This window comes from Escherichia sp. 20412-1, assembly GCF_003027595.1.
GTDB lineage: Bacteria > Pseudomonadota > Gammaproteobacteria > Enterobacterales > Enterobacteriaceae > Escherichia > Escherichia marmotae.
Genome location: NZ_PYQM01000010.1, coordinates 1 through 57,671, shown reverse-complemented (window position 1 = coordinate 57,671; position 57,671 = coordinate 1). Strand labels below are relative to the sequence as shown.

General features: G+C 51.7%; 52 protein-coding genes and 3 pseudogenes (1 of these 55 running past the window's edge). 44 read left to right on the top strand and 11 right to left on the bottom strand.

Annotation, left to right across the window (positions count from 1 at the left end):
* Together exbB and exbD are read left to right on the top strand one after the other, a co-directional pair.
* Positions 1 to 225, top strand: partial view of a tol-pal system-associated acyl-CoA thioesterase gene (gene exbB / locus C7B16_RS09575; protein WP_000527841.1) — the end only. The gene continues 510 nt to the left of window position 1, outside the view; 225 of the gene's 735 nt are visible here — the last part of the coding sequence; the start codon falls outside the window, past its left edge; its stop codon occupies positions 223 to 225.
* Positions 226 to 231: 6 nt separating this feature from the next.
* Positions 232 to 657 (top strand): TonB system transport protein ExbD, encoded by a 426-nt coding sequence (exbD, locus tag C7B16_RS09570; protein WP_001240714.1) that lies wholly within the window; start codon positions 232 to 234, stop codon positions 655 to 657.
* 206 nt (positions 658 to 863) lie between these two features.
* Here exbD and C7B16_RS09565 read toward each other — a convergent pair.
* A pseudogene (locus C7B16_RS09565) lies at positions 864 to 1,041 on the bottom strand (SDR family oxidoreductase); the annotation flags it as partial.
* Between the two features lie 126 nt (positions 1,042 to 1,167).
* On the opposite strand from C7B16_RS09565, the gene C7B16_RS09560 reads away from it, so the two are divergent.
* Positions 1,168 to 1,662 (top strand): TIGR00645 family protein, encoded by a 495-nt coding sequence (locus C7B16_RS09560; protein ID WP_107179603.1) that lies wholly within the window; start codon positions 1,168 to 1,170, stop codon positions 1,660 to 1,662.
* A gap of 39 nt (positions 1,663 to 1,701) precedes the next feature.
* Here the strand turns inward: C7B16_RS09560 and gpr are convergent, their stop codons facing one another.
* A complete protein-coding gene (gpr, locus tag C7B16_RS09555; RefSeq protein ID WP_000262134.1) occupies positions 1,702 to 2,742 on the bottom strand; it encodes an L-glyceraldehyde 3-phosphate reductase in 1,041 nt (346 codons plus the stop codon).
* A 156-nt stretch (positions 2,743 to 2,898) separates the two neighbouring features.
* On the opposite strand from gpr, the gene yghX reads away from it, so the two are divergent.
* The 10 genes from yghX (at position 2,899) to hybG (ending at position 10,928) form a co-directional block, all read left to right on the top strand.
* Entirely contained in the window at positions 2,899 to 3,786 is an 888-nt protein-coding gene (gene yghX / locus C7B16_RS09550) for a YghX family hydrolase (protein ID WP_143192593.1), read from the top strand.
* A 119-nt stretch (positions 3,787 to 3,905) separates the two neighbouring features.
* Positions 3,906 to 4,193 (top strand): DUF2623 family protein YghW, encoded by a 288-nt coding sequence (gene yghW, locus C7B16_RS09545; protein WP_001059136.1) that lies wholly within the window; start codon positions 3,906 to 3,908, stop codon positions 4,191 to 4,193.
* 189 nt (positions 4,194 to 4,382) lie between these two features.
* Positions 4,383 to 5,501 (top strand): hydrogenase 2 small subunit, encoded by a 1,119-nt coding sequence (hybO, locus tag C7B16_RS09535; protein ID WP_000145417.1) that lies wholly within the window; start codon positions 4,383 to 4,385, stop codon positions 5,499 to 5,501.
* 2 nt (positions 5,502 to 5,503) lie between these two features.
* Positions 5,504 to 6,490 (top strand): hydrogenase 2 operon protein HybA, encoded by a 987-nt coding sequence (gene hybA / locus C7B16_RS09530; RefSeq protein ID WP_001081870.1) that lies wholly within the window; start codon positions 5,504 to 5,506, stop codon positions 6,488 to 6,490.
* Positions 6,480 to 7,658 carry a Ni/Fe-hydrogenase cytochrome b subunit gene (gene hybB, locus C7B16_RS09525; protein ID WP_000017694.1) on the top strand — a complete coding sequence of 393 codons (1,179 nt, stop codon included), beginning with the start codon at positions 6,480 to 6,482 and terminating at the stop codon, positions 7,656 to 7,658. Before hybA ends, hybB begins: the two co-directional genes overlap by 11 nt.
* Positions 7,655 to 9,358 carry a hydrogenase 2 large subunit gene (gene hybC / locus C7B16_RS09520; RefSeq protein WP_000083056.1) on the top strand — a complete coding sequence of 568 codons (1,704 nt, stop codon included), beginning with the start codon at positions 7,655 to 7,657 and terminating at the stop codon, positions 9,356 to 9,358. Before hybB ends, hybC begins: the two co-directional genes overlap by 4 nt.
* Positions 9,358 to 9,852, top strand: a complete 495-nt coding sequence (locus C7B16_RS09515; RefSeq protein ID WP_001221938.1) for a HyaD/HybD family hydrogenase maturation endopeptidase — start codon at positions 9,358 to 9,360, stop codon at positions 9,850 to 9,852. The genes hybC and C7B16_RS09515 overlap by 1 nt, the downstream gene beginning before the upstream one ends.
* Complete coding sequence (hybE, locus tag C7B16_RS09510) at positions 9,845 to 10,333, top strand: hydrogenase-2 assembly chaperone (RefSeq protein ID WP_016262550.1); 489 nt, start codon at positions 9,845 to 9,847, stop codon at positions 10,331 to 10,333. Before C7B16_RS09515 ends, hybE begins: the two co-directional genes overlap by 8 nt.
* A complete protein-coding gene (gene hypA, locus C7B16_RS09505; protein WP_107179601.1) occupies positions 10,326 to 10,667 on the top strand; it encodes a hydrogenase maturation nickel metallochaperone HypA in 342 nt (113 codons plus the stop codon). The genes hybE and hypA overlap by 8 nt, the downstream gene beginning before the upstream one ends.
* 12 nt (positions 10,668 to 10,679) lie before the next feature.
* On the top strand, positions 10,680 to 10,928 hold the full coding sequence (hybG, locus tag C7B16_RS09500) for a hydrogenase maturation factor HybG (RefSeq protein WP_000334894.1): 249 nt from the start codon (positions 10,680 to 10,682) through the stop codon (positions 10,926 to 10,928).
* Positions 10,929 to 11,077: 149 nt separating this feature from the next.
* Here hybG and yghU read toward each other — a convergent pair whose 3' ends face one another.
* Positions 11,078 to 11,944, bottom strand: a complete 867-nt coding sequence (gene yghU / locus C7B16_RS09495; protein ID WP_000131798.1) for a glutathione-dependent disulfide-bond oxidoreductase — start codon at positions 11,942 to 11,944, stop codon at positions 11,078 to 11,080.
* Positions 11,945 to 12,148: 204 nt separating this feature from the next.
* On the opposite strand from yghU, the gene gss reads away from it, so the two are divergent.
* Complete coding sequence (gene gss / locus C7B16_RS09490; protein ID WP_001517098.1) at positions 12,149 to 14,008, top strand: bifunctional glutathionylspermidine amidase/synthase; 1,860 nt, start codon at positions 12,149 to 12,151, stop codon at positions 14,006 to 14,008.
* A gap of 301 nt (positions 14,009 to 14,309) precedes the next feature.
* On the top strand, positions 14,310 to 15,809 hold the full coding sequence (gene pitB / locus C7B16_RS09480) for an inorganic phosphate transporter PitB (RefSeq protein ID WP_000933317.1): 1,500 nt from the start codon (positions 14,310 to 14,312) through the stop codon (positions 15,807 to 15,809).
* Between the two features lie 48 nt (positions 15,810 to 15,857).
* Here the strand turns inward: pitB and C7B16_RS09475 are convergent, their stop codons facing one another.
* Entirely contained in the window at positions 15,858 to 16,550 is a 693-nt protein-coding gene (locus C7B16_RS09475; RefSeq protein ID WP_016249209.1) for a dTMP kinase, read from the bottom strand.
* Positions 16,551 to 16,723: 173 nt separating this feature from the next.
* Here C7B16_RS09475 and C7B16_RS09470 point away from each other — a divergent pair, with 173 nt between their 5' ends.
* From C7B16_RS09470 to lptG, 7 genes and pseudogenes are all read left to right on the top strand, one after another.
* A complete protein-coding gene (locus C7B16_RS09470; protein ID WP_072274938.1) occupies positions 16,724 to 17,437 on the top strand; it encodes a dTMP kinase in 714 nt (237 codons plus the stop codon).
* A gap of 31 nt (positions 17,438 to 17,468) precedes the next feature.
* A complete protein-coding gene (locus C7B16_RS09465; protein ID WP_000339328.1) occupies positions 17,469 to 18,227 on the top strand; it encodes a hypothetical protein in 759 nt (252 codons plus the stop codon).
* A 45-nt stretch (positions 18,228 to 18,272) separates the two neighbouring features.
* A complete protein-coding gene (locus C7B16_RS09460; RefSeq protein WP_000896902.1) occupies positions 18,273 to 19,622 on the top strand; it encodes a lipopolysaccharide biosynthesis protein in 1,350 nt (449 codons plus the stop codon).
* Positions 19,622 to 20,412 (top strand): annotated as a pseudogene (locus C7B16_RS09455) (hypothetical protein). Before C7B16_RS09460 ends, C7B16_RS09455 begins: the two are co-directional and overlap by 1 nt.
* Before the next feature lie 11 nt (positions 20,413 to 20,423).
* On the top strand, positions 20,424 to 20,981 hold the full coding sequence (locus tag C7B16_RS09450; protein ID WP_000952663.1) for a YtfJ family protein: 558 nt from the start codon (positions 20,424 to 20,426) through the stop codon (positions 20,979 to 20,981).
* A 30-nt stretch (positions 20,982 to 21,011) separates the two neighbouring features.
* On the top strand, positions 21,012 to 22,082 hold the full coding sequence (gene lptF, locus C7B16_RS09445) for an LPS export ABC transporter permease LptF (protein WP_000779618.1): 1,071 nt from the start codon (positions 21,012 to 21,014) through the stop codon (positions 22,080 to 22,082).
* Positions 22,079 to 23,158, top strand: coding sequence for an LPS export ABC transporter permease LptG (lptG, locus tag C7B16_RS09440; protein ID WP_001517093.1), 1,080 nt, complete (start codon positions 22,079 to 22,081; stop codon positions 23,156 to 23,158). The genes lptF and lptG overlap by 4 nt, the downstream gene beginning before the upstream one ends.
* A gap of 34 nt (positions 23,159 to 23,192) precedes the next feature.
* Here lptG and spt read toward each other — a convergent pair whose 3' ends face one another.
* Genes spt through C7B16_RS09420 form a run of 4 tightly spaced genes read right to left on the bottom strand, consistent with a single transcriptional unit; the run spans position 23,193 to position 27,277 of the window.
* Positions 23,193 to 24,365, bottom strand: coding sequence for a serine palmitoyltransferase (spt, locus tag C7B16_RS09435; protein ID WP_000524948.1), 1,173 nt, complete (start codon positions 24,363 to 24,365; stop codon positions 23,193 to 23,195).
* Positions 24,365 to 24,613 (bottom strand): acyl carrier protein, encoded by a 249-nt coding sequence (locus C7B16_RS09430; protein WP_000248105.1) that lies wholly within the window; start codon positions 24,611 to 24,613, stop codon positions 24,365 to 24,367. Before C7B16_RS09430 ends, spt begins: the two co-directional genes overlap by 1 nt.
* A 31-nt stretch (positions 24,614 to 24,644) precedes the next feature.
* Positions 24,645 to 25,559 (bottom strand): NAD-dependent epimerase/dehydratase family protein, encoded by a 915-nt coding sequence (locus tag C7B16_RS09425; RefSeq protein ID WP_001077188.1) that lies wholly within the window; start codon positions 25,557 to 25,559, stop codon positions 24,645 to 24,647.
* Entirely contained in the window at positions 25,556 to 27,277 is a 1,722-nt protein-coding gene (locus C7B16_RS09420) for a fatty acyl-AMP ligase (protein ID WP_207105710.1), read from the bottom strand. The genes C7B16_RS09425 and C7B16_RS09420 overlap by 4 nt, the downstream gene beginning before the upstream one ends.
* Positions 27,278 to 27,648: 371 nt before the next feature.
* Here C7B16_RS09420 and yghO point away from each other — a divergent pair, with 371 nt between their 5' ends.
* A complete protein-coding gene (gene yghO, locus C7B16_RS09415; protein ID WP_001517091.1) occupies positions 27,649 to 28,791 on the top strand; it encodes a protein YghO in 1,143 nt (380 codons plus the stop codon).
* A gap of 6 nt (positions 28,792 to 28,797) precedes the next feature.
* Here yghO and glcC read toward each other — a convergent pair whose 3' ends face one another.
* On the bottom strand, positions 28,798 to 29,562 hold the full coding sequence (gene glcC / locus C7B16_RS09410; RefSeq protein WP_001517090.1) for a transcriptional regulator GlcC: 765 nt from the start codon (positions 29,560 to 29,562) through the stop codon (positions 28,798 to 28,800).
* A 250-nt stretch (positions 29,563 to 29,812) separates the two neighbouring features.
* On the opposite strand from glcC, the gene glcD reads away from it, so the two are divergent.
* The 20 genes from glcD (at position 29,813) to yghD (ending at position 55,252) form a co-directional block, all read left to right on the top strand.
* Positions 29,813 to 31,312 carry a glycolate oxidase subunit GlcD gene (gene glcD, locus C7B16_RS09405; protein WP_085449276.1) on the top strand — a complete coding sequence of 500 codons (1,500 nt, stop codon included), beginning with the start codon at positions 29,813 to 29,815 and terminating at the stop codon, positions 31,310 to 31,312.
* A complete protein-coding gene (glcE, locus tag C7B16_RS09400) occupies positions 31,312 to 32,364 on the top strand; it encodes a glycolate oxidase subunit GlcE (RefSeq protein WP_000943105.1) in 1,053 nt (350 codons plus the stop codon). Before glcD ends, glcE begins: the two co-directional genes overlap by 1 nt.
* Before the next feature lie 10 nt (positions 32,365 to 32,374).
* Complete coding sequence (gene glcF / locus C7B16_RS09395) at positions 32,375 to 33,598, top strand: glycolate oxidase subunit GlcF (protein ID WP_105263498.1); 1,224 nt, start codon at positions 32,375 to 32,377, stop codon at positions 33,596 to 33,598.
* A 4-nt stretch (positions 33,599 to 33,602) separates the two neighbouring features.
* Positions 33,603 to 34,007, top strand: a complete 405-nt coding sequence (locus tag C7B16_RS09390; protein WP_107179600.1) for a heme-binding protein — start codon at positions 33,603 to 33,605, stop codon at positions 34,005 to 34,007.
* Positions 34,008 to 34,028: 21 nt separating this feature from the next.
* Complete coding sequence (gene glcB, locus C7B16_RS09385; RefSeq protein ID WP_105267929.1) at positions 34,029 to 36,200, top strand: malate synthase G; 2,172 nt, start codon at positions 34,029 to 34,031, stop codon at positions 36,198 to 36,200.
* A gap of 354 nt (positions 36,201 to 36,554) precedes the next feature.
* Positions 36,555 to 38,237 (top strand): glycolate permease GlcA, encoded by a 1,683-nt coding sequence (gene glcA, locus C7B16_RS09380; RefSeq protein ID WP_000259271.1) that lies wholly within the window; start codon positions 36,555 to 36,557, stop codon positions 38,235 to 38,237.
* Between the two features lie 493 nt (positions 38,238 to 38,730).
* Positions 38,731 to 43,293 (top strand): lipoprotein metalloprotease SslE, encoded by a 4,563-nt coding sequence (gene sslE, locus C7B16_RS09370; RefSeq protein WP_107179599.1) that lies wholly within the window; start codon positions 38,731 to 38,733, stop codon positions 43,291 to 43,293.
* Positions 43,294 to 43,487: 194 nt separating this feature from the next.
* Entirely contained in the window at positions 43,488 to 44,297 is an 810-nt protein-coding gene (pppA, locus tag C7B16_RS09360) for a prepilin peptidase PppA (protein WP_107179598.1), read from the top strand.
* A 65-nt stretch (positions 44,298 to 44,362) separates the two neighbouring features.
* Complete coding sequence (gene gspS2 / locus C7B16_RS09355) at positions 44,363 to 44,773, top strand: type II secretion system pilot lipoprotein GspS-beta (RefSeq protein ID WP_001309757.1); 411 nt, start codon at positions 44,363 to 44,365, stop codon at positions 44,771 to 44,773.
* A gap of 17 nt (positions 44,774 to 44,790) precedes the next feature.
* The gene (gspC, locus tag C7B16_RS09350) at positions 44,791 to 45,750 is read left to right on the top strand and encodes a type II secretion system protein GspC (RefSeq protein WP_000135106.1); all 960 of its coding nucleotides are present in this window, start codon (positions 44,791 to 44,793) and stop codon (positions 45,748 to 45,750) included.
* Between the two features lie 29 nt (positions 45,751 to 45,779).
* On the top strand, positions 45,780 to 47,840 hold the full coding sequence (gspD, locus tag C7B16_RS09345; protein WP_001517085.1) for a type II secretion system secretin GspD: 2,061 nt from the start codon (positions 45,780 to 45,782) through the stop codon (positions 47,838 to 47,840).
* Positions 47,840 to 49,333, top strand: a complete 1,494-nt coding sequence (gene gspE / locus C7B16_RS09340; protein ID WP_000249315.1) for a type II secretion system ATPase GspE — start codon at positions 47,840 to 47,842, stop codon at positions 49,331 to 49,333. Before gspD ends, gspE begins: the two co-directional genes overlap by 1 nt.
* Complete coding sequence (gene gspF, locus C7B16_RS09335) at positions 49,333 to 50,556, top strand: type II secretion system inner membrane protein GspF (RefSeq protein ID WP_016262541.1); 1,224 nt, start codon at positions 49,333 to 49,335, stop codon at positions 50,554 to 50,556. Before gspE ends, gspF begins: the two co-directional genes overlap by 1 nt.
* Before the next feature lie 16 nt (positions 50,557 to 50,572).
* Positions 50,573 to 51,028 carry a type II secretion system major pseudopilin GspG gene (gspG, locus tag C7B16_RS09330; RefSeq protein WP_001087280.1) on the top strand — a complete coding sequence of 152 codons (456 nt, stop codon included), beginning with the start codon at positions 50,573 to 50,575 and terminating at the stop codon, positions 51,026 to 51,028.
* A 3-nt stretch (positions 51,029 to 51,031) separates the two neighbouring features.
* Positions 51,032 to 51,595, top strand: coding sequence for a type II secretion system minor pseudopilin GspH (gene gspH / locus C7B16_RS09325; protein ID WP_001517082.1), 564 nt, complete (start codon positions 51,032 to 51,034; stop codon positions 51,593 to 51,595).
* Positions 51,592 to 51,963 (top strand): type II secretion system minor pseudopilin GspI, encoded by a 372-nt coding sequence (gene gspI, locus C7B16_RS09320; protein ID WP_000820075.1) that lies wholly within the window; start codon positions 51,592 to 51,594, stop codon positions 51,961 to 51,963. Before gspH ends, gspI begins: the two co-directional genes overlap by 4 nt.
* Positions 51,960 to 52,565, top strand: coding sequence for a type II secretion system minor pseudopilin GspJ (gspJ, locus tag C7B16_RS09315; RefSeq protein WP_000822464.1), 606 nt, complete (start codon positions 51,960 to 51,962; stop codon positions 52,563 to 52,565). The genes gspI and gspJ overlap by 4 nt, the downstream gene beginning before the upstream one ends.
* A complete protein-coding gene (gspK, locus tag C7B16_RS09310; RefSeq protein ID WP_000633185.1) occupies positions 52,562 to 53,539 on the top strand; it encodes a type II secretion system minor pseudopilin GspK in 978 nt (325 codons plus the stop codon). Before gspJ ends, gspK begins: the two co-directional genes overlap by 4 nt.
* Complete coding sequence (gene gspL, locus C7B16_RS09305; protein ID WP_105269698.1) at positions 53,536 to 54,714, top strand: type II secretion system protein GspL; 1,179 nt, start codon at positions 53,536 to 53,538, stop codon at positions 54,712 to 54,714. The genes gspK and gspL overlap by 4 nt, the downstream gene beginning before the upstream one ends.
* Position 54,715: 1 nt before the next feature.
* Positions 54,716 to 55,252: a GspM family type II secretion system protein YghD gene (yghD, locus tag C7B16_RS09300; protein ID WP_032148100.1), complete on the top strand. Its 537-nt coding sequence runs from the start codon at positions 54,716 to 54,718 to the stop codon at positions 55,250 to 55,252.
* Positions 55,253 to 55,472: 220 nt separating this feature from the next.
* Here yghD and C7B16_RS09295 read toward each other — a convergent pair whose 3' ends face one another.
* Together C7B16_RS09295 and C7B16_RS09290 are read right to left on the bottom strand one after the other, a co-directional pair.
* On the bottom strand, positions 55,473 to 55,808 hold the full coding sequence (locus C7B16_RS09295) for a lysozyme inhibitor LprI family protein (RefSeq protein ID WP_000789899.1): 336 nt from the start codon (positions 55,806 to 55,808) through the stop codon (positions 55,473 to 55,475).
* Positions 55,805 to 56,278, bottom strand: a complete 474-nt coding sequence (locus tag C7B16_RS09290; protein WP_000143249.1) for a hypothetical protein — start codon at positions 56,276 to 56,278, stop codon at positions 55,805 to 55,807. Before C7B16_RS09290 ends, C7B16_RS09295 begins: the two co-directional genes overlap by 4 nt.
* Positions 56,279 to 56,870: 592 nt before the next feature.
* On the opposite strand from C7B16_RS09290, the pseudogene tssB reads away from it, so the two are divergent.
* A pseudogene (gene tssB / locus C7B16_RS09285) lies at positions 56,871 to 57,369 on the top strand (type VI secretion system contractile sheath small subunit).
* Positions 57,370 to 57,671 lie beyond the last annotated feature (302 nt).

Genomic DNA, 57,671 nt, shown 5'->3' with positions numbered 1-57,671 from the left:
GCACCGGGCATCGCAGAAGCGCTGCTGGCAACGGCAATCGGTCTGGTGGCAGCAATTCCGGCGGTTGTTATCTATAACGTATTCGCACGTCAGATTGGCGGCTTTAAAGCGATGCTGGGTGATGTCGCAGCGCAGGTGCTGTTGCTGCAAAGCCGTGATCTGGATCTGGAAGCCAGCGCCGCTGCGCATCCGGTTCGTGTCGCACAAAAATTACGCGCAGGATAATGTCCGATGGCAATGCATCTTAACGAAAACCTCGACGATAACGGCGAAATGCACGACATCAACGTGACGCCGTTTATCGACGTGATGTTGGTTCTGCTGATTATCTTTATGGTGGCGGCACCGTTAGCGACGGTAGATGTGAAGGTGAACTTGCCTGCTTCTACCAGCACGCCGCAGCCGCGCCCGGAAAAACCGGTTTATCTGTCGGTGAAGGCGGATAACTCGATGTTCATCGGTAACGATCCTGTCACCGATGAAACGATGGTTACGGCACTGAATGCGTTAACCGAAGGTAAGAAAGATACCACCATCTTCTTCCGCGCGGACAAAACCGTCGATTACGAGACGTTGATGAAGGTAATGGATACGCTGCATCAGGCGGGTTACCTGAAGATAGGTCTGGTTGGCGAAGAAACTGCCAAAGCGAAGTAACGCAGAATTGCCTGATGCGCTGCGCTTATCAGGCCTACAAAATCTATTGCAACGTTTTGAATTTTCATGAGTTTGCAGGCCTGATGAGGTGTTTTCGCCGCATCAGGCAAGAGTTAAAAGCACAATGATGCCCGGTCGCTTCTCACAACCGGGCATTTTTTCAGCCTAAATGCTCACCGCCGCACACGCCGTGCACTTCCGCAGTGACGTAGCCCTTTCTCCGCGACCTGTTTCGCCAGACCACGGCTGTAGTTAAGAATCGCCGCTTTCGTTGCAGCCATAATCCAGCAAGTGTGGGCTTGGCTGATACGCCTGGATTGACGAAGTGGTTATGATACCGGAGCCTTTCGGCAACAATGGAATCGCTTCCTGGTTAATAAGGTAACCAGGAAGATCCCTAAACGTCGGATTTATGCGACAAAGGATTAACGTATATGTTGATTTGCTGTTGCGTGCTGTTTACTCAATTACGATATACTGTTGCCCGTTTTAACTACACGACAGGAATGTATGGAACGTTTTCTTGAAAATGCAATGTATGCTGCTCGCTGGCTGCTTGCCCCCGTGTACTTTGGCCTTTCGCTGGCGCTGGTTGCCCTGGCGCTGAAGTTCTTTCAGGAGATTATTCATGTATTGCCGAATATCTTCTCGATAGCGGAATCTGATTTGATCCTCGTGTTACTGTCGCTGGTAGATATGACGCTGGTTGGCGGTTTGCTGGTGATGGTAATGTTTTCCGGTTATGAGAATTTTGTCTCGCAGTTAGATATCTCCGAGAACAAAGAGAAGCTGAACTGGCTGGGGAAAATGGATGCTACGTCGCTGAAAAATAAAGTGGCGGCGTCGATTGTGGCAATCTCTTCCATTCACTTACTGCGCGTCTTTATGGATGCGAAAAATGTCCCGGATAACAAACTGATGTGGTACGTCATTATCCATCTGACGTTTGTGCTCTCTGCATTTGTGATGGGCTATCTTGACCGACTCACCCGTCATAATCACTGATCTTATTCGGGCGCGGTTCTCGCGCCCGGTATTAACACGTTATTTATCGGAAGACGCCTGCCACAGATTTAGCTCGCCATCAGCGATATGTTGGTCAATCTGCGCCAGTTCTTCGGCACTAAACAGCAGATTATTTAGCGCCTGTACGTTCTCCTCCAGTTGCTCCGGACGGCTGGCACCAATCAATACCGACGTCACTCGATCATCTTTCAGCAACCAGCTTAATGCCATTTGAGCCATAGATTGACCACGCTGCTGTGCCATTTCATTTAATAAACGCAGACTGTTGAGGTTGGCGTTGGTAAGCATTTTCGGCGTCAGGCCGCGAACTTTGTGCCCTTCACGATGCATCCGAGAATCTTCAGGAATACCGTTGAGATATTTTCCGGTTAACAATCCCTGGGCGAGCGGAGTGAAGGCAATGCAGCCCACACCGTTATTTTCCAGGGTATCCAGCAGACCGCTTTTATCCACCCAGCGGTTCAGTAAATTGTACGAAGGTTGGTGAATTAGCAGCGGAATTTTCCACTCGTGTAGCAACTCGACCATTTTTTGCGTTCGCTCTGGCGAGTAAGACGATATCCCTACATACAGAGCCTTACCACTTTGCACCGCATGGGCCAGCGCCGACGCGGTTTCTTCCATCGGCGTATTTTCATCGACGCGATGAGAGTAAAAGATATCGACATACTCCAGCCCCATACGTTTCAGGCTTTGGTCGAGGCTAGCGAGCAGGTATTTACGCGACCCGCCAGAGCCATACGGGCCGGGCCACATATCGTAGCCAGCTTTGGTGGAGATGATTAACTCGTCACGATAAGCGGCAAAATCTTCCCGCAGCAGACGGCCAAAGTTCTCTTCCGCACTGCCAGGAGGCGGGCCGTAGTTGTTGGCTAAATCAAAGTGCGTAATGCCCAAATCAAAGGCTTTACGCAGGATCGCACGCTGTGACTCCAGCGCGTTGACGTGACCAAAATTGTGCCACAAACCGAGCGATAACGCGGGCAGGCGTAAACCGCTTTTTCCGCAATAGCGGTACTGCATCTGCTCGTAACGCTCGGGATTCGCTAACCAGACCATGACATCTCCTTTCCACTGTTCAATTTCGAAACGATGTTTCTAGTCTAGCGATTTGCCAGGGGAGATCCCGTAGCATCGCTCACAGTGTGACGAAAAACTGGGCAAAAACACGTGCTTATGCTTTGCTTAAAAAAACACCAGTTGAGGAGTGAAACGATGCCGCGTCTGACCGCTAAAGATTTCCCACAAGAGTTGCTGGACTACTACGACTATTACGCTCACGGGAAAATATCGAAACGTGAGTTCCTCAATATTGCGGCGAAGTATGCAGTGGGCGGGATGACGGCATTAGCATTGTTTGATTTGCTCAGGCCAAATTATGCATGGGCGACCCAGGTGGAGTTTACCGATCCGGATATTGTTGCGGAGTACATCACGTATCCTTCGCCAAATGGTCATGGTGAGGTGCGCGGCTATCTGGTGAAACCTGCGAAGATGAACAGCAAAACGCCAGCCGTAGTGGTGGTGCATGAGAATCGCGGGCTGAATCCGTATATCGAAGATGTGGCGCGGCGAGTGGCGAAGGCAGGATATATTGCCCTCGCTCCTGACGGTTTAAGTTCCGTTGGCGGCTATCCCGGGAACGATGACAAAGGCCGCGAGCTGCAACAGCAGGTCGATCCAACCAAACTGATGAATGACTTCTTTGCCGCGATTGAGTTTATGCAACGCTATCCGCAAGCCACTGGCAAGGTAGGTATAACCGGATTTTGCTATGGCGGTGGGGTATCGAACGCGGCAGCGGTGGCATATCCGGAACTGGCCTGCGCGGTGCCGTTTTATGGTCGCCAGGCTCTGGCCGCCGATGTGGCGAAAATTGAAGCGCCTTTACTGCTCCACTACGCCGAACTGGACATGCGAATTAACGAAGGCTGGCCCGCTTATGAGGCAGCGTTGAAAGCGAATAATAAGGTCTATGAGGCGTATATTTATCCGGGGGTTAATCACGGATTCCATAATGATTCCACTCCCCGTTATGACAAATCTGCCGCCGATCTTGCCTGGCAAAGAACGCTGAAATGGTTCGACAAATATCTCTCTTGATGCGTTTATCTCTTACTGGATAACGTCTTTCACATACAGGAAAAAATAGCGTGCGTAAAAGTCGTACTTTGCCTAAAATATCGCTATATAGATTTGTATATAGCGATTGGAGATAAATTATGAATAACCATTTTGGTAAAGGCTTAATGGCGGGATTAAAAGCAACACATGCCGACAGTGCGGTTAATGTGACGAAATTCTGCGCCGATTATAAACGCGGTTTTGTATTAGGCTACTCGCACCGGATGTATGAAAAGACCGGCGATCGTCAGCTTAGCGCCTGGGAAGCAGGCATTCTGACGCGGCGTTATGGGCTGGATAAAGAGATGGTAATGGATTTCTTTCGTGAGAATAATTCCTGTTCTACTTTGCGCTTTTTTATGGCTGGTTATCGCCTCGAAAATTGATCAAACATACGTATTATCTTGCTTTAATTAATTACACTAATGCTCCTTCCCCTTCGTTTTAGCGCCCCGCCGCAGTATCATGACAATGATAACCATAATAAATGTGTGGTAAATGGCGCATCGATCGCATTATCGATTTTGCGGTTGAGGCAAAATATATGCCAGGTCTTCGCAACGGAATAACTATAAATGACTGGAGATAACACCCTCATCCATTCTCACGGCATTAATCGCCGTGATTTCATGAAGCTTTGTGCAGCATTAGCCGCCACCATGGGGTTGAGTAGCAAAGCCGCCGCAGAGATGGCCGAATCGGTCACTAACCCGCAGCGCCCGCCGGTTATCTGGATTGGCGCGCAGGAATGTACTGGTTGTACGGAATCTCTGCTTCGTGCAACGCATCCAACGGTAGAAAACCTCGTGCTGGAGACTATCTCTCTGGAATATCACGAAGTGCTCTCCGCCGCTTTCGGCCATCAGGTTGAAGAGAACAAACATAACGCGCTCGAGAAATACAAAGGGCAGTATGTGTTGGTTGTGGATGGTTCCATCCCATTAAAAGATAACGGTATTTACTGCATGGTCGCCGGTGAGCCGATTGTGGATCACATCCGCAAAGCGGCAGAAGGTGCTGCCGCAATTATCGCTATCGGTTCCTGCTCCGCGTGGGGCGGTGTCGCCGCTGCTGGGGTTAACCCAACCGGTGCGGTCAGCCTGCAAGAAGTTCTGCCGGGCAAAACCGTTATCAACATTCCAGGCTGCCCGCCGAACCCGCACAACTTCCTTGCGACCGTTGCGCACATCATCACTTACGGTAAACCGCCGAAGCTGGATAACAAAAACCGTCCGACCTTCGCCTATGGGCGTCTGATTCACGAACATTGCGAACGTCGCCCGCACTTCGATGCTGGTCGTTTCGCCAAAGAGTTTGGTGATGATGGCCATCGCGAAGGCTGGTGCCTGTACCACCTCGGCTGTAAAGGGCCGGAAACTTACGGTAACTGCTCCACACTGCAATTCTGCGACGTTGGCGGTGTATGGCCGGTGGCGATTGGTCACCCGTGCTACGGCTGTAACGAAGAAGGTATCGGCTTCCATAAAGGCATCCATCAGCTTGCCAACGTCGAAAACCAGACGCCGCGTTCACAGAAACCGGACGTTAACGCTAAAGAGGGCGGCAACGTTTCTGCGGGCGCTATCGGTTTGCTTGGCGGTGTGGTTGGGCTGGTTGCCGGTGTCAGCGTGATGGCGGTGCGTGAACTGGGTCGTCAGCAAAAGAAAGATAACGCTGACTCACGGGGAGAATAACCGTGAACAGACGTAATTTTATTAAAGCAGCCTCCTGCGGGGCATTGCTGACGGGCGCATTGCCGTCTGTCAGCCATGCGGCTGCTGAAAACCGCCCGCCAATTCCGGGATCGCTGGGAATGTTGTATGACTCGACCTTGTGCGTAGGCTGCCAGGCTTGTGTGACTAAGTGTCAGGATATCAACTTCCCGGAACGTAACCCGCAAGGGGAACAGACGTGGTCGAACAACGACAAACTGTCGCCGTACACCAATAACATCATCCAGGTGTGGACCAGCGGCACTGGCGTCAACAAAGACCAGGAAGAGAATGGCTATGCGTACATTAAGAAACAGTGTATGCACTGCGTCGATCCGAACTGTGTCTCCGTGTGTCCGGTTTCTGCGCTGAAAAAAGATCCGAAAACCGGCATTGTCCATTACGACAAAGACGTGTGCACCGGCTGCCGTTACTGCATGGTCGCCTGCCCGTACAATGTGCCGAAGTACGACTACAACAACCCGTTTGGTGCGCTGCATAAGTGTGAGCTGTGTAACCAGAAAGGTGTGGAGCGTCTCGATAAAGGCGGTCTACCTGGCTGCGTAGAAGTGTGTCCGGCGGGCGCGGTGATTTTTGGTACGCGTGAAGAGCTGATGGCTGAGGCGAAAAAACGCCTGGCGCTGAAGCCTGGCAGCGAATACCACTATCCGCGTCAGACGTTGAAATCTGGCGACACTTACCTGCACACAGTGCCGAAATATTATCCGCATCTGTACGGCGAGAAAGAGGGCGGCGGTACTCAGGTTCTGGTACTGACGGGGGTTCCTTATGAAAATCTCGACTTGCCGAAACTGGACGATCTTTCTACCGGTGCGCGTTCCGAAAATATTCAACACACCCTGTATAAAGGCATGATGCTACCACTGGCTGTGCTGGCGGGCTTAACCGTGCTGGTTCGTCGCAACACCAAAAACGACCATCACGACGGAGGAGACGATCATGAGTCATGATCCACAACCGCTGGGCGGCAAAATCATCAGTAAACCGGTCATGATTTTTGGACCGTTAATCGTCATTTGTATGCTCCTGATTGTGAAGCGTCTGGTGTTCGGTCTGGGCTCTGTCTCCGACCTGAATGGCGGCTTCCCGTGGGGCGTGTGGATTGCGTTTGACCTGTTGATCGGCACCGGTTTTGCCTGTGGCGGCTGGGCGCTGGCGTGGGCGGTATACGTCTTTAACCGTGGACAATACCATCCGCTGGTGCGTCCGGCGCTGTTGGCAAGTTTGTTCGGTTACTCACTGGGTGGCTTGTCGATTACCATCGACGTCGGTCGTTACTGGAACCTGCCGTACTTCTACATTCCGGGTCACTTCAACGTGAACTCGGTACTGTTCGAGACGGCGGTTTGTATGACCATCTACATCGGTGTGATGGCTCTGGAGTTTGCTCCTGCATTGTTTGAACGTCTGGGCTGGAAGGTATCGCTCAAGCGTTTGAATAAGGTGATGTTCTTTATCATCGCGCTTGGCGCGCTGCTGCCGACTATGCACCAGTCTTCCATGGGATCACTGATGATCTCGGCGGGCTACAAAGTGCATCCGCTGTGGCAGAGCTATGAAATGTTGCCGCTGTTCTCGCTGCTGACGGCGTTCATAATGGGCTTCTCGATAGTCATCTTTGAAGGTTCGTTGGTGCAGGCGGGTCTGCGTGGCAACGGGCCGGATGAGAAGAGCCTGTTCGTCAAGTTGACCAACACCATCAGCGTGCTGCTGGCGATTTTCATCGTGCTGCGCTTTGGCGAGTTAATCTATCGCGACAAGCTGTCGTTAGCGTTTGCCGGTGACTTCTACTCCGTCATGTTCTGGATTGAAGTCCTGCTGATGCTCTTCCCGCTGGTCGTTCTGCGTGTGGCGAAGCTGCGTAATGATTCACGTATGCTGTTCCTGTCGGCACTGAGCGCACTGTTAGGTTGTGCAACCTGGCGTCTGACCTATTCGCTGGTGGCATTCAACCCGGGCGGCGGTTACGCCTACTTCCCGACGTGGGAAGAACTGTTGATTTCTATTGGTTTTGTGGCTATTGAGATTTGCGCTTACATCGTACTCATTCGTCTACTGCCGATACTTCCTCCTTTAAAACAAAACGATCATAATCGTCATGAGGCGAGCAAAGCATGAGCCAGAGAATTACTATTGATCCGGTAACCCGTATTGAAGGGCATTTACGCATCGATTGCGAAATCGAAAATGGCGTCGTTTCGAAAGCATGGGCTTCCGGAACCATGTGGCGCGGCATGGAAGAGATCGTGAAAAACCGCGATCCGCGCGATGCCTGGATGATTGTGCAACGTATCTGTGGCGTATGTACCACCACTCACGCGCTCTCTTCTGTTCGTGCGGCAGAGAGTGCGCTGAACATTGACGTTCCGGTTAACGCGCAATACATCCGTAACATTATTCTGGCTGCGCATACCACGCATGACCATATCGTCCATTTCTATCAGCTCTCTGCGCTGGACTGGGTGGACATCACTTCTGCACTGCAAGCTGATCCGACCAAAGCTTCTGAAATGTTGAAAGGTGTTTCGACCTGGCACCTGAACAGCCCGGAAGAGTTCACCAAAGTTCAGAACAAGATCAAAGATCTGGTTGCCAGCGGTCAGTTGGGTATTTTCGCCAATGGCTACTGGGGGCACCCGGCGATGAAACTGCCGCCGGAAGTGAACCTGATTGCGGTAGCGCACTACTTACAGGCGCTGGAGTGCCAGCGTGACGCAAACCGAGTGGTGGCGCTGCTGGGCGGTAAAACGCCGCACATTCAGAACCTGGCGGTAGGTGGGGTCGCTAACCCGATCAACCTCGACGGTCTGGGCGTACTGAACCTTGAGCGCCTGATGTACATCAAGTCCTTCATCGACAAGCTGAGCGACTTTGTTGAGCAGGTTTATAAGGTTGATACTGCCGTTATCGCGGCGTTTTATCCGGAATGGCTGGAGCGCGGTAAAGGTGCGGTGAACTACCTGAGTGTGCCGGAATTCCCGACCGACAGCAAAAACGGTAGCTTCCTGTTCCCTGGCGGATATATCGAAAACGCGGATTTGTCCTCGTATCGTCCGATTACTTCCCATTCCGATGAATACCTGATCAAAGGGATTCAGGAAAGCGCGAAACACTCCTGGTATAAAGACGAAGCACCGCAGGCACCGTGGGAAGGCACAACCATTCCGGCTTACGACGGTTGGTCTGACGACGGTAAATACTCCTGGGTGAAATCACCGACTTTCTACGGCAAAACGGTAGAAGTGGGTCCGCTGGCAAACATGCTGGTGAAACTGGCGGCAGGACGCGAGTCTACCCAGAACAAACTGAATGAAATCGTTGCGATTTATCAGAAACTGACGGGCAACACGCTGGAAGTGGCGCAACTGCACTCCACGCTGGGGCGTATTATTGGTCGTACCGTTCACTGCTGCGAATTGCAGGATATCCTGCAAAATCAATACAGTGCACTGATCACTAATATCGGCAAAGGCGACCACACCACGTTCGTGAAGCCGAACATTCCGGCAACGGGCGAGTTCAAAGGCGTTGGCTTCCTTGAAGCGCCGCGCGGTATGCTCTCCCATTGGATGGTGATTAAAGACGGTATCATCAGCAACTACCAGGCGGTCGTTCCATCCACCTGGAACTCTGGCCCGCGTAACTTCAATGATGACGTCGGTCCGTATGAACAGTCGCTGGTGGGTACACCGATTGCCGATCCGAATAAACCGCTGGAAGTGGTGCGTACCATTCACTCCTTCGACCCGTGCATGGCCTGTGCGGTTCACGTAGTGGATGCCGACGGCAACGAAGTGGTTTCAGTGAAGGTTCTGTAATGCGTATTTTAGTCTTAGGGGTCGGCAATATTTTGCTGACCGATGAAGCCATCGGCGTGCGGATTGTTGAAGCGTTAGAGCAACGATACATTCTGCCGGATTATGTTGAGATCCTCGATGGCGGCACGGCGGGAATGGAACTGCTTGGCGACATGGCAAATCGCGATCATCTGATCATTGCCGATGCCATTGTGTCGAAAAAGAACGCGCCGGGAACGATGATGATCCTGCGGGACGAAGAAGTTCCGGCGTTGTTTACCAACAAAATCTCTCCGCATCAGCTTGGCCTGGCCGACGTATTGTCGGCCCTGCGCTTCACCGGCGAGTTTCCGAAAAAGCTGACTCTGGTCGGCGTGATCCCGGAATCGCTGGAGCCGCACATCGGTTTAACGCCGACGGTCGAAGCAATGATTGAACCTGCGCTTGAGCAGGTTCTGGCTGCGCTGCGCGAATCAGGCGTGGAAGCCATCCCGCGGGAGGCAGCACATGACTGAGGAGATTGCTGGTTTCCAGACCTCCCCAAAGGCGCAAGTACAGGTAGCGTTTGAAGAAATTGCCCGGCGTTCGATGCACGACCTCTCGTTTCTGCATCCTTCCATGCCGGTGTATGTTTCCGATTTTACGCTGTTCGAAGGTCAGTGGACGGGGTGTGTGATCACCCCGTGGATGCTGAGTGCAGTGATCTTCCCCGGTCCGGATCAACTCTGGCCGCTGCGCAAAGTGAGTGAGAAGATCGGTCTGCAACTGCCTTATGGCACTATGACCTTTACCGTTGGCGAACTGGACGGTGTTTCGCAATACCTCTCTTGCTCGCTGATGTCGCCGCTTTCGCACAGCATGTCGATTGAAGAGGGCAAACGCCTGACGGATGACTGCGCGCGAATGATCCTTTCGCTGCCAGTCACGAATCCGGATGTGCCACACGCAGGGCGTCGCGCCCTGCTGTTTGGCCGCAGGAGTGATGAAAATGCATGAGTTGTCGCTTTGCCAGAGCGCCGTTGAAATTATCCAACGGCAGACGGAGCAGCACGATGTTAAGCGCGTCACCGCCGTGTGGCTGGAAATTGGCGCGCTCTCCTGCGTTGAGGAGAGCGCGGTTCGTTTTAGTTTTGAAATTGTCTGCCAGGGAACGGTGGCGCAAGGGTGCGATTTACATATCGTCTATAAACCCGCCCAGGCCTGGTGCTGGGATTGCAGCCAGGTAGTGGAGATTCATCAGCACGATGCGCAGTGTCCGCTCTGTCATGGCGAGCGGTTGCGTGTCGATACCGGCGATTCGCTGATCGTCAAAAGTATTGAAGTTGAATAACCGGAGTTAACAATGTGTATTGGCGTTCCTGGCCAGGTGCTGGCCGTCGGTGAAGATATTCACCAACTTGCGCAGGTTGAAGTTTGTGGCATCAAGCGCGACGTGAATATCGCCCTGATTTGCGAAGGCAATCCGGCTGATTTGCTGGGCCAGTGGGTGCTGGTGCACGTCGGGTTTGCCATGAGCATCATCGATGAAGATGAAGCCAAAGCCACATTAGACGCGCTGCGCAATATGGATTACGACATTACCAGCGCGTGATAATTAAAGTCGGATGCTTTCGTAGGCCTGATAAGACGCGCGAGCGTCGCATCAGGCATTGTGCCTGATTGCCTGATTGCTGGATGCGGCGTGAACGCCTTATCCGGCCTATATCGGTCTGGAGGGCTTGCTGCGACGAACGCTAACCATTACCCCTGACGCTTATCTTCTGTATTTGTCTCGAAATCACTGGCGTCATGGCGCTCATGCAACTGCTCATTCAGCGGTCCGTTGGTGCGGTTAACAATACGCCCACGCTTCACCGCCGGACGTTCACCCACTTCTTTCGCCCAGCGTTGCACGTGTTTATAACTACCCGCATCAAGAAACTCTGCGGCATCATACACGCCGCCTAACACCACGTTGCCAAACCACGGCCAGATTGCCATATCAGCAATGGTGTACTCATCGCCCGCCACAAACTTATGCTGCGCCAGTTGCTTATCCAGCACGTCGAGCAGACGCTTGGCTTCCATAGTAAAGCGGTTAATGGCGTACTCAATTTTCACCGGCGCGTAATGGTAAAAGTGACCAAAACCACCACCGAGGAACGGCGCAGCACCCTGTAACCAGAACAGCCAGTTCAACGTTTCAGTGCGCTTCGCCAGATCCTGCGGCAGGAAGTAGCCAAATTTCTCCGCCAGATAAAGCAGAATCGAACCTGACTCAAACACGCGGATCGGCGGATTATGCGTATGATCGCGCAGTGCCGGGATTTTTGAGTTCGGGTTCACTTCGACAAAACCGCTGGAGAATTGATCGCCATCGCCAATGCGAATCAGCCAGGCATCGTACTCTGCGCCGGTGACGCCCAGCGCCAGCAGCTCTTCGAGCATAATCGTTACTTTCTGACCGTTTGGCGTACCCAGCGAATAAAGTTGCAACGGGTGCTTGCCAACAGGCAGCGTTTTTTCATGCGTCGGACCAGAAACCGGGCGATTGATATTGGCGAACGCGCCGCCAGCAGATTTATCCCACGTCCAGACTTTCGCGGGCTGATAAGTATTGTCTGTCATACTGAATTGCCTTCTGAGTGGTAGTGTTGAAGCAGTGTAGCAGCTCGCTTGCTGTACAGATTGTGAATTTTTTAACCCTTTGCACCAGCCGCTGCGTTGAGGTGTATGATAAGTCAGACCTCTGTCCGGTTAATGTCGCTGAGCAGGTAATCAGAGCACAACAATTACGCCAACTGCTTAGGTTGTATTGTTAAAGGTAAAGTGATGAGCAAAGGAACGACCAGCCAGGATGCCCCGTTCGGGACATTATTGGGCTACGCCCCCGGTGGTGTAGCAATCTACTCTTCAGATTACAGTTCTCTCGATCCGCAGGAATACGAAGATGACGCCGTATTCCGTAGCTATATCGACGATGAATATATGGGCCACAAATGGCAATGTGTTGAATTTGCTCGCCGTTTTCTCTTTTTGAATTACGGTGTGGTCTTCACCGATGTGGGCATGGCGTGGGAGATTTTCTCATTGCGCTTCCTGCGTGAAGTGGTTAACGACAACATCCTGCCATTGCAGGCATTTCCTAACGGCTCGCCGCGTGCGCCGGTCGCAGGAGCGCTTCTTATTTGGGATAAGGGCGGTGAATTTAAAGACACCGGCCATGTCGCCATCATTACCCAATTACGCGGCAATAAAGTCCGTATTGCGGAACAGAACGTGATTCATTCTCCATTGCCGCAAGGGCAACAGTGGACGCGTGAGCTGGAAATGGTGGTCGAAAACGGCTGCTATACCCTGAAAGACACCTTCGATGACACCACCATCCTGGGCTGGATGATCCAGACAGAAGATACCGAACACAGTTTACCGCAGCCGGAAATTGCAGGTGATTTGTTGAAAATCAGCGGGGCGCGGCTGGAAAACAAAGGCCAGTTTGACGGCAAATGGCTGGATGAAAAAGATCCGCTACAAAACGCCTACGTGCAGGCGAACGGTCAAGTGATCAATCAGGATCCGTATCATTATTACACCATTACCGAGAGTGCCGAGCAGGAGCTGATTAAAGCCACCAACGAGCTGCACCTGATGTATCTCCACGCCACCGACAAGGTGCTGAAAGATGACAATCTGCTGGCGCTGTTCGACATTCCGAAAATCCTCTGGCCGCGTTTGCGTCTCTCCTGGCAGCGTCGCCGTCACCATATGATCACCGGTCGTATGGATTTCTGCATGGATGAGCGCGGCCTGAAAGTCTATGAATACAACGCCGATTCTGCCTCCTGTCATACTGAAGCGGGCTTGATCCTCGAACGTTGGGCGGAGCAAGGCTATAAAGGCAACGGCTTCAATCCGGCTGAAGGGCTAATTAACGAACTGGCTGGAGCCTGGAAACACAGTCGTGCACGTCCGTTTGTCCATATCATGCAGGACAAAGATATCGAGGAGAACTATCACGCGCAGTTTATGGAGCAGGCGCTGCAACAGGCGGGCTTTGAAACGCGTATCTTGCGCGGGTTAGACGAGCTGCGCTGGGATGCTGCCGGGCAACTGATTGATGGGGAAGGGCGACTGGTTAACTGCGTGTGGAAAACCTGGGCATGGGAAACCGCGTTTGATCAGATTCGCGAAGTCAGCGACCGTGAGTTTGCTGCGGTGCCGATCCGTACCGGCCATCCGCAAAATGAAGTGCGCCTGATAGACGTTCTGCTGCGTCCGGAAGTACTGGTCTTTGAGCCGCTGTGGACGGTGATCCCTGGCAACAAAGCGATTCTGCCGATCCTCTGGTCGTTGTTCCCGCACCATCGCTACCTGCTGGATACCGATTTCACCGTTAATGATGAGCTGGTGAAAACCGGTTACGCCGTGAAGCCGATTGCCGGTCGCTGTGGCAGCAATATCGACCTCGTCAGCCATCATGAAGAGGTGTTGGACAAAACCAGCGGTAAATTTGCCGAGCAGAAAAACATTTACCAGCAGTTGTGGTGTCTGCCAAAAGTGGACGGTAAATACATTCAGGTATGTACCTTTACTGTTGGCGGTAACTACGGTGGGACTTGCTTGCGCGGAGATGAATCACTGGTCATCAAGAAAGAGAGTGATATTGAACCGTTAATTGTGGTGAAAGAGTAATAAACTTTGCCATAAACCGCACTGATTATGGAAATAACCAGTGCGGAAAATTGTTTGTGTAATAATCAAAACATTTATCGGGTGGATTTATTTAGATTAATAAATTCATAATATAAATATATTAGGGGTTGAAATTCTTTGTCATGAATTCTTTCCGTGATTTCTGAATGGTGACTTATTCCCTGATCCTAAAGAAATAACATTGTTTTTATCACTAAAAAGCGATATTTCACTTTGCCCATGCCATTAAAGTCACTGATAATGCGTTCGTTCGTAAATTCAAAATGGCGTAATCTAATATATGCTAAATTTATTTGTTGGCCTTGATGTATATACGGGGCTTTTGTTATTACTTGCTCTGGCGTTTGTGTTGTTCTATGAAGCAATTAATGGTTTTCATGACACAGCGAATGCGGTCGCAACCGTTATTTATACCCGTGCCATGCAGCCACAACTTGCTGTGGTGATGGCAGCATTTTTTAACTTTTTTGGTGTATTGCTTGGCGGACTTAGCGTCGCCTATGCCATCGTCCATATGTTGCCAACCGATTTGTTGCTGAATATGGGGTCAACTCATGGTCTGGCGATGGTCTTTTCCATGCTGCTGGCGGCGATTATCTGGAATCTGGGAACATGGTTCTTTGGTTTACCGGCCTCCAGTTCGCACACCTTGATTGGCGCTATTATCGGCATTGGTTTAACCAACGCGCTGTTAACCGGCTCATCGGTGATGGATGCGTTAAACCTGCGTGAAGTGACCAAGATTTTCTCCTCGCTGATTGTCTCCCCTATCGTCGGTCTTGTCATTGCGGGAGGGCTGATTTTCCTGCTGCGCCGTTTCTGGAGCGGAACGAAAAAGCGTGACCGTATTCACCGCATTCCTGAAGATCGCAAAAAGAAAAAAGGTAAACGTAAGCCGCCATTCTGGACGCGCATTGCACTGATTGTTTCCGCTGCGGGCGTAGCGTTTTCGCACGGCGCGAACGACGGACAGAAAGGGATCGGCCTGGTGATGCTGGTTCTGGTGGGAATTGCGCCCGCCGGGTTTGTCGTCAATATGAATGCTTCCGGCTATGAAATTACCCGTACTCGCGATGCAGTGACCAACTTCGAACACTATCTGCAACAGCATCCGGAACTGCCGCAGAAATTGATTGCGATGGAACCCCCGTTGCCTGCGGCATCAACTGAAGGCACGCAAGCGACGGAGTTCCACTGTCATCCAGCAAATACTTTTGATGCGATTGCTCGTGTCAAAACGATGCTGCCGGGCAATATGGAAAGCTACGAGCCGTTAAACGTAAGTCAACGCAGTCAGTTGCGGCGCATTATGCTTTGCATCTCTGATACTTCCGCGAAACTGGCGAAACTGCCAGGCGTTAGCAAAGAAGACCAGAACCTACTGAAAAAACTGCGCAGCGATATGTTAAGCACCATTGAGTACGCTCCGGTGTGGATTATCATGGCGGTAGCACTGGCGCTCGGTATCGGCACCATGATTGGCTGGCGTCGTGTGGCGATGACCATCGGTGAGAAAATTGGTAAGCGTGGCATGACGTATGCGCAAGGCATGGCGGCGCAAATGACGGCGGCAGTGTCTATCGGTCTTGCCAGTTACATCGGTATGCCTGTTTCCACAACGCACGTACTCTCTTCTGCGGTGGCGGGGACGATGGTAGTGGATGGCGGTGGGTTACAGCGTAAAACGGTAACCAGTATCCTGATGGCCTGGGTGTTTACCTTACCGGCGGCAATTTTTCTGTCTGGTAGTCTGTACTGGATAGCATTGCAGCTTATTTAACCTTCCTGATAATGCCCGCTCCCTGCGATCGGGCATTATCACTTCTGACTAGTGATAACCTCGTGCCGTCATAAAATCCCTAATCGCTTTTTCCGCATCAATCAGCACCTGCTCCAGCGGCTGATTGGCATCGATATCAACCAGTTGTGCACCGCCAAAGGTTAACTGCGGCGTTATGGCTATCTTCCTTTCCAGCGATTCCCTTTTGTGGTCGGGTTTACGCGCGCAGGCAACGTCCAGATCGACATTGAGTTTGATGACCAGATCAGGCTTATGGCTCGCCATCCAGTGAAACGCCTTACGTTCCTGACTTGCCAGCCATGAGACAAAACGACCGCCTTCAACGTTAGGCGGGAATACCGTACCATCGTAAGCGCCAGGAATTTGGTCTTGCGGATAACGGTCGGTTAAAACAATTAACCCGCGACGACGACAGGCAAGCATATGGCGAAAGCGTAGTAAGCGACGGGCGACAAATGCTGTAATTACCAGCGCCGGAACGGGACCCGGTAATTTTTTCGCCGTTTTCACTTTATTGCGTTCAATAGATTTATTAAGTGATTTCCCCATTAAGGGCAATTTGACTACTGCTCGCCCCACATTCCCTGCTTGTTTCCCGAGATGAACTCTTTCTGCGGCACCATATTTTTCGACAACGGTAATGAGATGTTCACACACCGTTGACTTGCCTGAACCATCACTGCCGATAACGGCAATTAACGGAGGGGTTATTGATTGCATGAATATATCCTTAAATTTAAATACCCACCCAAAATATTTATTTGGTTAATATGTTTTTATGAAAGCGTAATTCAGGGTAATACCACAATTAACCATTGTCACAATAAGGTTGAACGGATATTCTGAGCACGGGCCACGTAATATTCAATACATTATTTGCTGCCGGGTTTTTCGTGAATCAACGTAATATGTCAATAATTAATTCCACGCCAGTGCGCGTTATTGCCATTGTGGGATGTGATGGTTCGGGTAAATCGACCCTCACGGCAAGCCTGGTGAATGAACTGGCAGCAAAAATGCCAACAGAACACATTTATCTCGGGCAATCGTCCGGGCGAATTGGTGAGTGGATTTCACAGCTCCCCATTATTGGTGCACCTTTTGGCCGTTATTTGCGAGGCAAAGCGGCACATGTGCATGAAAAGCCTTCAACGCCGCCCGGTAATATTACCGCGCTGGTTATTTATTTGCTTTCTTGCTGGCGGGCGTACAAGTTTCGCAAAATGTTGCGCAAAAGCCAGCAAGGCTATCTGCTCATTACAGATCGCTACCCGCAGGTTGAAGTGCCGGGTTTTCGCTTTGATGGCCCGCAACTGGCAAAAACTACTGGCGGTAACGGCTGGATAAAAATGTTAAGGCAGCGCGAACTGAAACTATACCAGTGGATGGCGTCTTATTTACCTGTGTTATTGATTCGTCTTGCTATTGATGAACAGACGGCGTTTTCGCGTAAGCCCGACCATCAACTGGCGGCGTTACAGGAAAAAATCGCCGTCACGCCACAACTGACGTTCAATGGCGCAAAGATCCTTGAACTGGATGGGCGGCAACCCGCCGATGAAGTCCTGCAAGTGTCACTACGCTCAATTCACGCCGCGCTTTCCTGATCACCAAAATGGATAAGGGATAATTTAACGAATGGATGCACTACACACGCAAACTGCTAATAGCACAACTGCGCCGCAGCCCAACTACATTCCAGGGCTGATTGCGGTGGTCGGGTGTGATGGCACGGGGAAATCCACGCTGACCACCGATCTGGTGAAATCACTGCAACAGCACTGGCAAACCGAGCGCCGCTATCTGGGGCTGCTATCGGGCGAAGACGGCGACAAAATTAAACGCTTACCGTTTGTTGGTGTCTGGCTGGAGCGGAGACTGGCGGCAAAATCCTCCAAAACCCAAAGTATGAAAACCCAATCTCCGGCGCTTTGGGCGGCGGCGATTATGTACGGCTTTTCGCTGCGAAGAATGGCAAATCTGCGCAAAGTTCAGCGACTGGCGCAAAGTGGTGTTCTGGTGGTCAGCGATCGCTTTCCGCAGGCTGAAATTTCCGGTTTCTATTATGACGGTCCTGGGATTGGCGTCGAACGTGCGGCCGGGAAAATCAACATGTTCCTGGCGCAGCGTGAGCGGCAGTTATACCAACAAATGGCGCAATACCGCCCGGAATTAATCATTCGTCTGGGTATTGATATTGATACTGCTATCTCCCGCAAGCCTGACCATGACTATGCCGAGTTGCAGGACAAAATCGGTGTCATGTCGAAGATTGGCTATAACGGCACAAAAATTCTTGAGATTGATTCCAGAGCGCCCTACAGCGAAGTGCTGGAACAGGCACAGAAAGCGGTTTCTCTGGTTGCCATCGTTTCTGACCGCCGACGTTTAACTTAAGGCTGGCGGGCTGTTTTTCATTTTCAACGATAAGGTCTGGCTGAATTGGCGGGTTTTAACATCAAACATTGGTTTGCAGATGGCGCATTTCGCACCATTATTCGCAATAGCGCCTGGTTAGGCTCCAGCAATGTCGTGAGCGCTTTGCTGGGTTTACTGGCGCTTTCATGCGCAGGGAAAGGGATGACGCCAGCCATGTTTGGCGTACTGGTGATTGTGCAATCGTATGCCAAGTCGATCAGTGATTTTATTAAGTTTCAGACATGGCAGTTGGTAGTGCAGTATGGCACGCCAGCCTTAACCAATAATAATCCCCAACAATTTCGCAATGTTGTCTCTTTTTCCTTTTCGCTGGATATCGTCAGTGGTGCGGTGGCGATTGTCGGCGGCATTGCCTTGCTGCCATTTCTTTCTCACTCGTTAGGTCTGGATGAGCAAAGTTTTTGGCTGGCGGCGCTCTATTGCACGCTTATCCCCTCAATGGCTTCCTCCACGCCGACCGGCATTTTGCGCGCAGTGGATCGCTTCGACTTAATCGCGGTGCAGCAGGCGACGAAACCTTTTCTGCGTGCGGCGGGAAGCGTCATTGCCTGGTATTTTGACTTTGGTTTTGCGGGCTTCGTGATCGCCTGGTACGCCTCGAATCTGGTTGGTGGCACGATGTACTGGTGGTTTGCTGCGCGTGAACTGCGTCGTAGAAATATCCATAACGCCTTCAAATTAAATCTGTTTGAGTCTGCCAGACACATTAAAGGCGCGTGGAGTTTTGTCTGGTCAACCAACATTGCTCACTCCATCTGGTCGGCGCGTAACTCGTGCAGCACGGTGCTGGTGGGGATCGTGTTAGGGCCAGCGGCCGCCGGATTATTTAAAATCGCTATGACATTCTTTGACGCTGCCGGAACGCCCGCCAGTTTGCTGGGTAAGAGCTTTTACCCTGAAGTGATGCGTTTAGATCCTCGAACCACCAGACCGTGGTTGTTAGGCGTGAAGTCCGGCTTGCTGGCGGGCGGGATCGGCATTCTGGTTGCGCTTGCGGTGTTGATCGTTGGTAAACCACTTATTTCGCTGGTATTTGGCGTTAAATATCTCGAAGCATATGACCTGATTCAGGTCATGTTGGGCGCGATTGTTATTTCGATGCTGGGTTTCCCGCAGGAATCATTGCTGCTGATGGCGGGGAAACAACGCGCTTTTCTCGTGGCGCAAACCATCGCTTCAATCGGCTACATCGTGTTGCTGTTCATGTTCTGCCATCTGTTTGGCGTGCTGGGGGCGGCGTTTGCCTATTTCGGCGGTCAATGTCTGGATGTGGCGCTCTCATTAATTCCGACCTTAAAGGCGTTTTTTCAGCGCCATTCATTGCGTTATAACGCAGCCGGAGAGAAATCCTGATGATGAGAAAATATTTTCCGCTTGAGGCGAGCGAGCGTTTATTTATTGCGGTTGAGGAAGATGATGTTATTGATGAGTGGGTCAGTTTACCATCGACAATTGCTTTGCGTTATGTCTGCAATTCTGGCTGAATGGTGTTAATCGTCAGGAGTTACTGCATTTAATCCGCAAACAGTCCAAAGGTGAGGAGCTTACGTCTGACGAGCGCAAACAGTTTAAATACATGCGGGCGCGCTACAAGCATTTACGTTTTGCCCAACGGTTGTATTTAAAAAAACACCGGGCGGGATTCTTATTCGGCAAAACGACAGTTTTTCTTGGGCGTTTTCAGGACGGTTTTCGTAACGGTAAGAAAAATATCGTGTCGTATTACGGAAACTTGTTACGTATTTATTTAAGCCCTCTTGTATGGTGGCTGGTGAGTTATTTATTACGCTATAGCCAGTTAGAAAGCGTGAACGGCTTTATCGCTTATCGCCAGAAGCAAATGCACATTCTGAAGGAGATTGTTGCCAAACCACAGCTTACAGGCAGGGAATTTCATGATGTGCGAAAAATCATCAGCCAGCAGGTTTCTTATTACGACACGTTAAGATCGCTTGATCCTGAAAATAAAGAGGCGTTGCAGATTTCCCGCTTTCTCGCAGCCATTAATGGCCTGATGGGAGATAAGCACGACGACATGGTGGCGGACGATATGGAAAATCGCCAGTCGTATGATGCACCAGTGGCACTCGATAGCGATATTCGCCAGCGTTTAGAACTGCTGATTTCGCGTTTTCCGCTATAACCGGGGTAATGATGTTATCTCGTTTGATTGTCGCACTGATTATCATGCTCTTATTACCTGGTGCGCAGGCACACAATTTCGTCACAGGAAAACCGGTTCCCCCTGTTTATATCCAGGAAGGCGGTGAGTTGCTGCTTAATAACGAAGAGATTCACTACCAAAAGTGGAATAGCACGCAACTGGCGGGAAAAGTTCGTATTATCCAGTATATTGCCGGGCGAAAGTCGGCAAAGAAAAAGAACTCATTGCTAATCAAAGCAGTAGAAATAGCAAATTTCCCTCAGGATCGTTTTCAGCCCACCACCATAGTGAACACCGATGATGCCATCTTTGGCACCGGTTATTTCGTGGCAGGTAAAATTGAAAAAAATAAACGCCGCTATCCGTGGGCGCAATTTGTTATTGACGCCAATGGTCTGGGACGTCTTGCCTGGCAACTGCCGGAGCAGAGTTCAACCATTCTGGTGCTGAATAAATACGGGCAAATCCAGTGGGCAAAGGACGGTAGCCTGGTGCCGGAAGAAGTAGATCATGTTATTGCGTTGGCACATAAGCTGATCAATGAATAAAAAATTCAAAGGATTGAGGGCGTTAGTGAGATGAAGTTGGTTGAGCACTACATCATGCGTGGTACGCGCCGTCTGGTGCTGATTATCATCGGTTTTCTGATCTTTATTTTTGCCAGCTACTCCGCACAGCGTTATCTGACCGAAGCGGCAAATGGAACCTTAGCGCTTGATGTTGTACTGGATATCGTTTTCTACAAGGTGCTGATTGCACTGGAGATGTTATTACCGGTTGGCCTGTATGTGTCGGTTGGCGTGACGCTTGGGCAGATGTATACCGATTCAGAAATTACCGCTATCTCTGCGGCGGGAGGCAGTCCGGCGCGTTTGTACAAAGCCGTTCTTTACCTGGCGATACCGCTAAGTATTTTTGTCACTCTGTTGTCGATGTATGGCAGGCCGTGGGCTTATGCGCAGATTTATCAACTGGAGCAACAGTCGCAGTCGGAGCTGGATGTTCGCCAGTTGCGGGCAAAGAAATTTAACACTAACGATAACGGACGAATGATCCTCTCTCAGACGGTTGATCAAGATAATAACCGCCTGACCGATGCGCTGATTTATACTTCTACCGCCAATCGAACACGTATTTTCCGCGCCCGTTCGGTCGATGTGGTCGACCCATCACCCGAGAAACCTACCGTTATGTTGCATAACGGAACTGCCTATCTTCTCGATCATCAGGGCCGTGACGACAACGAACAGCTTTACCGTAATCTGCAATTACATCTGAATCCGCTGGATCAAAGCCCTAACGTCAAACGCAAAGCGAAATCGGTCACGGAACTGGCACACTCTGTCTTTCCTGCCGATCATGCTGAGCTGCAATGGCGACAAAGCCGTGGCCTGACGGCGTTGTTGATGGCACTGCTGGCTATTTCTTTAAGCCGGGTAAAACCGCGGCAGGGGCGATTTTCTACGTTACTGCCACTGACATTACTGTTTATTGCCATTTTTTATGGCGGCGACGTCTGCCGCACCCTGGTGGCTAACGGCGCGATTCCCCTCATTCCTGGTTTGTGGTTAGTGCCCGGACTCATGCTAATAGGTCTGTTGATGCTGGTTGCTCGCGACTTCTCTTTGCTGCAGAAATTTTCCCGATGAATGTTTTCAGTCGCTATTTAATCCGCCATATCTTCCTCGGTTTTGCTGCCGCGGCCGGGCTACTGTTGCCGCTTTTTACCACCTTCAACCTGATTAACGAACTGGATGATGTCAGCCCTGGTGGTTATCGCTGGACTCAGGCGGTGCTGGTGGTACTGATGACCTTACCGCGCACACTGGTCGAGCTTGCACCATTTATCGCGTTATTGGGTGGGATTGTTGGCCTGGGGCAACTATCGAAAAACAGCGAACTTACCGCCATTCGTAGCACGGGTTTTTCTATTTTCCGTATTGCACTGGTGGCGCTGGTCGCCGGAATACTGTGGACTGTTTCGTTAGGCGCGATTGATGAGTGGGTTGCGTCGCCATTGCAGCAACAGGCACTGCAAATCAAATCTACCGCGGTAGCGTTGGGAGATGAGGATGATATTACCGGCAATATGCTGTGGGCCAGGCGCGGCAATGAATTTGTGACGGTGAAATCGCTGAACGAACTGGGTCAGCCTGTGGGCGTGGAGATATTTCATTACCGCGACGATCTCTCGCTCGAATCCTACATTTATGCACGCAGTGCCACCATTGAAAACGACAAAACGTGGATCCTGCACGGCGTGAATCACAAAAAATGGCTTAACGGTAAAGAAACGCAGGAAGCATTAGCCAATCTTGCCTGGCAATCGGCATTCACCAGTATGAATCTCGAAGAGTTATCGATGCCGGGGAATACTTTTTCTGTCCGTCAGCTCAACCATTACATCCATTATTTGCAGGAAACCGGACAACCGGGCAGCGAATACCGCCTTGCACTGTGGGAAAAGCTGGGGCAACCCATCTTAACTCTGGCGATGATTTTACTGGCTGTACCCTTTACCTTTAGCACTCCGCGCTCGCCGGGGATGGGCAGCCGTCTTGCTGTAGGCGTCATCGTTGGCTTGCTTACCTGGATCAGCTATCAAATCATGGTCAATCTGGGATTGCTATTTGCGTTGAGCGCGCCCGTTACCGCGCTCGGTTTACCGGTAGCGTTTGTGTTGGTGGCGTTGATTCTGGTGTATTGGTATGACAGGCAACATTAATCCAGCCGTGGCGTAACACCACGGCGGGCCAATATTACGACTTCAGGGTAGCAAATGCCTGAATGATGGTATCGATTTGCTCGCGGCTGTGAGCGGCGTTAACGCTACAGCGCAGCAGCGTAATACCCGCAGGTGCGGCAGGCGGCAGGATAAGATTCACATAAACGCCCAGCGAGATAAGCTCGCGCCAGATACGTAACCCTTCCTCTTTCGAACCGATTATCACCGGCACTACCGGGCTGATATGCGAGCTTAACTCATAACCCAACTTTTGTAGCCCGTCATACAGATGGTTGGCGTTATCCATCAGCTTTTGCCGCAGCTCTGGTTGTGTGGCAATGGTTTTTAACGACGAGCGCACGGTCGCAATGCAGGAAGGGGAAGGAGAGGCGGTAAAAATATACGGGCGGCTGCCGTAGCGCAGCACTTCCATCGCTTCCGAACCCACGGCAAAACCGCCAATGGAGGCCAGGCTTTTACTGAAGGTGCCGACGATAATATCCACATCGTCTTCAACGCCAACGGCTTCAACCAGTCCGCGGCCCGTTGCGCCTAATACGCCAAACGAATGCGCTTCATCGACAATCAAATAACCACCGAGGCGACGTTTGATATCAACGATTTCTGCCAGCGGTGCCACATCACCGAGCATACTGTAGATGCCCTCAACGATGATAATCGCCTCTTTTGCCCGTTCACCGAGGCGAACCATGCGACGCTCCAGATCGTTGGCGTCGTTATGGCGGAAACGAATAATTTCCGCACCGCCGAGAGAACAGGCGTCATAAATACTGGCGTGGCTGTCGGCATCGAGTAACACCACGGCGTTATGGTCGGCAAGTGCGCTGATGACACCTAAATTCGCGGTATAACCGGTTGAAAAAACGATAGCGGTAGGGCGATTGAAGAACTCTGCAATTTCTTTCTCTAATGCCAGATGCGGCGCATAACTGCCATTAGCCATACGAGAACCGGTGGTGCCGGTGCCTTGGGTCGCTAACGCCGCCTGACCTTCCGCAATGGCATCATGATTGAAGGTTAATCCGAGATAATTATTGGTCCCGGCCAGAATCACTTTTTTATTGCCGATACGGCCTTCGGTGGCGGAATACACTTCATCAATACAGGTGCCAAACGGCGTTAAACCGTTATCACTAAATTGCAGCCGCTCACCAGCAAGGCGCGCATATTTATCATAAAGCCCCATTATTTATTCTCCAGCCATGGAAGTAGAGTTTCCATTAATTGCGCAGGGGTTTTGACATCCAGCAGAATATTAATAGGAATGGAAATATCGAATCTGTCTTCCAGCATCATTAAGAGATCCATCACTTTGATCGACTCCAGGCCGAGATCGTTGACGAGATCGCTGTCGGGCTTAATTTCCACACCGTTTTCGACCAACTCCTGTAAACAGGAAAGGATGTAATCCATTACTATTTCACGATTTACCATAGAAACGTTAACACACCTTTAAACAAGACAATCAAAATAGCCCGTTGCGTAATGCGTGTTCCAGGCTAACCCCGGGAAACCAATTAATATCTTCAGAAATACATTTATTACTTGCCGACCAGTCGGCATGGGTTAATTCACGGATTTTCGAGCGGGTCAGCATGGGTTCTTTACCTGCGAGGCGACTCAACGCGGTACTGATATCCGCAAGGCAGGTGAGTAACGGCAGAGGAATACCGACCATCCGCACAGAACCACAACGGGCTACAGCGGCAAGCTGTTGGACACGTCGCCAGTCATAACCTCCGGCGATGCCATCGCATAATTCATACGTTTGCGTCTGTACGGAATCGGCGCTTAACCACTGACCCACAGCCTGGGCGAAATCGGTGACGTGCAGAAAAGAGAGCTGCGTATCTGGTGCGCCAGTACGTGGCAGAAGTCCGCGCAGCATCCAGTCAAACAGCGGTTTTAGCTCTTTATCGCCGGGGCCATACACTGCAGTTGGACGAAAAACGCCCAGCGTGATTTCGCCAGCCATTGCTGCCAGTCGTTGTTCGGCTACGAATTTAGATTTTGCATACCAGGAGAGTTCGGGATGACGCGCCGCCAGTGAAGAGATAAACAGGAAACGTTGGCAGCAGCCGCTCTCTTTTGCCGCCTGCATCAGGCGCAGGCTGCCGTCGACGTTACAACGGGTAAAGATATCTTCTTTGTGTCCGCGCACTTGCCCGGCGCAATGGACCACCGCGCTGGCGCTGGCAACCAGTTCGCTAAGCGAATGCGTATCTTCCAGCGAACCGCGCACCCAGATGAGATTATCGCTAACGTGAGCGCGGGTAGTACGCGTCAAAGCGCGAACGTGAAAGCCGCGGGCGAGCAGGTTATCGATAATATATTTCCCGATAAACCCGGTAGCGCCCGTCACCGCGACAGTTTGATTCATACGAGAGATCCCTGAACATGAGGATTAGCGGCAACGGCCTTCTGATAACGTTTTTTCGCTTCTGCGCGGGCGGGCTTGCCGGAAGAGGTGCGGGGAATACTGTGGGGCGGTAACAGGTCGATAGCCGCAGTTACGCCAAATTCGCTTTGTATCCGCGCCGCCAGCGTGTGGATAAGCTGCGTGCGGCGCTTTTCGTCGCTGATCCGGCACTGGATCTGCAAAATAATATTTTCCTGGGCGGTAACAAAAGCAATGGCATCGCCAGAGTGAATTTCCGGTTCCTGTTCCGCAATATATTCAATATCCTGCGGCCAGATATTGCGGCCACGAATAATAATCAGATCTTTAATGCGCCCGGTGACATACAGATAACCGTCCAGCAGGTAACCGAGATCGCCAGTATCTAACCAACCCGTCGCGGCAATCTCGTTTTGTGAAGCCATGTCGCCAAAGTAGCCACTCATCAGGCTGGGGCCAGAGATGCAAATATGGCCCACCACACGTTCCGCTACCGGTATCCCCGCGTCATTACGGATTTCAATGCTATGTTCCGGCAACGCTTTACCGCAGTTGACGAAAGTTGATACGGCACGTGTCTCAACACCCGGCGTAACGGCTTTCCCCTGATATTCGAGGATGTCGCGATCCACGTCGTTAACCACAACCCCAGAGGCTTCATCGGAAAAGCTGACAGCCAGCGCGTTCTCTGCCAGTCCGTAGCACGGCATAAACGTTTTATCGTCAAAGTTAACTGGACGGAAACATTCAGCAAATTGATGGAGTTGTTCGGCGGAGATAGGCTCTGCGCCAATACCGGCGACGCGCCAGCAGGAGAGATCCAGTTCAGCGAGATCTCTTTCATTCACGCGGCGCTGGCACAATTCATAGCCAAATGGTGGCGCAACGGAGACGGTGCCGCGATTTTTGCTGATCAATTTAAGCCATTGCAGTGGGCGCATGGCAAAATCCTGGGTGCGCAAATAATCCACTGAAAGCTGCGTGGCGACAGGTGTCAGAAGAAAACCGACCAGCCCCATATCATGGTAGAAAGGTAGCCAGGAGACACAGCGATCGCCTGGGCGTAATTTAATGCCATCGTGGCTGATGGCACGTAGATTGGCCATCACTTCGCGATGAGTGATGATGACGCCACGGGGAAAACGGGTGCTGCCGGAGGTGTACTGCAGATAGGCGATATCGTCTGGCACTGGCAACGGGAGCGTAACATCGGCTTCTGGCAAGGTTTTAAACCAGGCGTGGCTCAAAACATGTAACTCGGGTTTGCCCTGCGTCGCGGCATTGACCAGCGGCAACCACTCATCACCAGTGATAATCGCCGCAGGCTGGCAGCTTGCCAGCAACCCTTGCAGTTTTGTGCTCCATGAATCCCGCTGACCGACGCCCATCGGAATCGCCAGTGGGACAGCGACTAATCCGGCATACTGGCAGGCAAAAAACGCTTCGACAAACCCGCTACTGGTTTCCGCAATCAGCGCCACGCGATCGCCTTTTTTCAGGTTTAGCGATAACAGTCGCCTGGCTCCTGTTTCCGCACGTGCTTTTAAAGTGTGATATTCCAGTTCATCTTCAAGCTGGCTACGCCTGTCATAAAAATTCATTCCGGCGTTACCCAGAGCGGCATAGTCCAAAGCATCAACCAGCGTTGGAAAATCGGCATAGCGCATAGGCAGGGAATGCGTAAAGATTTTATTGGACATATACACCACAAGAAAATTGGATATCAAAAATAAAATGACAATAATGCGGTGGATTATATATGCATAAAAGATAAATGAGATAGTATTTTCATTGGTGCGATATTGAACATTGATTAAAATAATAAGTTCTGTTTTTTTGTTTCTTATTGTGAATGATATTTAATTTATGAATGTATTAAGTAATGCCTTGTCTGGTCGCATTAAGTCTATAAAAGGCATTATTAACCGTCTTACGCAGGCTCTGGTTTTACCGTAATTATTAATAAATATTATTTTATCTTCGTTTGTATTCATTGGGTGGATTATGAAGGTGCCGTTCGTTGCAGTTGCAGCCTGTTTTTCACCGTTAATTATTTGTTATCCACGTAAATATGGAATGCGATCTGCTGATGATTAAAATTGAAAAAGTAATAAATAAAAATGACTTAAAGGCATTTATCGCTTTTCCGTCGTCACTTTATTCCAATGATTCAAACTGGATCCCCCCTTTATGCATTGAACGCAGTGAGCATCTGTCACAAAAGAATCCGGGAACGGACCATATTATCTGGCAGGCGTGGGTGGCAAAAAAAGAGGGGCAGATAGTCGGGCGCATTACGGCGCAAATCGATACCTTGCACCGCGAGCGATACGGCGAAGATACGGGGCATTTTGGCATGATTGACGCCATTGATGATCCACAGGTATTTGCGGCCTTATTTGACGCAGCGGAAGGGTGGCTGAAGTCACAAGGGGCACGCAACATCACTGGCCCCTTCAGCCTGAATATCAATCAGGAGAGTGGGTTACTGATTGAAGGGTTTGATACGCCGCCCTGCGCGATGATGCCGCACGGCAAACCGTGGTATGCCGCGCATCTCGAGCAATTGGGCTATCAGAAAGGCATTGATTTACTGGCGTGGTGGATGCAGCGAACCGATCTCACTTTCTCTCCGGCGCTAAAAAAACTGATGGATCAGGTACGCAAAAAGGTGACCATTCGCTGCATCAATCGCCAGCGGTTTGCTGAAGAGATGCAGATCCTGCGTGAGATTTTCAACTCTGGCTGGCAGCACAACTGGGGCTTTGTGCCGTTTACCGAACGCGAATTTGCCATCATGGGCGATCAGCTTAAATACCTGGTGCCGGACGATATGATCTACATTGCTGAGATAGACTCTGCACCCTGCGCGTTTGTTGTCGGCTTACCGAACATCAACGAGGCGATTGCTGATCTGAATGGATCGCTCTTTCCCCTCGGCTGGGCAAAATTGCTGTGGCGCTTAAAAGTCAGTGGTATGCGCACTGCGCGAGTGCCGCTAATGGGTGTGCGCGACGAATATCAGTTTAGTCGTATCGGACCGGTAATCGCGCTGTTGCTGATTGAAGCATTACGCGATCCCTTTACCCGCAGGAAGATCGACGCGCTGGAGATGTCATGGATCCTCGAAACCAATACGGGCATGAATAACATGCTGGAACGTATTGGTGCACAGCCATATAAGCGTTACCGCGTGTATGAAAAGCAGATTTAACGCCCGCTAACTCTGGCTCATCTCCAGCGGCACCGCCGAGCGAATCAAGTGGTGACCTTCCAGTTCGATATTGTGGAGATTCTTTTTCACGGTCATCACATGATCGCGGGCGGCGCGCTGGGCCACATGCGGCAGTCGTTGCAAAACCGCGTTATAGATCCGCGCATGTTGGCGATCGATCTGCTTTTTTTGCTGGGGGCGATGGTAGAGATTATTCACGCTGGCAAACACCGAATTAAACATCAGATCGGTCAATGATTGCAGAGTGAAAACCAGCACCTGATTGTGGGAAGCCTGACAAATAGCGAGATGGAAAGCGTGATCCAACTGCGCATGTTCGATCAGTGAAATCTCTTTGTTGTTCTCACTGGCGGCGAGCATTTTTTCATAACAGCGAGTTATCAATACAAAATCAGCCTGGGTTCCCAGCGTTGCCGCCAACCTTGCTGATTCGCCTTCCAGTAATGCCCGGACGTCGAGCAGATCATACAGTGTTCGCGGCTGCGTGCTGAACAGATGGATCAGCGGACTGGTGTCCTGTACCCGATTAAGTCGCGCGACCCGAGAATCGCGCCCCTGCGCCGTTTCAATAATCCCGCGCCCGCGCAGCACCGTCAGCCCTTCACGCAGTGCGGAACGCGAGAAGCCGAGCTTTTCGCACAGTCGACGTTCCGAGGGAAGCGGCTGCCCGACCTTCAACACACCGTCGATAATTAACCGTTCGATACTCTCTGCAACCACTTCGCAAATAGGGCGACGTTCATCTTTCATTCCCGGACCTCGTGCACAGGTAGGACCAATTTTTCTGTTCTTAATTCGCGAAACACGCACATCATGCAAGTGATTATGTTACATCAATTTAACATTGAATTAACCTATGCGTGGTCACAGAGCTGGAAAAAAAATGGTCTGACCGGTAACTAAAGAGATAGACGAAAACAAAAAGCTCGCTTAATAACTGTTCACAGAAGCAGCACGCAAAAATCAGCTACCACACAACACAACAAAGCGAACCCTACTCATGAGCATCTTGTACGAAGAGCGTCTTGATGGCGCTTTACCCGATGTCGACCAAACATCGGTACTGATGGCACTGCGTGAGCATGTCCCCGGACTCGAGATCCTGCATACCGATGAGGAGATCACTCCTTACGAGTGTGACGGGTTGAGCGCGTATCGCACGCGTCCATTACTGGTTGTTCTGCCTAAGCAGATAGAACAGGTGGCGGCGATTCTGGCTGTCTGCCACCGTCTGCGTGTGCCGGTGGTGACTCGTGGCGCGGGCACCGGGCTTTCTGGCGGCGCGTTGCCGCTGGAAAAAGGCGTGTTGTTAGTGATGGCGCGCTTTAAAGAGATCCTCGATATAAACCCCGTCGGTCGCCGTGCGCGCGTGCAACCGGGCGTGCGTAATCTGACTATCTCCCAGGCCGTAGCGCCGCATAATCTCTATTACGCGCCGGACCCTTCTTCACAAATCGCCTGTTCCATTGGCGGCAATGTGGCGGAAAATGCCGGTGGCGTTCACTGTCTGAAATATGGGCTTACCGTACATAACCTGCTGAAAATTGAAGTGCAAACGCTGGACGGAGAGACGCTGACACTGGGATCGGACGCGCTGGATTCGCCGGGTTTTGACCTGCTGGCGCTGTTTACTGGATCAGAAGGTATGCTCGGCGTGACCACCGAAGTGACGGTAAAACTGCTGCCGAAGCCCCCCGTGGCACGGGTTCTGTTAGCCAGCTTTGACTCGGTAGAAAAAGCCGGACTCGCCGTCGGTGACATCATCGCCAATGGCATTATCCCTGGTGGGCTGGAGATGATGGATAACCTGTCGATTCGCGCGGCAGAAGATTTTATTCATGCCGGTTATCCCGTTGATGCCGAAGCGATTTTATTGTGCGAGCTGGACGGCGTGGAGTCTGACGTACAGGAAGATTGTGAACGGGTTAACGACATCTTACGGAAAGCGGGCGCGACTGACGTCCGTCTGGCGCAGGACGAAGCGGAGCGTGTGCGTTTCTGGGCCGGTCGTAAAAACGCCTTTCCGGCGGTGGGGCGCATCTCTCCCGATTACTACTGCATGGACGGCACCATCCCACGCCGCGCGCTGCCTGGCGTACTGGAAGGCATTGCTCGTTTATCGCAGCAATATGATTTACGCGTCGCCAACGTCTTTCATGCCGGAGACGGTAACATGCACCCGTTAATCCTTTTCGATGCCAATGAACCCGGCGAATTTGCCCGCGCGGAAGCGCTGGGTGGGAAGATCCTCGAACTCTGCGTGGAAGTGGGCGGCAGCATCAGTGGGGAGCATGGCATTGGGCGCGAAAAAATCAATCAAATGTGCGCCCAGTTCAACAGCGATGAAATCACGACCTTCCATGCGGTCAAGGCGGCATTTGACCCCGATGGTTTGCTGAACCCTGGAAAAAACATTCCCACGCTACACCGCTGCGCTGAATTTGGTGCCATGCACGTGCACCACGGTCATTTACCTTTCCCTGAACTGGAGCGTTTCTGATGCTACGTGAGTGTGATTACAGCCAGGCGCTGCTGGAACAGGTGAATCAGGCGATTAGTAATAAAACGCCGCTGGTGATTCAGGGAAGCAATAGCAAAGCCTTTTTAGGTCGCCCTGTCACCGGGCAAACGCTGGATGTGCGTTGTCATCGCGGCATTGTGAATTACGACCCGACCGAGTTGGTGATCACCGCTCGTGCCGGAACGCCGCTGATGGCGATTGAAGCGGCGCTGGAAAGTGCGGGGCAAATGCTGCCCTGCGAGCCACCGTATTATGGTGAAGAAGCCACCTGGGGCGGCATGGTCGCTTGCGGTCTGGCGGGGCCGCGTCGACCGTGGAGCGGTTCGGTACGCGATTTTGTCCTCGGTACGCGCATTATTACCGGCAGTGGAAAACATCTGCGTTTTGGTGGCGAAGTGATGAAAAACGTTGCCGGATACGATCTCTCACGGCTAATGGCCGGAAGCTATGGCTGTCTTGGCGTACTTACTGAAATCTCAATGAAAGTGTTGCCTCGACCGCGCGCCACTATCAGCCTGCGTCGGGAAATCAGCCTGCAAGAAGCCATGAACGAAATCGCCCAGTGGCAACTCCAGCCATTACCCATTAGCGGTTTATGTTACTTCGACAACGGCTTGTGGCTCCGCCTTGAAGGCGGTGAAGGCTCGGTAAAAGCGGCGCGTGAACTGCTGGGGGGCGAAGAGGTTGCGGGTCAGTTCTGGCAGCAATTGCGTGAACAACAACTACCATTCTTCTCGTTACCAGGGACTTTGTGGCGCATTTCATTACCCACCGATGCACCGATGATGGATTTACCCGGCGAGCAACTGATCGACTGGGGGGGCGCGTTACGCTGGCTGAAATCGACAGCCGATGACAATCAAATCCACCGTATCGCCCGCAACGCTGGCGGTCACGCAACTCGCTTTAGTCCAGGTGATGGCAGTTTTGCTCCGTTGCCTGCCCCTTTATTCCGCTATCACCAGCAGCTTAAACAGCAGCTCGACCCTTGCGGTGTGTTTAACCCCGGTCGCATGTACGCGGAACTTTAAGGAGCAGACTATGCAAACCCGGTTAACCGAAGAGATGCGCCAGAATACGCGGGCGCTGGAAGCTGACAGCATTCTGCGCGCCTGTGTGCACTGCGGATTTTGTACCGCAACCTGCCCGACCTATCAGCTCCAGGGTGATGAACTGGACGGGCCGCGTGGGCGCATCTATCTGATTAAACAGGTGCTGGAAGGTAACGAAGTTACACTTAAAACGCAGGAGCATCTCGATCGCTGTCTCACGTGCCGCAACTGTGAAACCACCTGTCCTTCTGGTGTGCGCTATCACACTCTGTTGGATATCGGGCGTGATATCGTCGAGCAAAAAGTGAAACGTCCACTGCCGGATCGAATGCTACGCGAAGGGCTGCGTCAGGTAGTGCCGCGTCCGGCGGTCTTCCGTGCGCTGACGCAAGTAGGCCTGGTGCTACGACCGTTTTTGCCAGAGCAGATTAGAGCAAAACTCCCCGCCGGGATCGTGAAAGCCAAACCGCGTCCGCCGTTGCGTCATAAGCGTCGGGTTTTAATGCTGGAAGGTTGCGTCCAGCCTACGCTTTCGCCCAACACCAACGCGGCAACTGCGCGGGTGCTGGATCGTCTGGGGATCAGCGTCATGCCAGCTAACGAAGCAGGCTGTTGTGGCGCGGTGGACTATCATCTTAATGCGCAAGAGAAAGGGTTAGCGCGCGCGCGAAATAATATTGATGCCTGGTGGCCGGCGATTGAAGCAGGTGCCGAGGCAATTTTGCAAACCGCCAGCGGCTGTGGGGCATTCGTTAAAGAGTATGGGCAGATGCTGAAAAACGATGCGTTGTATGCCGATAAAGCGCGTCAGGTCAGCGAACTGGCGGTTGATTTAGTCGAGCTTTTGCGTGAGGAGCCGCTGGAAAAGCTGGCGATTCGCGGCGATAAAAAACTGGCCTTCCACTGTCCGTGTACCCTGCAACATGCGCAAAAACTGAATGGCGAAGTAGAAAAAGTGTTACTGCGGCTGGGATTTACCTTAACCGACGTTCCCGACAGCCATCTGTGCTGCGGTTCGGCGGGAACTTATGCGTTAACGCATCCCGATCTGGCGCGCCAGTTGCGGGATAACAAAATGAATGCGCTGGAAAGCGGCAAACCGGAAATGATCGTTACCGCCAACATTGGTTGCCAGACGCATCTGGCGAGCGCCGGTCGTACCTCTGTGCGTCACTGGATTGAAATTGTAGAACAAGCCCTTGAAAAGGAATAACAAAATGAAAACTAAAGTCATTCTTAGCCAGCAAATGGCGAGTGCAATTATTGCCGCAGGTCCGGAAGAGGCGCAGAAAAATAACTGGTCCGTTTCCATTGCTGTTGCCGATGACGGCGGTCATCTGCTGGCGTTAAGTCGTATGGATGATTGCGCGCCGATTGCGGCCTACATCTCCCAGGAGAAAGCGCGTACCGCCGCGCTGGGGCGCCGCGAAACTAAGGGCTATGAAGAGATGGTGAACAACGGACGTACGGCGTTTGTGACGGCACCGTTACTGACGTCACTGGAAGGCGGCGTACCGGTTGTTGTTGATGGGCAGATTATTGGCGCTGTGGGTGTGTCTGGTTTAACCGGGGCACAGGATGCGCAGGTCGCGAAAGCGGCAGCAGCGGTATTGGCGAAATAAGCGAAAACGAGGAGATTAACAATGAGTGAAACCATAACCCAGGGCCGTTTACGCATTGACGCCAACTTTAAACGTTTTGTTGATGAAGAAGTTTTACCCGGAACAGGGCTGGACTCTGCGGCGTTCTGGCACAATTTTGATGATATTGTTCACGATCTGTCGCCAGAGAATCGTCAGTTACTGGCAGAGCGCGATCGCATTCAGGCGGCGCTCGACGAATGGCATCGCAGCAATCCGGGGCCGGTAAAAGATAAAGCAGCCTATAAATCTTTCCTGCGTGAACTGGGCTACCTGGTGCCGCAACCGGGCCATGTGACGGTGGAAACCACCGGCATCGACAGCGAAATCACCAGCCAGGCGGGGCCGCAACTGGTGGTTCCGGCAATGAACGCCCGCTACGCGTTGAATGCGGCGAACGCTCGCTGGGGTTCACTGTACGATGCGCTATACGGCAGCGACATCATCCCGCAGGAAGGGGCGATGGTCAGCGGCTACGATCCGCAGCGTGGTGCGCAGGTTATCGCCTGGGTTCGCTGCTTCCTCGATGAATCACTACCGCTGGAAAACGGCAGTTATCAGGATGTGGTGGCGTTTAAGGTGGTCGACAAACAATTACGTATTCTGTTGAAAAATGGCTCAGAAACCACGTTACGTACCCCGGCGCAGTTTGTCGGCTACCGTGGCGATGCTGCTGCACCGACCTGCATTTTGCTGAAAAATAACGGTCTGCATATCGAACTGCAAATCGATGCCAACGGACGGATTGGCAAAGACGATCCGGCGCATATCAACGACGTTATCGTCGAAGCCGCCATCAGTACCATTCTCGATTGTGAAGACTCGGTCGCTGCGGTTGATGCTGAAGATAAAATCCTGCTGTACCGCAATCTGTTGGGGCTGATGCAGGGCACTCTGCAAGAGAAAATGGAGAAAAACGGTCGGCAAATCGTGCGTAAACTGAATGACGATCGTCAGTACACTGCCGCCGATGGTTCTGAAATTTCTTTGCACGGGCGCTCGCTGCTGTTTATCCGCAACGTGGGGCATTTGATGACTATCCCCGTAATTTGGGACAGCGAAGGCAATGAAATTCCGGAAGGTATTCTTGATGGCGTCATGACAGGTGCGATTGCCCTCTACGACTTAAAAGTGCAGAAAAACTCGCGTACTGGCAGCGTCTATATTGTGAAACCGAAAATGCACGGTCCGCAGGAAGTGGCGTTTGCCAACAAACTGTTTACCCGCGTTGAGACCATGCTTGGTATGGAACCAAATACCCTGAAAATGGGCATTATGGATGAAGAACGCCGGACCTCGCTGAACTTGCGTAGTTGTATCGCGCAGGCACGCAACCGCGTGGCGTTCATCAACACCGGCTTCCTCGACCGTACTGGTGATGAGATGCATTCGGTGATGGAAGCGGGCCCGATGTTGCGTAAAAACCAGATGAAATCGACACCGTGGATCAAAGCCTACGAGCGCAATAACGTGCTTTCCGGCCTGTTTTGTGGGCTGCGCGGTAAAGCGCAAATCGGTAAAGGGATGTGGGCAATGCCAGATCTGATGGCAGACATGTACAGCCAAAAGGGCGATCAGTTACGTGCCGGGGCGAACACGGCCTGGGTTCCGTCACCGACCGCAGCCACGTTGCATGCGTTGCACTATCACCAAACCAACGTACAGAGCGTGCAAGCCAACATTGCCAACACAGAGTTCAATGCAGAATTTGAGCCTCTGCTGGACGATCTGCTGACCATTCCGGTTGCTGAAAACGCAAACTGGTCGGCACAAGAGATCCAACAAGAGCTGGATAACAACGTGCAGGGGATTCTGGGTTATGTGGTGCGTTGGGTAGAGCAGGGGATTGGTTGTTCAAAAGTGCCGGATATCCACAACGTGGCGCTGATGGAAGACCGTGCAACGCTGCGCATCTCCAGCCAACATATCGCCAACTGGTTACGTCACGGTATTCTGACCAAAGAACAGGTGCAGGCGTCGCTGGAGAATATGGCGAAAGTGGTTGATCAGCAAAACGCTGGCGATCCGGCGTATCGTCCGATGGTGGGGAATTTTGCTAACTCGTGTGCGTTTAAAGCCGCCAGCGATTTAATCTTCCTCGGTGTGAAACAGCCAAACGGTTATACCGAACCGTTATTACATGCCTGGCGTTTACGCGAAAAAGAAAGTCATTAATAGCAATAGCAAAAGCCCCGGCAAGTTTTACCGCTGGGGCTATTATAGTTACTGCGGTAGTACATTTATCCCGGAAATAACCGGAGCGATTATCAGGGTTTAATAAAATTAAATACCCGTAGCGCATCATTAGCGGGTTAAAACAACAATATGGACATCTTAACGATACTCTGCGCCTGCGGGTGCGGAACAGAACCCCTTACCCGATATACTTGTTATGCCTGAGGTCGCAATTGCGTTAGCGGCGTGCTGTTGCTGTAAAGTATAACGCCTATATTTTACAGTTCAGTCCTCTTTTGCTTATTACAACCTTAAGCATATCAAGCATATAAAGATAATAAGAGACTGAACAATATGGTTACCTGGACCCAAATGTATATGCCGATGGGAGGGCTGGGGCTATCCGCTCTGGTTGCCCTGATCCCGATAATATTCTTCTTCGTTGCGCTTGCGATATTACGTCTGAAAGGGCATGTCGCCGGAGCAATAACCCTTATATTATCGATATTGATTGCGATATTCGCCTTTAAAATGCCGATTGATATGGCATTTGCTGCTGCGGGATATGGTTTTATTTATGGTTTATGGCCAATCGCCTGGATTATTGTCGCGGCTGTATTCCTCTATAAATTAACCGTTGCCAGCGGCCAGTTTGATATTATCCGCAGCTCGGTTATCTCCATCACCGACGATCAACGTTTGCAGGTGTTGCTGATTGGCTTCTCTTTTGGCGCACTGTTAGAAGGAGCTGCGGGCTTTGGCGCGCCGGTGGCGATTACTGGCGCGCTGCTGGTGGGACTGGGCTTTAAACCGTTATACGCGGCGGGGCTGTGTCTGATTGCCAACACCGCGCCGGTGGCGTTTGGTGCGTTGGGCGTGCCTATTCTGGTTGCCGGTCAGGTGACTGGCATCGATCCGTTCGACATTGGCGCAATGGCGGGACGTCAGTTGCCGTTCCTGTCGGTACTGGTGCCGTTCTGGCTGGTGGCGATGATGGACGGCTGGAAAGGGGTGAAAGAGACATGGCCAGCGGCGCTGGTGGCGGGTGGTAGCTTCGCAGTTACCCAGTTCTTTACCTCTAACTACATTGGCCCGGAACTGCCGGATATTACTTCGGCGCTGGTGAGTATCGTCTCACTCTCTTTATTCCTCAAAGTCTGGCGGCCGAAAAATACCGAAACGGCAATCAGCATGGGGCAATCCGCAGGTGCGATGGTGGTGAATAAACCGTCTTCTGGCGGCCCAGTACCGTCAGAATACAGCCTTGGGCAAATCATTCGTGCGTGGTCACCGTTTTTAATCTTAACGGTGCTGGTCACCATCTGGACCATGAAGCCGTTTAAAGCGTTATTCGCTCCGGGCGGCGCGTTTTATTCGCTGGTGATTAACTTCCAGATCCCCCATTTGCATCAACAGGTACTGAAAGCGGCACCCATTGTCGCCCAACCGACGCCAATGGATGCGGTATTTAAATTTGATCCACTCTCCGCTGGCGGAACTGCGATTTTTATTGCGGCAATTATCTCTATCTTCATTCTTGGTGTCGGGATCAAGAAAGGTATTGGCGTTTTCGCAGAAACGCTAATTAGCCTGAAGTGGCCGATATTGTCGATTGGCATGGTGCTGGCATTTGCCTTCGTGACCAACTATTCCGGCATGTCCACTACGCTGGCGCTGGTACTGGCGGGTACTGGCGTGATGTTCCCGTTCTTCTCGCCGTTCCTTGGTTGGCTGGGGGTATTCCTTACCGGCTCTGACACATCCTCGAACGCCCTGTTTGGTTCACTGCAATCAACCACCGCGCAGCAAATCAACGTCTCGGACACTCTGCTGGTGGCAGCAAATACCAGCGGCGGCGTGACCGGCAAGATGATCTCCCCGCAATCTATCGCCGTGGCCTGCGCCGCGACGGGCATGGTGGGCAGAGAATCTGAATTGTTCCGTTACACCGTGAAGCACAGTCTGATCTTTGCCAGCGTTATTGGCATTATCACGCTGCTGCAGGCATATGTGTTTACCGGAATGTTGGTTTCGTAATTCAATAGAGCCGGATGGCTGTAAATATCATCCGGCTTTTTTCATATCTGTTTCGTTATTCCGGCTAAACAATAGCAAGATTATTTCTCTATTTATTATCATCAGATCAATAATGTTTGATGATTAGATAACCAGGTAAATAATTAGTGGCGTGAAAATCTGTGTTTTTTTACCACGCAAAACAAGCTGTATTAATTGTGTTCGCTTGATGAGCAAGTAGCGTGCTATCTGTTGCTTTTGCAATCGCAATCGTTAAAACTATCAATGACTTGAGATAGTAATATTGTGAATAATTGTTACTTTTTTGTTTGTTAAAAATTTTTATAAATCACCCCTCTGACATCGTATAGGGGATATTCCTATAAATTTTATCTATTTCGTTATCAATAATGCAGATTTCTTAAGAATGGAGGTTATTTTTAGAGAAGGTAAAACATAAAACTATTTCCACAGTTACGAATTTTTTAACTTTGTTTTGTCACTTGCGTTATTAATGAATAAGAAATTTAAATATAAGAAATCGCTTTTAGCGGCTATTTTAAGCGCAACCCTGTTAGCCGGTTGTGATGGCGGTGGTTCAGGCTCGTCCTCCGATACTCCGCCTGTAGATTCTGGAACAGGGTCTTTGCCGGAAGTGAAACCTGATCCAACACCAAACCCGGAGCCGACGCCTGAGCCGACGCCGGACCCAGAACCTACGCCGGATCCAACACCTGATCCTGAGCCGACACCAGAACCAGAGCCAGAACCTGTTCCCACGAAAACGGGTTATCTGACCCTGGGCGGAAGCCAGCGGGTAACTGGTGCTACCTGTAATGGTGAATCCAGCGATGGCTTTACTTTTACACCTGGCAACACCGTGAGTTGTGTGGTTGGTAGTACGACCATTGCAACTTTCAACACCCAGTCAGAAGCTGCGCGTAGCCTGCGTGCGGTTGACAAAGTGTCGTTTAGCCTCGAGGACGCGCAGGAGCTGGCGGATTCTGAAAATGAGAAAACCAACGCTATCTCTCTGTTAACTTCCAGCGACAGTTGCCCGGCGGATGCAGAACAACTTTGTCTGACCTTCTCGTCAGTGGTCGATCGCGCACGCTTTGAAAAACTGTATAAGCAAATCGATCTGGCACCGGAAGAATTCAAAAAGCTGGTAAATGAGGAAGTGGAAAACAATGTCGCGACCGATAAAGCGCCATCCACCCATACCTCACCGGTCGTGCCCGTCACGACAGAGGGAACAACGCCGGATCTGAACGCCAAATTTGTGTCAGCTAATGCGGAACAGTTTTATCAGTATCAACCTACTGAAATTATTCTCTCCGAAGGCCGCCTGGTGGATAGCCAGGGATATGGTGTTGCTGGTGTTGACTACTACACCAATTCAGGCCGTGGTGTGACAGGGGAAAATGGTGAATTTTCCTTTAGCTGGGGCGAAACCATCTCCTTTGGTATCGATACCTTTGAACTTGGCTCAGTACGCGGCAACAAGTCGACCGTTGCGCTGACTGAACTGGGTGATGAAGTTCGCGGCGCGAATGTCGATCAACTGATTCATCGCTATTCGACGACCGGGCAAAATAATACCCGTGTTGTTCCGGACGATGTACGCAAGGTCTTTGCTGAATATCCCAACGTGATTAACGAGATTATCAATCTCTCGTTATCCAATGGCGCGACGCTGGATGAAGGCGATCAAACCGTTGTGCTGCCAAACGAATTTATCGAGCAGTTTGAAATGGGGCAGGCCAAAGAGATCGATACTGCGATTTGTGACAAAACCAACAATTGCAACTCTGCACGCTGGTTCTCGCTGACGACACGCAATGTTAATGACGGTCAGATTCAGGGCGTTATCAACAAACTGTGGGGTGTGGATACGAACTACCAATCTGTCAGCAAGTTCCATGTATTCCATGACTCCACCAACTTCTATGGCAGCACCGGTAATGCGCGCGGTCAGGCGGTGGTGAATATCTCCAACGCGGCCTTCCCGATTCTGATGGCGCGTAATGATAAAAACTACTGGCTGGCCTTTGGTGAAAAACGCGCCTGGGATAAAAACGAGCTGGCGTACATTACTGAAGCGCCTTCTCTTGTTGTGCCGGAAAACGTGACGCGCGATACCGCGACCTTCAACCTGCCGTTTATTTCGCTGGGGCAAGTCGGTGATGGCAAGCTGATGGTTATCGGTAACCCGCACTACAACAGCATTTTGCGTTGCCCTAATGGTTACAGTTGGGCCGGTGGTGTCAATGATAAAGGTGAGTGTACGCTCAGCGGTGATTCAGATGATATGAAGCACTTCATGCAGAACGTACTGCGCTACCTGTCAAACGACATCTGGCAGCCGAATACCAAGAGCACAATGACCGTGGGTACGAACCTGGAAAACGTTTATTTCAAACGTCATGGCCAGGTCACTGGGAACAGTGCTCCATTTGGCTTCCATCCGGATTTTGCAGGTATTTCTGTTAAACATTTGACCAGCTATGGCGATCTGAATCCGGAAGAAGTTCCGTTGCTGATCCTCAACGGTTTTGAATATGTGACTCAGTGGTCTGGCGATCCCTATGCAGTGCCTCTGCGTGCAGATACCAGCAAACCGAAGCTGACTCAGCAGGATGTGACCGATCTGATCGCCTATCTGAACAAAGGCGGCTCAGTGCTGATCATGGAAAACGTGATGAGCAATCTTAAGGAAGAGAGCGCGTCTGGCTTTGTGCGTCTGCTGGATGCCGCGGGTCTGTCAATGGCTCTGAACAAATCGGTGGTGAACAACGATCCGCAGGGTTATCCGGATCGCGTACGCCAACAGCGCGAAAAAGGTATCTGGGTCTATGAACGTTATCCGTTTGTCGATGGAAAACCGCCGTATACCATTGATGAAACAACGAAAGAAGTTATCTGGAAATACCAGCAAGACAACAAACCTGATGACAAGCCGAAACTGGAAGTGGCCAGTTGGCTGGAAGATGTCGATGGCGAACAGGTCAAGCGCTATGCCTTTATCGATGAGGCGGAGTTTAAAACAAAAGAGTCTCTGGAGGCGGCAAAGGCAAAAATCTTTGAAAAGTTTCCTGGATTACAGGAGTGTAAGGACTCGACATATCACTATGAGGTCAACTGCCTGGAATATCGTCCTGGTACGGGTGTTCCTGTGACGGGGACAATGTATGTTCCGCAGTATACGCAACTGAATCTTGACGCCGATACTGCGAAAGCGATGGTGCAGGCTGCGGATTTAGGCACCAACATTCAGCGCCTGTATCAACATGAGCTTTATTTCCGTACTAAAGGCAGTAAAGGCGAACGTCTGAACAGCGTCGATCTCGAACGTCTGTACCAGAACATGTCGGTCTGGCTGTGGAACGACACGGCTTATCGTTATGAAGAAGGCAAAAATGATGAGCTGGGCTTTAAAACGTTCACCGAGTTCCTGAACTGCTACGCCAACGATGCTTACGAGGGCGGCACCGAGTGCTCCGCGGAACTGAAGAAATCGCTGGTTGATAACAACATGATCTACGGTGACGGTAGCAGCAAAGCAGGCATGATGAACCCGAGCTATCCGCTCAACTATATGGAAAAACCGCTGACGCGCCTGATGCTGGGCCGTTCCTGGTGGGATCTGAACATTAAAGTTGATGTTGAGAAGTATCCGGGAGCAGTATCGGCAGAGGGTGAGAATGTTACGGAAACCATCAGCCTGTACTCGAATCCGACTAAATGGTTTGCAGGTAACATGCAATCAACCGGCCTGTGGGCTCCGGCTCAGAAAGAGGTCACCATTGAGTCTACAGCGGACGTTCCTGTGACTGTCACCGTGGCGCTGGCTGACGACCTGACCGGACGTGAAAAGCATGAAGTTGCGCTGAACCGTCCGCCGAGAGTGACTAAAACGTATACTCTGGAGGCTAATGGTACGGTGAAGTTTACGGCTCCTTATGGTGGTCTGATTTATATCAAGGGCGACAGCAAGGAGAATAATAAATCTGCCAGCTTCACCTTTACTGGTGTGGTAAAAGCACCGTTCTATAAAGACGGCGCATGGAAAAACGATCTGAAATCTCCTGCGCCGTTGGGCGAGTTGGAGTCAGATTCTTTCGTCTACACCGCACCGAAGAACAACCTGAACGCCAGCAATTACAAGGGTGACCTGAAACAATTCGCTAAGGAACTGGATACCTTTGCCAGCTCAATGAATGACTTCTACGGACGTGATGGCGAAAACGGTAAGCACCGGATGTTTACCTTTGAAAACTTGCCGGGTCACAAACACCGTTTCACCAACGATGTGCAGATCTCCATCGGTGATGCGCACTCTGGTTATCCGGTAATGAACAGCAGCTTCTCGACGAACAGCACCACGCTGCCGACGACGCCGCTGAACGACTGGCTGATCTGGCATGAAGTAGGGCATAACGCCGCAGAAACACCGCTGACTGTACCGGGCGCAACTGAAGTGGCGAACAACGTGCTGGCGCTGTACATGCAGGATCGCTATCTCGGCAAGATGAACCGTGTCGCTGAAGATATTACCGTCGCGCCGGAATATCTGGACGAGAGCAACGGTCAGGCCTGGGCGCGCGGCGGTGCGGGTGACCGTCTGCTGATGTACGCACAGTTGAAGGAGTGGGCAGAGGAAAACTTTGATATCAAACAGTGGTATCCAGATGGTGACCTGCCTAAGTTCTACAGCGATCGTAAAGGGATGAAGGGCTGGAACCTGTTCCAGTTGATGCACCGTAAAGCGCGCGGCGATGAGGCAGGCAAAACCAAGTTTGGCGAAAGAAATTACTGTGCTGAGTCAAACGGTAACGCTGCTGACACGCTGATGCTGTGTGCATCCTGGGTCGCTCAGGCGGATCTTTCGGAATTCTTTAAGAAATGGAATCCGGGCGCAAATGCTTACCAGCTTCCGGGGGCAAGTGAGATGAGCTTCGAAGGCGGAGTGAGCCAGTCGGCTTACAACACGCTCGCGGCGATGCACCTGTCGAAACCGGAAAAAGGGCCGGAAACCATTAATAAGGTTACCGAGTATTCGATGCCAGCCGAATAAGCCTGTAGGCCGGATAAGGCGTTCACGCCGCATCCGGCATGAAATAAGGCGCACCGGGTCAACATATATGCCCGATGCGCCAGCTTATCGGGCCTGGAGGGAAGAAGCCGCGATTATTTGCGTTGGCAGACACCTGTAGGCCGGATAAGGCGTTCACGCCGCATCCGGCAAGTTACAACAAATAACCTTTAACCATGCTTTTTGATGTTTTTCAGCAATATCCTGCTGCGATGCCTGTCCTGGCAACCGTCGGAGGATTAATCATCGGCAGTTTTTTGAATGTGGTGATCTGGCGTTACCCCATCATGCTTCGCCAACAAATGGCGGAGTTTCACGGTGAAACGCCGAGCACGCAGCTAAAAATAAGCCTGGCGCTGCCACGCTCGCATTGTCCGCATTGTCAGCAGACCATCCGCGTTCGTGACAACATTCCGCTGCTCTCCTGGCTGATGCTCAAAGGGCGCTGCCGTGATTGTCAGACGAAAATCAGCAAGCGTTATCCGCTGGTGGAGTTATTGACGGCACTCGCTTTTTTGTTGGCAAGTCTGGTCTGGCCGGAAAGTGGATGGGGGCTGGCGGTGATGATATTATCCGCCTGGCTGATTGCCGCGAGTATCATCGACCTCGATAATCAATGGCTGCCCGATGTCTTTACTCAGGGAGTATTGTGGACGGGGCTGATTGCGGCATGGGCGCAGCAGAGTCCGCTCACGCTACAAGACGCAGTCACCGGCGTACTGGTGGGGTTTGTCACTTTTTACTCCCTGCGCTGGATAGCCGGAATAGTTCTGCGTAAAGAAGCATTAGGCATGGGCGATGTATTACTCTTCGCCGCTTTAGGTGGCTGGGTGGGGGCATTGTCGCTACCCCATGTTGCTTTAATTGCATCATGCTGCGGGCTGATATATGCCGTTATTACAAAAAAAGGATCAACGACGCTGCCTTTTGGACCGTGTTTAAGTCTGGGCGGTATAGCAACACTTTATCTACAGGCATTGTTTTAATGATAACCACGTCATTATCGAAGTGACATTTTTACTCTCATTAATAACCTTAGAGATTATTTACTATGTCGATAAAACAAATGCCAGGGAGGGTATTAATATCGCTATTGTTAAGCGTTACAGGATTATTAAGTGGCTGCGCAAGCCATAATGAAAACGCCAGTTTGCTGGCGAAAAAACAGGCGCAAAATATCAGCCAAAACCTGCCGATTAAATCTGCGGGATATACCTTAGTGCTGGCGCAAAGTAGCGGCACGACGGTAAAAATGACCATTATCAGCGAAGCGGGGGCTCAAACCACGCAAACGCCGGACGCGTTTTTAACCAGCTATCAACGACAAATGTGCGCTGACCCAACGGTGAAATTAATGATCACTGAGGGGATTAATTACAGCATAACGATTAATGATACACGCACAGGCAACCAGTATCAGCGGAAACTGGATCGTACCACCTGTGGAATAGTCAAAGCATAACGTCGGGTATATATAAATTGGCGCGGGTTGTTTTTCGTGACGCACGAATTTATCTCAATCAATGGCTGACTAAAATTCGTTACACTCTTAGCCAGGGACAATCTCTTAATACAGACAAAGAGCATCTGCGCAAAATTGCACGCGGGATGTTCTGGCTGATGTTGCTTATTATTTCTGCAAAAATGGCGCATTCACTCTGGCGCTATATCTCCTTTTCTGCGGAATATACGGCGATTTCCCCATCGGTGAATAAATCGACCCGTGCGGATGTAAAAACGTTCGATAAAAAAGACGTGCAATTAATCAGCCAGCAAAACTGGTTTGGCAAATATCAGCCCGTTGCTGCACTGGTAAAACAACCCGAACCGGCTCCGGTGGCAGAAACACGTCTTAACGTGGTACTGCGCGGGATCGCCTTTGGTGCCAGACCCGGCGCGGTTATTGAAGAAGGCGGCAAACAGCAGGTCTATTTGCTGGGCGAACGGCTTGACTCTCACAACGCGGTGATCGAAGAGATTTATCGCGATCATGTGGTGCTGCGTTATCAGGGAAAAATGGAGCGCCTGAGTCTGGCAGAAGAGGAGCGTTCCACCGTTGCCGTGACCAATGAAAAAACCGTCAGTGACGAAGCAAAGCAAACAGCCGCTGAACCTGCCGCCAGCACGCCAGTTGAGATCCCGGCTGCCGTGCGCCAGGCACTGGCGAAAGACCCGCAGAAAATTTTTAACTATATCCAGCTTACGCCTGTGCGTAAGGAGGGGATTGTCGGTTATGCAGTGAAACCGGGGGCAGATCGTTCTCTGTTCGATGCCAGCGGTTTCAAGGAAGGCGATATCGCCATTGCGTTAAATCAGCAGGATTTCACTGATCCACGAGCAATGATTGCTCTGATGCGACAGTTACCTTCAATGGATTCCATTCAACTCACGGTTTTACGCAAGGGTGCGCGCTACGACATTTCCATCGCGCTGCGCTAACCGCATTTAATCCAGGAGAATCATTCATCGTGTTTTGGCGTGATATTACGTTGTCGATCTGGCGTAAGAAGACAACTGGCCTCAAAACAAAAAAGCGTTTACTGCCGCTGATGCTGGCAGCGGCATTATGCAGTTCACCAGTTTGGGCGGAAGAAGCCACTTTTACCGCCAATTTTAAAGATACCGACCTGAAATCGTTTATCGAAACCGTCGGCGCTAACCTCAATAAAACCATCATTATGGGGCCGGGCGTTCAGGGGAAAGTGAGTATTCGTACTATGACCCCGCTCAATGAACGCCAGTATTACCAGCTATTCCTTAACCTGCTGGAAGCGCAGGGGTATGCCGTCGTGCCGATGGAAAACGACGTGCTGAAGGTGGTGAAATCCAGCGCCGCAAAAGTCGAGCCGTTGCCGCTGGTCGGTGAAGGTAACGATAACTACGCGGGCGATGAAATGGTCACTAAAGTGGTGCCGGTACGTAATGTGTCTGTACGCGAACTGGCACCGATTCTGCGCCAGATGATCGACAGCGCGGGTTCTGGCAACGTCGTTAATTACGATCCCTCCAACGTGATTATGCTTACCGGACGCGCCTCGGTTGTGGAACGGCTGACGGAAGTGATTCAGCGCGTGGATCACGCGGGAAACCGCACCGAAGAGGTAATCCCGCTGGATAACGCCTCGGCCTCGGAAATTGCCCGCGTGCTGGAAAGCTTGACCAAAAACAGCGGCGAGAACCAACCAGCAACGCTGAAATCACAGATTGTTGCTGATGAACGCACTAACAGCGTCATTGTCAGCGGCGATCCCGCTACGCGAGACAAAATGCGCCGTCTGATCCGTCGCCTGGACTCAGAAATGGAACGCAGCGGCAACAGCCAGGTGTTCTATCTCAAATACAGCAAAGCGGAAGATCTGGTCGATGTTCTGAAACAGGTCAGCGGCACGCTCACCGCCGCTAAAGAAGAGGCGGAAGGCACGGTCAGTAGCGGACGTGAGGTTGTTTCTATTGCCGCCAGCAAACACAGTAATGCCCTGATTGTGACCGCGCCGCAGGACATCATGCAGTCGCTGCAAAGCGTGATTGAACAACTGGATATCCGCCGTGCTCAGGTGCATGTCGAGGCGTTGATCGTGGAGGTTGCCGAAGGCAGCAATATCAACTTCGGCGTGCAGTGGGCGTCGAAAGATGCCGGATTAATGCAGTTTGCCAACGGCACGCAGATCCCTATCGGTACGCTGGGGGCGGCGATTTCTGCAGCGAAGCCGCAGAAAGGTTCCACGGTGATCAGCGAAAACGGTGCCACCACCATTAACCCGGACACCAACGGCGATCTCTCCACGCTCGCCCAGCTACTTTCCGGCTTTAGCGGTACGGCGGTTGGCGTGGTGAAAGGCGACTGGATGGCGCTGGTGCAGGCGGTCAAAAACGACTCCAGCTCTAACGTCCTTTCTACGCCGAGCATCACCACGCTGGACAACCAGGAAGCCTTCTTCATGGTGGGTCAGGACGTTCCGGTATTAACCGGTTCTACCGTTGGCTCCAATAACAGCAATCCTTTCAACACGGTAGAAAGGAAAAAAGTCGGCATCATGCTGAAAGTCACGCCGCAGATTAACGAAGGTAACGCGGTACAGATGGTGATTGAGCAGGAAGTGTCGAAGGTGGAAGGACAGACCAGCCTCGATGTGGTGTTTGGCGAGCGCAAACTGAAGACTACCGTGCTGGCTAACGATGGTGAGCTGATTGTGCTTGGCGGTCTGATGGACGACCAGGCGGGAGAAAGCGTGGCGAAAGTGCCGTTGCTGGGCGATATCCCGTTGATTGGCAACCTGTTTAAGTCCACGGCAGATAAAAAAGAAAAACGTAATCTGATGGTGTTTATCCGCCCGACCATTCTGCGTGACGGTATGGCGGCAGACGGCGTTTCGCAGCGCAAATATAACTATATGCGCGCCGAGCAGATCTATCGCGATGAGCAAGGCTTAAGCCTGATGCCGAACACTGCGCAGCCGGTACTACCAGCGCAAAACCAGGCCTTACCGCCGGAAGTTCGCGCGTTCCTCAATGCCGGGAGAACGCGTTAATGGTGCCTGTAGCACAGGAAACCTCCGCTAACACCGTGCGTCTGCCCTACAGTTTCAGCCGTCGGTTTAGCCTGGTGGCATGGTGCGAAGCGTCGCTGGAGATCCTCCATGTTCATCCGTTGTCGCTCTCTGTTTTGCAGGAGCTGCAACGGGGGCTGAACGCGCCCTTTACGCTGCGGCAAATCGACGAGGCCGAATTTGAACAGCGGCTGAATGCGGTCTGGCAGCGGGACTCTTCCGAAGCTCGCCAGTTGATGGAAGATCTCGGTTCCGCCGAGGACTTCTTTACCCTCGCAGAAGAGCTGCCAGAAACGGAAGATTTGCTGGAAAGTGACGACGATGCGCCGATCATCAAACTGATCAACGCCATGCTGGCAGAGGCAATTAAAGAAGGCGCTTCGGATATCCACATTGAGACGTTTGAAAAGAGTCTGGTGATCCGTTTTCGTGTAGACGGAACGCTACATGAAATGCTGCGTCCCGGGCGCAAACTGGCCTCGCTGCTGGTGTCGCGTATCAAGGTGATGGCGCGGCTGGACATTGCCGAAAAGCGCGTGCCGCAGGATGGACGTATTGCGCTGCTGCTGGGCGGTCGGGCGATTGACGTGCGTGTCTCCACCATGCCTTCTGCCTGGGGCGAGCGCGTGGTGCTGCGACTGCTGGACAAAAACCAGGCCCGCCTGACGCTGGAGCGTCTGGGGCTGAGTCATGAACTGACCGCGCAGTTGCGCCAGCTACTGCACAAACCGCACGGCATCTTTCTGGTGACGGGGCCGACGGGTTCTGGCAAAAGCACCACGCTGTACGCCGGATTGCAGGAGCTGAACAACCACTCGCGCAACATTCTCACGGTTGAAGACCCCATCGAATACATGATTGAAGGGATCGGTCAGACGCAGGTCAACACCCGTGTCGGCATGACCTTCGCCCGTGGCCTGCGTGCGATTTTGCGTCAGGACCCGGATGTGGTGATGGTCGGTGAGATCCGCGATACCGAAACCGCAGAAATCGCCGTTCAGGCATCGCTTACGGGGCACCTGGTTCTTTCCACGTTGCATACCAACACGGCGGTGGGGGCAATCACGCGTTTGCAGGATATGGGCGTAGAGCCTTTCCTGCTCTCTTCCAGTCTGACGGGCGTGATGGCGCAGCGACTGGTTCGCACGCTGTGCCCCGACTGCCGCCAGCCCGCACCTGCTACCGACGAAGAAAAACGCCTGTTGGGGATTACCGATGCGCGAACCGTCACTCTGTACCATCCGCAGGGCTGTCCCGCCTGTAATCACAAAGGTTTTCGTGGGCGTACCGCCATCCATGAGCTGATCGTGGTGGACGCCACATTGCGTGATTTAATCCACCGTCAGGCCGGGGAACTGGAGCTGGAACGTTATGTCCGGCAACACTCTGCGGGTATCCGCAGCAACGGCATTGAGAAAGTACTCGCCGGAGAAACCTCTCTCGATGAAGTGCTGCGGGTAACGATGGAGGCGTAATGGCACTGTTTTACTATCAGGCACTACAGCGTAATGGCCGCAAAACCAAAGGCATGATTGAGGCGGATTCCGCGCGTCATGCCCGCCAGTTGTTGCGCGCTAAAGACCTCATTCCCGTGCACATTGAAGCCCGGCTGAATGCTTCGTCAGGGGGAATGTTGCAGCGTCGGCGGCACGCACATCGTCGTGTGGCGGCGGCAGATCTGGCGCTGTTCACCCGCCAACTGGCAACGTTGGTTCAGGCAGCAATGCCGCTGGAAACCTGCTTACAGGCGGTCAGTGAGCAAAGCGAAAAACTGCATGTGAAAAGTCTGGGAATGGCGCTGCGCAGCCGGATTCAGGAGGGGTACACCCTGTCGGACAGCCTGCGCGAACACCCCCGCGTCTTTGATTCCCTGTTTTGTTCGATGGTGGCTGCCGGAGAAAAATCCGGGCATCTCGATGTGGTGCTCAATCGCCTGGCGGATTACACCGAACAGCGCCAGCGCCTGAAATCACGACTGCTGCAGGCCATGCTCTACCCGCTGGTGCTGTTGGTGGTGGCAACGGGTGTGGTCACTATTTTGCTGACGGCGGTGGTGCCGAAAATTATCGAACAGTTCGATCACCTCGGACACGCGCTGCCCGCCTCCACCCGCACCCTTATCGCCATGAGCGACGCCTTACAAGCCAGCGGCGTTTATTGGCTGGCGGGATTGCTGGGGCTTCTGGTGCTGGGGCAACGGCTACTCAAAAAGCCGACTATGCGGCTGCGCTGGGATAAAACTTTGCTGCGCTTGCCCGTGACGGGGCGGGTTGCTCGCGGGTTGAATACGGCGCGTTTTTCCCGCACTTTAAGCATCCTCACCGCCAGCAGTGTTCCGCTGCTGGAAGGCATTCAGACCGCTGCCGCCGTGTCGGCAAATCGCTATGTTGAGCAGCAACTGCTACTGGCGGCAGATCGCGTCCGCGAAGGAAGCAGTCTGCGCGCCGCGCTGGCGGATCTGCGCCTGTTCCCGCCGATGATGTTGTACATGATCGCCTCTGGTGAACAGAGCGGCGAGCTGGAAACCATGCTTGAACAGGCCGCGGTCAACCAGGAACGGGAGTTTGATACCCAGGTGGGGCTGGCGTTAGGGCTGTTTGAACCGGCGCTGGTGGTGATGATGGCGGGCGTGGTGCTGTTTATCGTCATCGCCATCCTCGAGCCGATGCTGCAACTGAACAATATGGTTGGAATGTAATTTACGGAGTTATCACATGAATTCGTTATCCCGCGCGCAAAAACCACGGGCAGGTTTTACCCTACTGGAAGTGATGGTGGTGATTGTTATTCTTGGCGTCCTGGCAAGTCTGGTGGTGCCTAACCTGCTGGGCAACAAAGAGAAAGCGGACAGGCAAAAAGCCATCAGCGATATCGTGGCGCTGGAAAACGCGCTGGACATGTACCGGCTGGATAACGGGCGTTATCCAACCACCGAGCAGGGGCTTGAGGCGCTGATCCAGCAACCGGCCAATATGGCAGATTCCCGCAACTACCGTACCGGTGGGTACATTAAACGGCTACCAAAAGATCCGTGGGGCAATGATTATCAGTATCTCAGCCCGGGTGAAAAAGGGATGTTTGATGTTTACACCTTAGGGGCGGATGGTCAGGAAAACGGAGAAGGGGCTGCCGCAGATATCGGTAACTGGAATTTACAGGAGTTTCAGTAATCAGTGCCTGGACGCGGATTCACTCTTCTGGAAATCATGCTGGTGATTTTCCTGATCGGCCTTGCCAGTGCAGGCGTGGTACAGACTTTTGCGACCGATTCTGAATCGCCTGCGAAAAAAGCGGCGCAGGATTTTCTGACTCGCTTTGCGCAGTTTAAGGACAAGGCAGTGATCGAAGGGCAAACACTCGGTGTGCTAATCGACCCGCCTGGCTACCAGTTTATGCAGCGTCGTCAGGGGCAGTGGTTGCCCGTTTCCGCGCCCCGGTTATCGGCACAGGTTACGGTGCCGAAACAGGTGCAGATGCTGTTACAACCCGGCAGTGATATCTGGCAGAAGGAGTATGCGCTGGAGCTGCAACGTCGTCGCCTGACGCTGCATGATATTGAACTGGAGCTGCAAAAAGAGGCGAAAAAGAAGACACCGCAAATCCGCTTCTCGCCTTTTGAACCTGCCACACCGTTTACGCTGCGCTTTTATTCTGCGGCGCAAAACGAATGCCAGGCGGTGAAACTGGCGCACGATGGCGCGTTATCTCTCAGTCAATGTGATGAGAGGATGCCATGAAGCGCGGATTTACGTTGCTGGAAGTGATGATCGCACTGGCGATTTTTGCGCTGGCTGCCACGGCGGTATTACAGATCGCCAGCGGCGCGCTAAACAATCAGCAGGTTCTTGAGGAGAAAACGGTAGCGGGCTGGGTGGCCGAAAACCAGATCGCACTGCTCTACCTGATGACCCGCGAACAGCGGGCGGTCAGGCATCAGGGCGAGAGCGACATGGCAGGAAACCGCTGGTACTGGCGAACGATCCCACTGAATACAGGCAACGCGTTGCTCCAGGCGGTGGATATTGAAGTCAGCCTTCACGAAGACTTTTCGCCGGTGGTTCAGTCACGGCGCGCCTGGTTTAGCGCCGTGGGAGGCCAACAGTGAAAAGGATTCGCCCTGGTTTTACGTTACTGGAAATGCTGGTGGCAATTGCCATTTTTGCCTCGCTGGCATTGATGGCGCAGCAGGTGACAAACGGTGTCACGCGCGTGAATAGCGCCGTCGCGGAGCACGATCAAAAACTCAACCTCATGCAGCAAACGATGAGTTTTCTGACCCATGATCTGACCCAAATGATGCCGCGTCTGGTAAGAGGCGAGCAGGGCCAGAGGGAACCGGCGTTACTGGCGGGTGCAGGCGTGCTGGCGTCTGAGAGTGAAGGGATGCGCTTTGTGCGTGGCGGCGTGGTTAATCCGTTGATGCGCCTGCCGCGCAGTAATCTGCTCACTGTCGGTTACCGCATTCATGACGGTTACCTTGAACGGTTAGCCTGGCCGCTGACCGATGCAGCGGGCAGCGTGAAGCCAACAACGCAAAAATTAATTCCGGCGGATTCGCTCCGTTTGCAGTTCTACGACGGCACGCGCTGGCAGGCGAGTTGGTCGTCAGGGCAGGCGATCCCTGTGGCGGTGCGCATGACTCTGCATTCGCCGCAATGGGGCGAGATTGAACGCATCTGGTTGTTACGCGGGCCGCAATTATCATGATCACCTCACCACCAAAACGCGGAATGGCACTGGTCGTGGTGCTGGTATTGCTGGCGGTCATAATGCTGGTAACCATCACACTTTCCGGGCGGATGCAGCAACAACTTGGGCGAACGCGCAGCCAGCAGGAGTACCAGCAGGCATTGTGGTACAGCGCCAGTGCAGAAAGCCTGGCGCTGAGCGCGCTCAGCCTGAGCCTGAAAAATGAACAACGCGTGTATCTGGCACAGCCGTGGGCTTCCGGCCCCCGTTTTTTCCCACTGCCGCAGGGGCAAATTGCCGTCACCCTGCGTGACGCACAGGCCTGCTTTAATCTGAATGCTCTCGCACAGTCGACGACGGCGACGCGTCCGCTTGCGGTGCAACAGTTGATTGCCTTGATCACGCGTCTCGATGTGCCTGCTTATCGGGCTGAGCTGATAGCCGAAAGTCTGTGGGAGTTTATTGACGAAGATCGCAGCGTGCAAACGCGGCTGGGTCGTGAAGACAGTGAGTATCTCGCCCGCTCGGTGCCGTTCTACGCCGCGAATCAACCGCTGGCGGATATCAGCGAAATGCGTGTGGTGCAGGGAATGGACGCCGGACTTTATCAAAAACTCAAACCGCTGGTCTGTGCGCTACCGATGACCCACCAACAAATCAACATCAACACCTTAGAGGTCGCGCAAAGCGTGATTCTTGAGGCGCTGTTCGACCCGTGGTTAAGCCCTGTTCAGGCGCGGGCATTATTACAACAACGTCCGGCGAAGGGCTGGGAAGATGTCGATCAGTTTCTTGCACAGCCGCTACTCGCTGACGTCGATGAGCGTACAAAAAAACAGCTAAAAACCGTCCTGAGCGTGGACAGCAACTACTTCTGGCTGCGTTCAGATATCACCGTGAATGAGATTGAACTGACGATGAATTCGTTAATTGTCCGCATGGGGCCACAACACTTTTCGGTTCTCTGGCATCAGACAGGAGAAAGTGAGTGAGTTCCATGCTTGAGATTTTTTTCCCGCTTTGCGCCTCTGACTCCATTTGTTGGCAGCGCCGTTCCGCCGACGTGGAGCACGGCATCTGGCCTGACATTGCCGACGAACAGCTTCAGCAATGGCTGCAAACTGATACGATTCGGCTCTACATTCCCGGCGAATGGATCAGCATCTGGCAGGTTGAACTGCCTGATGTTCCCCGTAAGCAGATACCGACTATTCTGCCCGCCTTACTGGAAGAAGAGCTGAACCAGGATATTGATGAACTGCATTTTGCGCCGTTGAAAATCGACCAGCAACTGGCAACCGTAGCAGTGATTCACCAACAGCATATGCGCAACATTGCGCAGTGGTTGCAGGCAAACGGCATCACCCGCGCTACCGTCGCGCCGGACTGGATGTCCATTCCTTGTGGCTCTATGGCTGGCGATGCGCAACGGGTTATCTGCCGCATCGATGAATGTCGGGGATGGAGTGCCGGGTGGGCGCTGGCTCCGGTCATGTTCCGCACACAGCTCAATGAGCAGGAATCACCGCTTTCGTTAACCGTGGTCGGCATTGCACCGGAAGAGCTATCTGCATGGGCTGGCGCAGACGCCGGACGCCTGACGATCACGTCTCTGCCCGCTATTACCACCTGCGGTGAACCAGAAGGAAACCTGCTGACAGGGCAGTGGCAACCTCGCGTCAGCTACCGAAAACAGTGGGCGCGCTGGCGGGTGATGGTTCTGCCTGTATTGCTGATTCTGGTTGCGCTGGCAGTGGAACGGGGCGTGACATTATGGAGCGTCAGCGAACAGGTGGCGCAAAGCCGCGCCCAGGCAGAGAAACAGTTCTTAACGTTGTTCCCGGAGCAGAAGCGGATTGTGAATTTGCGCTCTCAGGTGACGATGGCGATGAAAAAATATCGCCCACAGACTGACGATACCAGGCTACTTGCCGAGTTGTCAGCGATCGCCAGCACCCTGAAATCGGCGTCACTTTCCGACATTGAGATGCGTGGTTTCACCTTTGATCAAAAACGCCAGACGCTCCACCTTCAGTTGCGGGCAGCGAGCTTTGCCAGTTTCGACAAACTGCGTAGCGCACTGGCGGCAGATTATGTTGTGCAACAGGACGCGTTACAGAAAGAGGGTGATGCGGTTTCCGGCGGCGTAACGTTGCGGAGGAAATAACATGTTACGCGATAAATTGATTCACTATTTTCAGCAATGGCGTGAGCGCCAGTTAAGCCGTGGCGAATACTGGCTGGCACAACACCTGGCGGGGCGTTCGCCGCGCGAAAAGGGCATGTTACTGGCCGCGGCGGCGTTCCTGTTTAGCGCCGGATATTACGTCCTCATCTGGCAGCCGTTGAGCGAACGGATAGAGCAACAGGAGACGATGTTGCAGCAACTGGAGGTGATGAACACCCGACTGAAACGCGCCGCACCGGATATTATCGCAGCGCGAAAATCCGCCACGACAACGCCTGCACAGGTATCGCGGGTCATCAGTGACAGTGCTTCCGCGCATTCTGTGGTCATTAAGCGGATAGCCGAGCGTGGGGAGAATATCCAGGTCTGGATAGATCCTGTGGTGTTTAATGACCTGCTGAACTGGTTAAACGCGCTGGATGAAAAGTATGCGCTGCGGGTGACACAAATTGATGTCAGCGCAGGTGAGAAGCCAGGAATGGTGAATGTGCAGCGACTGGAGTTTAGGCGGGGGTAGGAGGGAACTCTGCGAATCAATACCTTCCCTGAATGCTAATCTGCTCAAGTATGGCGACATCGCTATCATTGGATGATAATTTAACTTATTAATAAATAATCATTTTATACCAAAATGGGCCGGTAAAAGAATCAAACATCAGGCCCTTTTGCGCCATACTCGCTGGTAAGGAGGTGCCTCGCAGGAAGGCACCTCCGGCAACCAACAGCCCACTTCAGATTCAGAGTGGTTTATTAATCGCGTCATAAAGATGGTTTAAAGTTTTTAATCGCTGTTTGTATGCTTTTCTCAGGCAGGTTGTATCGCTACCACACCGGCGTCGTTCAGCCAGCCACAGTACCTGTGAGTCATGCAGTTCCCCGGCGGCTCCCATCGCGTAAAGTCCATGAAGGAATTGATATTTAACACTCAACTCCACGTCCAAATCATTCAGGCTATGTGATGAACAAATTGCTTTTTCATCCGCACTGTGGGACTGCCGACAATCAAAACTGGCCGCCGTGGCAGAGAACGCCGGGAGAGTGATGATGAGAAATGCGGTAAGAATATTTTTCACTGGCTTAGCCTCCCGGGACGAATAACGGGTCCCGGAGCCATGGTCAGGGTTTTGTTGTTCAACAATCTGAACCCTATAGCCTCTCCGGTTTTCACTGACAGTTCACATGCGTAGTGAAAAGTCGTCCAGTTAATCCCCCGACGGTACTGACCATTGCCCGTCAGGAGCGCAGGTGAGACCAGGCGCTGCATATTATGTTTTCCCTGATCGAGAATAACCTTATCTACGTCGGTGTACTGCTTCTGTAGTTCTTTCAGTGCCAATGGTCGGCAAATAAATTCGGCTACGCGTTGAGCTTCAGTCCAGTTTGTATAGGCAAAATTACGGTCATTCTTCCCTTTTACCTCACGATGAATGACGTTATTCAGATGTTCTACCTGGGCAGGATTCAACGAGACATTCGTTGCAAATGCAAATCCGGTATACATACAGGATATAGCGGTAATAACAACCAAACGCTTAAAAGTCATAAATACTCCGTTATGCATAAGATCCTACATTTACTGTGCTATTACAATGTATGAATATAAGTTCAAGGAATAGTCAATATGCTGCGCTGCGTCAATATTTTATGGTTAATCAGGCTATTCGGGTGTAGGCCTGAATATGCTGTAATGCAAATTTGCGCTTACCTAAAATAAAATCTCTTCCGCCAATGGTGAGGCCTGTAGAAACTGGGATGGTCTGAGTGTTGGATAAGGATGGCGGTGAATACTTATGAATCAGTAAGGCAAAGTAAGCGGGGCTATCAGAATAACTTTGCCAGTAGTATGAAGCCAGGTAAGTCAACGTTTCGCACGATGTACCGCCTGTCTGTTAACAGGTTGTGTGGGTAAGGAAAAAATAAAAGCACATAATAAAAATACAATTAGGAATATTTATAAAGACGTTTTTAATTGCTTGATATCGCTGTGCTTATTTTTATTGTTTGGCAACATTCCCATTGTTTTTTATTCTCAATATATTGATCTGTATTGTTTTTTTGATTTCGCCATTGCCTTAGTATCCGGTTAAAGAAGTATTATGATTAATTTGACTTTAACTGAATTGCGTGAGGGGATTATGAGTGACAGTTTCCAGCGGGAGATACCAAAGGCTCGTATTAATCTGAAATTAGAACTGCATACAGGGGGGGGCGAGTAAAAAAACAGAATTACCCCTGAAGTTACTGGTTGCGGGTGATTTTAGTAATGGTCAGGAATCCGCGCCATTATCTGAGCGTAAAAAAGTTAATCTTAACAAAAATAATTTTGATGCAGTCCTTTCAGACTATTCCCAAAAAGTAAATCTTATCGTTAATAACACACTTGCTGATGACGGTAGCGAAGACAGCATCAGGTTGACATTTCAGAGCATAAAGGATTTCTCCCCGGAACAGGTATCCCGACAAATACCTCAGCTAAAAGCCATGCTTTCCATGCGTAATTTACTTCGTGATTTAAAAGCGAACCTTCTGAATAACCAGATGTTCCGTAAAGAACTGGAAAACATTTTGCTGGACCCGGCATTAAGTGCAGAACTCAAAGCAGAACTTTCAGCTTTGGCACCTAAACAGCCGTAACGGTCACGACGATTTAATGGATTAATAAGGAAAATGTTGACGTCTGTAAAAAATGAGAATGCCGCTGGTGGCGAGCCGATTGCCGCACAATCAAGGGGAACGTCAGGGAGTGATAATTAACAGAATATCACTGTGAGCGCCTGCATGTATTGGTGTGTATAAAGCAACAAACATCGTAAGCGTAAACTGACCGCCGTATGTAGCCATTAAGCCAGTATTGGTAACGTAGGTGCCCACTTTTTCAACTAGTGGACACCTGTTATGGAACAGAAAACATTATCCGCAGAACCCCGCAGAACATT

Excerpts from the sequence above, each read along its gene's own strand:
- exbD (WP_001240714.1), top strand. The coding sequence starts at position 232 with ATGGCAATGCATCTTAACGAAAACCTCGACGATAACGGCGAAATGCAC.
- C7B16_RS09560 (WP_107179603.1), top strand. The coding sequence starts at position 1,168 with ATGGAACGTTTTCTTGAAAATGCAATGTATGCTGCTCGCTGGCTGCTT.
- gpr (WP_000262134.1), bottom strand. The coding sequence starts at position 2,742 with ATGGTCTGGTTAGCGAATCCCGAGCGTTACGAGCAGATGCAGTACCGC.
- yghX (WP_143192593.1), top strand. The coding sequence starts at position 2,899 with ATGCCGCGTCTGACCGCTAAAGATTTCCCACAAGAGTTGCTGGACTAC.
- yghW (WP_001059136.1), top strand. The coding sequence starts at position 3,906 with ATGAATAACCATTTTGGTAAAGGCTTAATGGCGGGATTAAAAGCAACA.
- hybO (WP_000145417.1), top strand. The coding sequence starts at position 4,383 with ATGACTGGAGATAACACCCTCATCCATTCTCACGGCATTAATCGCCGT.
- hybB (WP_000017694.1), top strand. The coding sequence starts at position 6,480 with ATGAGTCATGATCCACAACCGCTGGGCGGCAAAATCATCAGTAAACCG.
- hybC (WP_000083056.1), top strand. The coding sequence starts at position 7,655 with ATGAGCCAGAGAATTACTATTGATCCGGTAACCCGTATTGAAGGGCAT.
- C7B16_RS09515 (WP_001221938.1), top strand. The coding sequence starts at position 9,358 with ATGCGTATTTTAGTCTTAGGGGTCGGCAATATTTTGCTGACCGATGAA.
- hybE (WP_016262550.1), top strand. The coding sequence starts at position 9,845 with ATGACTGAGGAGATTGCTGGTTTCCAGACCTCCCCAAAGGCGCAAGTA.
- hypA (WP_107179601.1), top strand. The coding sequence starts at position 10,326 with ATGCATGAGTTGTCGCTTTGCCAGAGCGCCGTTGAAATTATCCAACGG.
- hybG (WP_000334894.1), top strand. The coding sequence starts at position 10,680 with ATGTGTATTGGCGTTCCTGGCCAGGTGCTGGCCGTCGGTGAAGATATT.
- yghU (WP_000131798.1), bottom strand. The coding sequence starts at position 11,944 with ATGACAGACAATACTTATCAGCCCGCGAAAGTCTGGACGTGGGATAAA.
- gss (WP_001517098.1), top strand. The coding sequence starts at position 12,149 with ATGAGCAAAGGAACGACCAGCCAGGATGCCCCGTTCGGGACATTATTG.
- pitB (WP_000933317.1), top strand. The coding sequence starts at position 14,310 with ATGCTAAATTTATTTGTTGGCCTTGATGTATATACGGGGCTTTTGTTA.
- C7B16_RS09475 (WP_016249209.1), bottom strand. The coding sequence starts at position 16,550 with ATGCAATCAATAACCCCTCCGTTAATTGCCGTTATCGGCAGTGATGGT.
- C7B16_RS09465 (WP_000339328.1), top strand. The coding sequence starts at position 17,469 with ATGGATGCACTACACACGCAAACTGCTAATAGCACAACTGCGCCGCAG.
- C7B16_RS09450 (WP_000952663.1), top strand. The coding sequence starts at position 20,424 with ATGTTATCTCGTTTGATTGTCGCACTGATTATCATGCTCTTATTACCT.
- lptF (WP_000779618.1), top strand. The coding sequence starts at position 21,012 with ATGAAGTTGGTTGAGCACTACATCATGCGTGGTACGCGCCGTCTGGTG.
- lptG (WP_001517093.1), top strand. The coding sequence starts at position 22,079 with ATGAATGTTTTCAGTCGCTATTTAATCCGCCATATCTTCCTCGGTTTT.
- spt (WP_000524948.1), bottom strand. The coding sequence starts at position 24,365 with ATGGGGCTTTATGATAAATATGCGCGCCTTGCTGGTGAGCGGCTGCAA.
- C7B16_RS09430 (WP_000248105.1), bottom strand. The coding sequence starts at position 24,613 with ATGGTAAATCGTGAAATAGTAATGGATTACATCCTTTCCTGTTTACAG.
- C7B16_RS09425 (WP_001077188.1), bottom strand. The coding sequence starts at position 25,559 with ATGAATCAAACTGTCGCGGTGACGGGCGCTACCGGGTTTATCGGGAAA.
- C7B16_RS09420 (WP_207105710.1), bottom strand. The coding sequence starts at position 27,277 with ATGTCCAATAAAATCTTTACGCATTCCCTGCCTATGCGCTATGCCGAT.
- yghO (WP_001517091.1), top strand. The coding sequence starts at position 27,649 with ATGGAATGCGATCTGCTGATGATTAAAATTGAAAAAGTAATAAATAAA.
- glcC (WP_001517090.1), bottom strand. The coding sequence starts at position 29,562 with ATGAAAGATGAACGTCGCCCTATTTGCGAAGTGGTTGCAGAGAGTATC.
- glcD (WP_085449276.1), top strand. The coding sequence starts at position 29,813 with ATGAGCATCTTGTACGAAGAGCGTCTTGATGGCGCTTTACCCGATGTC.
- glcE (WP_000943105.1), top strand. The coding sequence starts at position 31,312 with ATGCTACGTGAGTGTGATTACAGCCAGGCGCTGCTGGAACAGGTGAAT.
- glcF (WP_105263498.1), top strand. The coding sequence starts at position 32,375 with ATGCAAACCCGGTTAACCGAAGAGATGCGCCAGAATACGCGGGCGCTG.
- C7B16_RS09390 (WP_107179600.1), top strand. The coding sequence starts at position 33,603 with ATGAAAACTAAAGTCATTCTTAGCCAGCAAATGGCGAGTGCAATTATT.
- glcB (WP_105267929.1), top strand. The coding sequence starts at position 34,029 with ATGAGTGAAACCATAACCCAGGGCCGTTTACGCATTGACGCCAACTTT.
- glcA (WP_000259271.1), top strand. The coding sequence starts at position 36,555 with ATGGTTACCTGGACCCAAATGTATATGCCGATGGGAGGGCTGGGGCTA.
- sslE (WP_107179599.1), top strand. The coding sequence starts at position 38,731 with ATGAATAAGAAATTTAAATATAAGAAATCGCTTTTAGCGGCTATTTTA.
- pppA (WP_107179598.1), top strand. The coding sequence starts at position 43,488 with ATGCTTTTTGATGTTTTTCAGCAATATCCTGCTGCGATGCCTGTCCTG.
- gspS2 (WP_001309757.1), top strand. The coding sequence starts at position 44,363 with ATGTCGATAAAACAAATGCCAGGGAGGGTATTAATATCGCTATTGTTA.
- gspE (WP_000249315.1), top strand. The coding sequence starts at position 47,840 with ATGGTGCCTGTAGCACAGGAAACCTCCGCTAACACCGTGCGTCTGCCC.
- gspF (WP_016262541.1), top strand. The coding sequence starts at position 49,333 with ATGGCACTGTTTTACTATCAGGCACTACAGCGTAATGGCCGCAAAACC.
- gspG (WP_001087280.1), top strand. The coding sequence starts at position 50,573 with ATGAATTCGTTATCCCGCGCGCAAAAACCACGGGCAGGTTTTACCCTA.
- gspI (WP_000820075.1), top strand. The coding sequence starts at position 51,592 with ATGAAGCGCGGATTTACGTTGCTGGAAGTGATGATCGCACTGGCGATT.
- gspK (WP_000633185.1), top strand. The coding sequence starts at position 52,562 with ATGATCACCTCACCACCAAAACGCGGAATGGCACTGGTCGTGGTGCTG.
- yghD (WP_032148100.1), top strand. The coding sequence starts at position 54,716 with ATGTTACGCGATAAATTGATTCACTATTTTCAGCAATGGCGTGAGCGC.
- C7B16_RS09290 (WP_000143249.1), bottom strand. The coding sequence starts at position 56,278 with ATGACTTTTAAGCGTTTGGTTGTTATTACCGCTATATCCTGTATGTAT.